Origin of the sequence: Nonomuraea sp. NPDC049419 (assembly GCF_040676995.1) — a bacterium.
Classification (GTDB): Bacteria; Actinomycetota; Actinomycetes; order Streptosporangiales; family Streptosporangiaceae; genus Nonomuraea; species Nonomuraea salmonea.
The window spans coordinates 167,864-224,109 of record NZ_JBFAQB010000016.1; the positions used below are offsets into that span (position 1 = coordinate 167,864).

A 56,246-nucleotide genomic window follows, 5' to 3' on the forward strand; every position below is an offset into this window, starting at 1 on the left:
TCATGGAGTCGTGGTTCATCCTGGCGCTGACCATGTTCGCGTCGGGGATGGTGTTCACCATGTTCAACACCCTCGTCGGGCGCTGGGCCATGCTGCCGACCTGGGGACTGATGGTGCTGCTCGGCAACCCGTCGTCGGGCGGCGCGGTGTCGTGGCCGCTGCTGCCCTCGCCGCTCGGCGCCATCGGCCGCTGGCTGCCGCCCGGCGCCTCGGTCAACGCCCAGCACACCGCCGTCTACTTCGGCGGCCACCAGCGGCTGATGCCGTTCCTCGTGCTCGCGGTGTGGGCGCTGGGCTCGATGGCGGTCTTCCTCATCCTGCGCGAGCGCCGTCCCGGCTCATGACCGCAGGGCCGCGGGCGCGGCCAGCCGCACGGCGAGCAGGGCGACGTCGTCGCAGAACCGCTCGCCCCGGTGCGCGAGCAGCCGGTCGCACATCTCCTCCAGCGGCAGATCGCGCAGCTCGGCGGCGGCGCGCGCGAGGTCGGCCATGCCCGCGTCGATCCCCTCAGGCGGCTCCTCCACCAGGCCGTCGGTGTAGAAGATCAGGTTCGAGCCGGCCGGGACCACCTGCTCGTGGTCGGGACGCGGCAGATCGAGGACGACGCCGAGCGGGTGGCCGGCCTCCGCCCGCAGGTAGAAGGCCGCGCCGTCGTCGGTGACCAGCAGCGGCGGCGGGTGGCCCGCGCTCGACCAGCACAGCAGCCACTCCGCGTCCCCGCGCTCCTCCAGGCGGGCCACCAGCACCGTCGCCATCGGCCCGCCGTGCAGGCCGTGCAGCACCTCGTCCAGGCGGGCGAGGATGCGGGACGGCGGCCGGCACAGCTCGTACGCGATCACCCGGAGCATGTTGCTGATCTGGCTCATGACGACCGCCGAGCGCACGTCGTGACCCATCACGTCGCCCACCACCAGGCAGGCCACGCCGTCGGGCAGCATGACGACGTCGTACCAGTCGCCGCCGATCGGCGGGATCGCGGTGGAGGGGCGGTAGCGGGCGCACGCCCGCAGGCCGTTCATGTCGGGCAGCTCGGGGAGCAGGCTGCGCTGGAAGGTCTCGGCGCTGCGGCGGATGCGCTCGTACAGGCGGGCGTTCTCGATGGCCACGCCGGCCGCGCTGGCCAGGGCCGCGATGAGCCGCTCGTCGTCGCCGGTGAACGGGCCGCCGCCGCGCTTGTCGGCGAAGTACATGTTGCCGTAGACGGTGCCGCGCACCAGGACGGGCACGCCCAGCAGGGACTTCATGATCGGGTGTGAGGCGGGGTAGCCGCGGAAGGAGGGGTGCGTGGTCACGTCGTCGATCCGCATCGGGCGGCGCCGCGAGACCAGCTCGGCCAGCAGGCCGTGGGCGGTGGGCATGCGGCCGATCGCGTCGGCCACCTCGTCGGGCACCCCGTAGGTGACCAGGTCGCTGAACTGTCCCCGCTCGTCCAGCACCCCGAGCGCGCCGTAGCGGGCGTCCACCAGGTCGGCCGAGACCTCCACGACGGTGCGCAGCGCCTGGTTCAGCTCCAGCTCGGAGCTGATCGCCAGGATGGCGTCGAGCAGCCGCTCCATCTGGCCGTGCAGCTCCTGGATCTGTCGCAGGCCCGCCCGCATGCGCTGGACGCTCTCGGCACCCAGCGGCCCCAGGTCCGCACCGTACGCGCCGTCATCGCGCTCCTGCTCGCTCACCTCCACCCCCCGAGATGCCCCCGCCCTCCCCTCATGCCCCTTGCCCCATGCCCCATGCCCCCGGCATGACACCTGGTCACGGGCCCGCCCCTGCCTGCTGCTGATCCGCTCCCATCCGAAGTCATCCGGATCTTTCCGGATTCATCCGGAAAGATCACTGCATTTATGCATGCATCACTGATGAGATCAATGGTCCGTGACGTGCCTAAAGTGACGATCGAAACCGGATGAGATGGAATCTCGGAAGTAGCGCTGTATACGAGACTCTTTCTGGAAACATGGCGTCACCGCACGACCTACGACCTCATCAAGGACGATGACTGACACTTCACGGGCAGGAGCCCAATCACCTTTCATAGCCGCGCTCATAGCGCTGCGGGAATCGGCCGGCCAGCCGAGCTATTCCCAGATGCACCGGCTGTCGCAAACGGAGGGCATGCCCAAGGAACTGCCCCCGAGCACGCTCAACGACATACTCAAGGGCAAGCGCGAGCGCCTCCCCGACTGGGGGCTGGTCGCCTCCTTCGTCATGGTGTGTCACCGTCACGCCGAGCTGACCGGCCTGCCGGCCGAGGCGCTCGGCACCGTACAGCAGTGGCAGGAGCGCTGGCTCGCCGCCCGATCGGAGCAGCCGCGGGTGCCCGCCATCGGCTCTTCCGACCTGTATCGGACGCCGGCCGACGAAGCCGAGCGGCGTACGACGAGGACTGTCGCCCGGCTGGTGCGGCTGGCCTCCGACGGTGACGTCGAGTCCACGTACCGGCTGGCGATCATCCACCTGCTGCTCGGCGAGCACGCGCAGGCCCGGTTCTGGCTCCATGACGCCCTCAGGAAGCGCCACCCCGACGCCGAAGCGTTCGACAAGGACCCGCATCCGGTGATGTACGCGGCCCACCAGTCCTACACCTACGGCCTGGCCTACGAGGGGGAGGGCCCGGCCAAGCGGGACATCGCCGGGTTCTACTACCGCCTCGCGGCCGACCGGGGTCATCCGCAGGCCAGGGAAAGGCTGCGCGTCCTGCGGAACGTGCCGTTCGGGAAGCTGCTGCCCGCCCCTGTCAGCACCGAACGACTTTCCACCTGATCTCACTGTCTCCGGCCCCGGATGGCGCGGATTATCCGGGCGACGCCGTTCAGGACCCGGGCGCGGTCCGACGACGCGGTTCCGTCGAGGGCGAATCGCACAATGATGATCGCGGTCACCGCAATAATCAGCACGATAACCGCAGCGACCATAGCGATCATGACCAATGGGTCATTCACCGATCTTCTCCTCCTTTGAGGTGGGACGGGCTCAAGGAAAGAGCAGTGGCACGAGCACTCGCCAGCCAGAGCGGACGGACCGGATCGGCAGCGGAGAAGGGCAGGTCACGTAGCCCTCATGCCGCGCCAGAACCGGACGCGCCGGACGGGCTCGCCTGAACAGGAGGAGGTGGCATGGCGTCTCGACCGGAGCCGGCACCGCTCCAGGCATACCTCCGCGGGCTGGAAGAGCGTGCCAAGCGGGCCGTGCCCGACTACAGCAGGGCCAAGGTCATCGAGGAGGCCAATAGCGGCGAGTCCGGGGTACGGCTGACGACCTCCCAGGTCGCGGACTGGTTCACGCGGGGCGCGGTGCCGTCCAACGTCGAGGTGCTGTGGAGCCTGGTCGCGCAGCTGCTGCGGTACACCGGTGACGACGCGGGCCGTGTGCCGCCGTCCGCCTCCCCGTGGTGGCGGGAGCGACGCAGGGACTGCGAGGCCCGTTGGAATCAGGCGAGGGAGGAACGCGCCTCCCGGCCGGTCCGCTCTCCCCAGGCTCCGGACCTGACGCTGCTGAACTCCTACCTCGCGGCGGCTCGCGACGCCGCCGCCGAGCACCCCTATCCGGGCGTGCTGCCAGGGGCCATGCTGCCGCCGCTGCCGGACGTCTACATCCGCCGGCAGGCCAGGCGACACCACCCGCTGCCCGACCCCGGCGCGTGCGAGCGCCCGATGGTCGAGAAGGCGGTGTACGACGAGCCGCAGTCCGCCGAGGAGCTCATCGGCCACGACGGAGGGACCAGGGTGTTTCTCGGCGGCCCAGGCTCGGGCAAGTCCAGCCTGCTCCGCATGGCGCTGATCACGCTGGCGGATCGCTGGCTCACCCGGTCACCCGGCGCTCATCGGCCGCCGTCCGCGGCCCCGCTGTACGTGCCCGCCTCCTACCTCACCCAGCCCGGCTCGTTCGCCGCCCAGCTCAAAGCGGCGACCGAGGCCCAGCTCAGGGGGCGGCACGTGCTGCCGCTCCCCGAGGACTTCTTCTGGCGCGAGCCCTACCCCGGCAAGCACTGGCTGGTGCTCATCGACGGCCTCGACGAGATCATCGACCTCCGCCGCCGCACGACGGTCATCCGGTTGCTGCGCTCCCACCGCGCCGGGCCTTACCGGTTCGTCCTGACCAGCCGCCACCTGTCGGACGAGGAACAGCAGGCCGTCGACAACGACCCCGACATGATCGGCTATGACCTGCTACCCCTCGACGACGGCCGGCTCGGCGACCTGGCTCGGAGCTGGATCAGCGCGTACGGGTCGGCTGAGGCGCACCACCCCCCGATCACGACGACGGGTGACCTGGCACGGATCCCCCTGGTGGCCGCCATCCTGTGCCAGATCCGCACGGCCCGCCCCGGCCGGCCACTCCCCCGCGACCGGTTCGGGATCTACGACACCTTCCTCGATCTGCTCGAACAGGACATGTACGAAGCCGCGCCGCTCAGCATCACCCAGCACCTGAGGAACCGCCTCGACCACCTGGGCGAGCAGGCCGCGCCCGCCGTCAACGGGCTGCCGCGACGCGTGCTCCTCGCGCTCGGCGCGGTCGCCGCCGAGCGGCAGGACGGCCGCACGACCGACCTCTTCACCGCCGTGACGTGCGCCGCCGCCGAACTGCGCCCCGACGGTCTGCCCGCCAGGGAGTGGGAGGCGCTGGTGGTCCAGACGACGCACAGGACGGGTCTGGTGGCAGGACGGGACGCCGCCATGACGTTCGTCCACCAGACCGTCGCCGACTTCCTGGCCGCCCGCCACGTCGTGGGGGACGCCGTGCTGAGCAAGCACGCGTTCGAGCAGCTCTTGGACGGACCCGCCTCGGCGGAGCCGACCTCGTATCACCGTTTCCTCATCCTCGCCTGGCAACGCACCGGCACCGACCTGGAGTTGCCGGCCGCGCTGCACCGGCTGGCGACGGATCGCCGTACTGTCGCCTGCGTCGCCGAGCTCGCGCGCGAGGGTGCCGAGCCGGCGGCGGAGACCGTCCGCGCGGCGAGCGCTCTGCTGATCACCATGGCGGCCGATCCGCGACTGGGACATCACGCCCGCCTCCAGGCGGCCCTGGCTGTCACGGCACTCGATCGGGCCGGCGCCGTCGGAGCCCTCCGTGACCTCGTCGCCGATCAGGAGCTGCGCCGGCCCATACGGCTGGACGCGGCCAGGGAACTCGCCCGGCACGACAGGACGGCGGCGGTGAAGGCTCTCGGTGACCTGGCGGCGGAGCGCGGCATGGCCGGGGCCTTCCGGGTGGCGGCGGCGAAGGAGCTCGGCGAGCTGGACCCGGCGGCGGCCACGTCCGCCCTGCGCGCGCTGGTCGCCGAGTCGCGCGTGCCGGGCAGCTCGCGTGTGGCGGCGGCGCAGGCTCTCCGGAAGCTGGACCAGGCGGCGGCCGTCGCCGCGCTGCACGCGCTGGTCGCCGACACCAGCGCCTGGACGGACACCCGGATCCAGGCCGTCCTGGCCTTACGGAACCTGGATCAGGCGGCGGCGGTCTCCGCCGTCCGCGCCCTGGCCGACGTGGAAAGGGGCGTCGACTACTACCGCCTGGCGACCTCCCCTTCGCTGCGCGACCTCGATGCGCAGGCGTCGGTCGCGGCCCTGTACGCCCTGGCCTGCGACGCCGAGCAGCGCGACCCCTACCGGCTGGACGCCGCCCTGAGGCTCCGCGAACTGGACCTGGCCACGGCCGCCGACGCACTCGGCACGCTGGCCGCCGACCCCCGTGTGAGCGCCACGCACCGCTGCACGGCTGCCGAGGCGCTGGAGCCGCTGGACGCCTCGGCGGCGTTCGCCGCCTTCTCGGCGTTGGCGCGGGGCACCGGCCGGGTCTCCGTCAAGGCGGCGACCAAGCTGGCGGCGCTGGACCGGGAGGCCGGCATCAGGCTGCTGCGGACCTTGGCCGCCGACCGGCGAGTGGACGATTCCGCACGCTATGAGGCGGCCCGGGCGCTGGGCCTGCTGGACCCGTCGATCTCCTTCGACGCGCTGCGCACGCTGGCGGCGGAGACGACACTCTCCGACGTGACCCGTCTGCGGGCGGCCGAGCGGCTGGCGGCGCAGGACCCCGGCGACGGTGCCGCCGCGCTGGCGACCATGGCGGAGGACGGCACCGCGCACGGGATCGTCCGGGTCAGGGCGGCCGAGACGCTCGCGGAGACGGACCGGCGGGCCGGTGTCGCCGCACTGGCCGCCATGGCGAGCGACGCCCGGCTCACCGGGATCCTGCGGTCCCGGGCAGCCGAGGCGCTCGTGGAGCTGCATCCGCAGACCGCCGCGCCGGTGCTGCACGCCCTCGCCACCGACCCCCATCTGGACGGCTCCTGCCGGCTCGCCGCCGCCGAAGCCCTGATGAAGCTGGACCGCGACGCCGCCGCCCGCGCGTTCCACAGCGTGGCCGCCGACGTGACGGTGCCGGGCCATCTCAGGCTCGACGCCGCCGCAGCCGTCCAGGACGCTGTTCCGCTGCTCACGGCTACAACCACCGGGAACGGCGCCGACGCCGCCTTGGCCGGCCAGGAGGCCGTCCCGCTGCTCACGGCCATGGCCGCCGAGACCGGCGCTGACGGCGTCATGCGCGTCCGGGCCGCCGGCATGCTCGCCCGCCTGGACCGGGACGCCGGCGTCCGTCTGCTCATCGCCCTGGGCGAGACCCTGGACGGGGAGGTGCGGTTCCGGGCGGCCGAAACACTCGCGGCATTCGATGCTGCGGCCGCCCTCACGATATTCCGCGCGCTCGCCTCGAACGCCGCCGTGCATCCCCAGGTCAGCCGGTGGGCGGCGGATGCGGTCGAGGACCTCGCGGGCGTGCCCGGCGGAGAGCTCCGGACTTGACTCTCAGCATTCACCCAGCTTGACCCTTTAGCGTTATGGGATGGTTACCAACGTGGCCGCCGGGAAGGGCAGCGGCCTGCAGGGGCACGAACGGCCGGCGGCCCGGCGGCAGACCTGGCTCGACGCGTTGCGCGGTGTGGCCGTGCTGGCCGTGCTCTTCGAGCACCTGCTGGACGCGCTCTTCCCCGAGGTCCGCGCCAACGTCAGCCCGTGGTTCGACTTCGGCCAGTACGGCGTGATGGTGTTCTTCCTCATCAGCGGCTACGTGGTGCCGGCCTCGCTGGAGCGGCGGGGCAGCGTCACCCGATTCTGGGCGGGCCGGTTGTTCAGGCTCTATCCGCTGTGGATCCTCGTGGCGCTGGCCGGGACGTTGTTCGGGCTGGTGCCGGTCTACTGGGAGCTGCCCGACCAGGTCGCCGACCATCCGCTCACGGGCGCCGTCGCCCACGTGACCATGATGCAGGACTTCCTCCAGGTGCCCAGCGTCGTCAACGTGTTCTGGACGCTGTCGTACGAGATGGTCTTCTACCTGCTGGTGACCGCGCTCTTCCTGCTCGGGCGGGGACGCCCCCGCACCGCCGGCGTGCTCGGCGTGGCGGTGGCGGGCGTGCTCGTGGGCGGGGTGCTGCCCGCGGGCGCGCTGTCGGGCGCGCTCGGCGTCGAGGTGACCGTCGTGGCCGCCACCGGCGTGGGGGTGCTGGGGCTGGCCGCCGTCCTCATGGGCGGCCACCGTCTCCGCCTGGCCGGCGGCGCCGCCGTGGGGGCGCTGGCCATCGTGCTGCTGTGCGTCAACAGCAGGATCGGCGCCTGGCAGAGCGTGGCGATCCTGGGCACGATGTTCGCCGGCACCGCGCTCTACCGGCTCGACCACGGGCAGCTCGGGCGCGGCGTGGGGCGCTGGATGATCGGGCTGGTGCCGGCCGCGTCCATCGCCGCCGCCTTGTGGTACGGCCCCGGCTGGGGCATGCCGGACGACGAGGCCATGGCGTTCCGGTGGAGCTGGTCGGCGGCGGTGGCGGCGGCCTGGCTGACGTTCCTGGCCTGCCGCCTGGTGCGCTCGTACGCGATGCCGCACCCCCTCGTCCGCCTCGGGCTGATCAGCTACTCCGTCTACCTGCTGCACCCCCTGTTCATCCAGGTGCTGCGGCGGCTGGTCCCCGACCCGGGCCCGGTGCCGCTGCCCACCCGCATCGGCTATTCGCTGGTGGTGTGCTGCACGGTGGTGGGATCGGCCGCCCTGTCCTACCGGTACGTCGAGCGGCCGGCCCACGCGTTCGGCCGCCGGTTGCCGGCCAGGCCGGCGGTCAGAGCGTCGAGCTGAGCCCCTGCGCGATCTTCCGCAGCTCGGCCTTGACCGCCGTGACGCTCTTGAGGTCCTTGGCGTAGGTGGGGCTGAAGGAGATCTCCGCCCACTGCCGCTCCTTCAACTGCACGAACATCGTCGGCGTGCCCTTCATGCCGTCCTCGCCGACGTTCTGGATCACCAGGTAGCCGGCCCGGCCGCCGACGGTGACGTCCTCGCCGTCCTCCTCGCTCCGGTACGTCTGGATCCGGTCGGTGACTTCCAAGGAGGCGTCGTTCTCGTACATGTAGATCTGGACGCAGTAGAAGCCGTTCTTGTCGCCCTTGTAGTCGTAGGTGACGCTGTAGCTGTCGCCGAAGTCGATCGACCAGTGCTTCCACCGCAGGCGCTTGGGCAGGTAGCCCACCTTGACGTGGCCGAACTCCCGGCCGTCGCCCAGGTCACCGAGGTCCGGCGGGTCCGACCGCATCGGCGGGGTGTCGTCGATGGCCGGCGGCTCCACCGTGGCCGTCACCTGGTCGGGGAAGGTCGCCAGCGAGCCGGCGGCGACGTACCCGACCGGCATGGCCGCGATCACCGCAACCGACAGGGCCGCCGCGGTCGCACTGAGCCTCCTGCGCCGGCTCCTGGTGCGGGCGACCACCCGTTCCAGCAGGTCGGGCGCCGCGTGCAGGTCCACGGTCTCCTCGGCCATGAGCCGGCGCAGCTCGTTCTCAAGCGTGGGCATTGCTGATCACTCCCTCCACGTCCGCACCGCCGAACGCCGCACGCAGCTTCGCCATCGCCTTCGACGCCTGGCTCTTCACCGTCCCCGCCGAGCAGCCCAGCACCTCGGCCGTCTGCTGCTCGCTGAGGTCCTCCCAGTAGCGCAGCACGACCACCGCGCGCTGCCGTGGCGGCAGCTTGCGCAGCGCCTCCATGAGGACGTGCCGCAGGTCGGCGTCCGTCGTGCGGGCCGCCCGCTCCGGCGGGGTGTGCACGGGGATGAAGCTGAGGATCGCGCGGCGGCGGGCGCGGCTGATGGAGAGGTTGATGATGGTACGGCGCACGTAGGGCTCGGGGGTGTCGTGGCGGACCCGGTCCCAGTTCCGATAGGTACGCTCCAGCGCGGTCTGCAGCACGTCCTCGGCCTCGCTCGCGTCACCGCAGGCGAGGTACGCCACGCGCAGCAGGCTCGTGCCGCGCGCGGCCACGAACGCGCCGAAGTCGTGTTCCGCGCCGTTCACGATCGTCTGTCCAATGTCACGCCCTCTGATACGCCCGGGCCGGGAGTCGCGTTGCCCGGCGGTCGGCGATTATTTCGCGGGCAACCTCCGGCCGGGCCGGGGCGTATAGGAGTGCGTGACGAGACGTACGAGATTCGCGGGCCTCCTGGCGACCGCCCTAGCCGCCGGACTGGCCCTGGGCGCCGGCATCATGACCGCCTCGACCGCCGCCGTGTCCCCCGAGGGCGCCTACTGGCACACCCGGGTCATCTACGCGTCGGAGCATCCGTGGCGGTTCGGCACCAAGGCGGACCCATACCGGCTGACCGAGCGGCAGATCATGGAGGGCTGGGCCACCCGCGACGGCCGGTTCTGGACCGGCAGCAGGGAACTGGGGGCACGGCCGAGCAGCGCCGCCGACGAGCAGGCGTGGCAGCGTGACGGCTCCCCCGGCAAGTGGAGCACGTCGATCGACGGCAAGACGGTGAAGATGTCCACCGAGCCCGCCAACGGGCACGTCCTGCCGAACCGGACCTCGACGCAGTTCTTCCTGGCGGGGCAGCGGCTGACGTACGAGGAGGTGCAGCGCCTGCCCGCCGACGCCGAGCGGCTGAAGGACTGGCTGCGCCAGGCCGGCCGGGTCAGCCGGGTCCCGCCCGCCGGCATGGACTCGTGGGTGACGTCGTCGCTGCCCGCGACGCTGTACGACCTGCCCGCGCCGAAGGAGGTCCGCGCCGCCGCGTACGAGGCGCTGCTCACGATGCCGGGCGTGCGCGCCGCCGGCCAGGCCACCGACGCGCTCGGCCGCACCGGCGCGTCCGTCGTGCTCACCCGGCCGGGGAAGGAGGGCGGGACCGGCCGGCGGCTGATCGTGGACACCGGGCGGATGATGCTGCTGTCGTCCGGCGACACGGTCAGGCCCGCTGCCGAGGAGCCGGCCAGCACGCACACGACCACGGTGGTCGAGGCCGGCTGGACCGACGCGCCACCGGCGGTCCCCGCCCTCCCCTGACCGGCCGGTGGGCATGGCGATCTTCCGGGTTCGACGCCCGCCGCAGCTGTTCAGTGCCGCTGAGCCGGTGACGGCTCGGCGGCCGGCCTCGACTCGTGCGCGCGGCCCAGCCTGCTGGGCCACCAGGCCCGTCCGCCCAGCTCGCGGACGAGCGCCGGCACCAGCAGCGACCGCACCACGAGCGTGTCGAGCAGCACGCCGAACGCGACGATGAACGCGGTCTGCACGAGGAACGTCAGCGGGATCACGACCAGCGCGGCGAACGTGGCCGCGAGCACCACGCCCGCCGAGGTGATCACCCCGCCGGTGCTGACCAGGCCGCGCAGCACGCCCTCGCGGGCCCCGTGCAGCTCCGTCTCCTCGCGGACCCTGGACATCAGGAAGATGTTGTAGTCGACGCCCAGGGCCACCAGGAAGACGAACCCGTACAGCGGCACCGACGCGTCGCTGCCGGTGAAGCCGAGCAGGTGCTCGAAGACGAGCGTCGAGACGCCGAGCGTGGCCAGGAAGTTCAGCGCCACGGTGGCGACCAGCAGCACGGGCATGGCCAGCGAGCGCAGCAGCACGATGAGGATGAGCAGGATGATGACCAGCACGACCGGGACGATGAGCAGCGTGTCCTTCTTCGCGGTGTCGGTGGTGTCGAGCTGCTGGGCGCTGTAGCCGCCGACCAGCACGCCGCTCTCGGAGTGCAGCGAGTCGCGCAGCCGCTTGACGGTGTCCTTGGCGGCGTCACCGTCGGGCTCGTCGCGCAGCGTCGCCTCGATCAGCACCTTGCCGTCGACCACCTTGGCCGCGCCGCCGGGACGGCCGCTCTCGCTGACCGGCGTGGCCTCGAAGACGCCGTCGACGGCCTTCGCCCTCTCCGTCACGGCGGCGGCGCGGTCCTGCGGCGCGACGATGACGGCGGGCTGGCCTGAGCCGCCGGGGAAGTGCTCGCTGAGCGCCGCCTGCGCGGCCACGGAGGGCGCGTCGTTGACGAACGTCTCCTCCAGCGGCACGCCGCGCGCGTTGAACTGGGGCGCGAAGAGGGCGAGCGCGGCGAGCGGCAGCACGGACGCGGCCCACACCAGGCGCGGCCGGCGGTCGATGAGCGTGGCCACGCGGCCCCAGATGCCGCTCGCGCCGGCGTCGGCCGGGCGCGGCTTGGCCGGCCACAGGGCGGCGCGGCCGAGCAGGACCAGGGTGGCGGGCAGGAAGGTGAGCGCGCTGAGCGCGGCGCAGGCGATGCCGATGGCGCCGACCGGGCCGAGCGCGCGGTTGTTGGTCAGGCTGCTGAGCAGGAGGGCGAGCAGGCCGAGCGCCACGGTGGCGGCGCTGGCCACGATGGGCTCGATCGAGCGGCGCAGCGCGATGCGCCCGGCCGCGAACCTGTCGCGCCCGGCGGCCAGCTCCTCGCGGAAGCGGGCGGTGAGCAGCAGTGCGTAGTCGGTGGCCGCGCCGATGACAAGGATGGACAGGATGCCCTGCACCTGGCCGTCCACGCGGACGATGTCGCGGTCGGCCAGGAAGTAGACCACGGCGCAGGCCAGGCCGAGCGCGAAGACGGCGCCGGAGATGATGACCAGCGGCAGCAGCAGGCTGCGGTAGACGGCCAGCAGGATGACCAGGACGGTGATGAGCGCGACGCCGAGCAGCAGGCCGTCGATGCCGGAGAAGGCGTCACCCAGGTCGGCCCTGGTGGCGGCGGGGCCGCCGAGCTGCGTGGTCAGACCCTCGACGGGAACGGCGCCGCGGATGCGGTCCAGCACGTCGCCGAGGCCGCCGCTGCTGATGTCGGGGCTGAGCTGCACGATGCCCTGCAGCGCCTTCTTGTCGTCGGAGGCGAAGGCGGGCGAAGGGGCGCCGACGACACCGGACGTGCCGCGCAGCGCGGCGAGCGCCTTGGTGGCCGCCGCGGTCTGCCCGGGGGTGACGGCGGCGGCGTCGGAGGTCCAGATGACGATGACGGGTTGCGTGTCTCCCTGCCGGAACCTCTCCTGCACCTCCAGAACTCGTGTGGACTCGGCGCTCTCGGGCAGGAAGGCGGCCTGGTCGTTCGTGGAGACCTCGGAGAGCTTGCCGGCGAACGGTCCGAGACCGCCGCCCACGGCCAGCCAGGCCAGCACCAGCAGCGCCGGGACGAGCCAGCGGATCGATCGCCGCGCCATGCGGTGTCACCTTTCGTCATGCCTACTAGCTCGACCAGTGAGATTCTCAATTATCAAGCTAATGTAGCATGGTCCGCATGAACGGCGGCGAGGGGGACGGCGAGCCTGAGATCGACCTGCGGTCCTTCGCGGCCCGGCTGCGCCGGATGACCGCCGAGTTCAACCGCATCGCCCACGAGTTCGCCCAGGCGCAGGGGCTGCACACCACCGACGTCCAGGCGCTCATCATGATCTTCGACGCGCCCGAGCCGATCACGCCGGGCAAGTTGCGCGAGGAGCTCAACCTCACCTCGGGCGCGGTCACCGCCTGCCTCGACCGGCTGGAGCGGGCGGGGCACATCCGCCGGGTCCGCGACGTGCACGACCGGCGGGTGGTCCACCTGCATTATCGCGAGGCCGCCCAAGAGCTGGCCGGCGCGTTCTTCCGGCCCCTGGGGCACGGCACCGAGCGGGTGCTGAGCCGGTTCAGCCCGGGCGAGCTGCGCACGGCCGCCGCCTTCCTCGACACGATGAACGAGGAGCTCGGCGTGCTCCGCTCCACCCCCCGCTGACCGCAGCCCCCCTGACCCTCACCGGCCCCACATGCCGACCCGCACCGGGACGCCCGGTGAGCCGTGCACCAGCGGCGGCCCCTCGGCAGCGGGCAGGCCGGCGGCGCCTACCAGGTCCTGGTCCAGGCCGTCGAGCCAGGCGTGGTGCAGGGGCCAGGGCGGGTGCTCCACCTCGGCGGTGACCAGGCGGCCCGCCACAAGGCTGAACAGCCGGAACCTGGCGGTCAGGAAGTGCGCCAGGTCGTCCCGCTCGCGTTCCTGCAAGGGCACGCCGAGCGTCACGTCCACGTCGCAGCGGGCGCCGTACGGGCCGGGCAGCCGCCGGCGGCACCGGTAGCGGGTGCGGCCGTCGCGGATCTCGACCGACATGTCCGACCAGGCGTAAGGCAACCCGTAGCCGCCACGCCCACCGAGCGCGGCGGCCAGGCGGCCGGCGTCCAGGGACAGGAACCAGATGCCGGTACGGCCGCGCTCGTCGCTTACGTACGTCCGCAGGTTCGTCTCGGGGAACGCGGACAGCCAGGGCAGCGCGGGCAGGCCGGGGAGCCGTACGTCGCGCATGAGGAACGGCGTGAGCCCCACCCACGCCGACCCGTCGAACGTCTCGGCCGTCAGCCCCGCGGGAAGCTGTGCCTGCACCTGGTCCGGGTGGTAGCGCCAGTGCAGGAACGTCATCCGCGTCCACCGGTGGTACATCACCGGACGGCGCACGCGGGGTGACGGCGGGGGTCGCATCCGGTTCCCCTGCCCCGGGCGTGGACGGGTAGTCCGTGAGCTTTGACCTCGGGGAATTAGGTGCATTTGCCCTTTCTGTGGGGAGTGGAGAGGTTCACCGGATTCCACTGAACAAGGGGTGATGGTCGTGGAGGGAGACGAGGAAGCGATTCGGGTGGGGGTGGAGGAGGAGTTCCACGTCGTCGACCTCTCCACCCGCCGCCTGGCCGCGCGAGCCGACCTCCTGCTGGAGTCGCTGCCTCCGGAGAGCTACGCGCGTGAGCTGCAACGTTCGACGGTGGAGTCCAACAGCGCGCCGTTCATGAAGCTGGATGACCTGGCGCGCGACCTCGGGGAGCTGCGCCGGCGGCTGGTCGAGCAGGCCGACGCGGTGGAGCTGGGCATCGTCGCGGCCGGCAGCGCGCCGCTGGTCGAAAGACGCGAGCAGAAGGTGTCGCAGGAGCCCCGCTACGAACAGATGCTGAGCGACTACCAGCAGCTCACCAGGGACCAGCTCATCTGCGGCACGCACGTGCACGCCCAGGTGCGCGACCCCGATCTGGCCGTCGCGGTGGCGCACCGGCTGACGCCGTGGGTGCCGCCGCTGCTGGCGCTGTCGGCCAGCTCGCCGTACTGGGACGGCGAGGACACCGGGTACGCCAGCTACCGCAGCCTGATCTGGCAGCGCTGGCCCACGGCGGGCCCGATCGACAAGTACGACTCCGCCGCCGAGTACGACGAGATGATCAAGGAACTGATCCGCACCGGCGTCATCACCGACCCCGGGATGATCTACTCCGACATCCGTCCCTCGCAGCACGTGCCCACGGTCGAGCTGCGCATCTGCGACTCCTGCCCGCGCGTCGAGGACATCGTCCTGGTCACCGGCCTGTTCCGCGCGATGGTGGCGAGGGAGCTGCAGGAGATCCGCCAGGGCGTGGAGCGCACCGTGCAGCTCGCCGCCGTACGCGCGGCCTCCTGGCAGGCCGCCCGCTCGGGGCTGGAGGGCGAGCTGATCGACCCGGTGAGCGGCGTGCCCCGCCCGGCGCCGGTCGTGATCAGGCGGCTGGTCGAGGGCCTGCGGCCGCAGCTGGAGGAGACGGGCGACGCGGAGCTCGTGTCCGTGCTGGTCAAGGAGGCGCTGGCCAGAGGGACGTCGGCGGAGCGGCAGCGGCGCGCGTTCGCCAGGCGGGGGCGGCTGACCGACGTGGTGGACCTGCTGCTGGCCGAGACCAGGGCATACGGGTGGGATCGTCCAGGCGATCCGCCCGCGTACCGGTCGGCGTCGTGAGCGTGCCATGTGCGGATTGAGCGGAGAGCTGCGCTTCGACGGTGAAGAGGCCGACATCGGGGCCGTCGGGCGGATGACGGAGACGATGGACGCGCGCGGCCCCGACGGCTCCGGCCTGTGGTCGCGCGGCCCCGTCGCGCTGGGCCACCGGCGGCTGAAGATCATCGACCTGTCGGACAAGGGCGCCCAGCCGATGGTGGACGTCGAGCTGGGGCTGGCCGTCGTGTTCAACGGCTGCCTGTACAACTACGCCGAGCTGCGGCACGAGCTGCGCGGTGCCGGGTACCGCTTCTCCTCCACCTCCGACACGGAGGTGCTGATGAAGGCGTTCCACCGGTGGGGGCCACGCTGCGTCGAACGGTTCAAGGGCATGTTCGCCTTCGCCGTGTACGAACGCGCCACCGGCCGGCTGATCCTGGGCCGCGACCGGCTCGGCATCAAGCCGATGTACGTCACCGAGGACGGCCGCCGGCTGCGCTTCGCCTCCTCGCTGCCCGCCCTGCTGGCGGCGGGCGGCGTGGACACCGGCATCGACCCTGTGGCGCTGCACCACTACATGACCTTCCACGCGCTGGTGCCCGGCGAGCGCACGATCCTCGCGGGGGTGCGCAAGCTGCCGGCGGCGACCGTACGGGTGATCGAGGCGGACGGCACCCGCACCGACCACCGCTACTGGGACCCGCCCCACACCCGCGGCGCACTCCCGGAGGCGGCCGGGCTGAACGGCCGCGAGTGGCAGGACGCCGTCATGGACGCGCTGCGCGCCGCCGTACGCAGGAGGACGGTCGCGGACGTGCCCGTCGGCGTGCTGCTCTCCGGCGGCCTGGACTCCAGCCTCATCGTGGCGCTGCTGGCCGAGGAGGGGCGCGAGCCGCCGGTCACGTTCAGCATCGGCTTCGAGGCGGCGGGCGGGGAGCGGGGCGACGAGTTCGCGTACTCCGACCTGGTCGCCCGCCGCTTCGGCACCGACCACCACCGCATCCGCATCCCGGACGGGCGGCTGCTCGACGGGCTGCACGGCGCGGTGCGGGCGATGAGCGAGCCGATGGTCAGCCACGACTGCGTCGCCTTCTACCTGCTGGCGCAGGAGGTCGCCGAGCACGTCAAAGTGGTGCAGTCGGGGCAGGGGGCCGACGAGGTGTTCGCCGGTTACCGCTGGTTCCCGCCGCTGGCCGGGGTGCCCCGCGAGCTGGCCGCGGACGTCTACGCGCGCGCGTTCTTCGACCGGCCGCACGACGGGCTGGCCGCGATCCTGCCCAAGGAACGCCTGCTCGACCACGACGCCAGCGGCGACTTCGTGCGCGAGCACCTGGCCCGGCCCGGGGCGGACACCGCGCTGGACGCCGTGCTGCGCCTGGAGACCACCGCCATGCTGGTGGACGACCCGGTCAAACGGGTGGACAACATGACGATGGCGCACGGATTGGAGGCGCGTACCCCGTTCCTCGACCACGAGCTGGTGGAGCTGGCCGCGGCCTGCCCCGCCGAGCTGAAGCTGGCCCACGGCGGCAAGGGCGTGCTCAAGGACGCCGCCCGGCGGCTGCTGCCCGCCGAGGTCATCGACCGGCCGAAGGGGTACTTTCCCGTACCGGCGATCCGGCACGTGGACGGGGCGCTGCTCGACCTCGTGCGTGACGTGCTGACCGGCCGGGCGGCGCGTGAGCGTGAGCTGTTCCGCCGCGACTACGTGGACCGGCTGCTCGCCGACCCGGAAAGGGACAGGACGCCGACGGGCGTGAACACGTTGTGGCAGCTCGGCCTGCTGGAACTGTGGCTGCAGACGCACGGGCTGTGATGACGCGCCAGGCCGGCGAACCCCGCTCGCCTCTACCCGTGGGCGGGGCCGGGCCGGTCTACCCGTTCGCGCTCCCCCGCCTGGAGCACCTGGCTTGGCAGGAGCATCCGCATCCGGACGGGTGCCTGCTGGGCGGGTTGTCGTACCTGCCAGGGGTGGCCGGGCTGACCGCGTGGAGCTGCCTGGCGCCCGCTCTGGCGCCCGACAACAGCGCGGTCGCCTTCGTCAGCGACCACGACGGGTCGCCGCGCGTGTGGATCAGACCGCTGCTCGGAACGGCCGAGGCGTGGGTCGTGGACACGGGGCCGCAGCCGGTGGTGGACGTGAGCTGGGCGCCGACAGGGACGCATCTCGCCGTGCTCGTCGCGCCGGGCGGCGGCGAGCACACGCAGGTGTGGACCGTTCAGCCGCACGGCGGCGACCTTCGGCTGCTCGCCGCACCCGACGGCGGGTCCGCCTCGCTGGTGCGCTGGACCGGGCGCGGGGAGACGGTCCTCGTCACCGAGACGTCGGCGGACGGCGTGTCGAGGGCCGTGCTCGTGGACGCCGTCACCGGCGGGCGGCAGGTCATCGCCGCCGGCCCGCTGCTGCGGCCGGTGGCGATCAGCCGCGACCACGCCAGGATGCTGTTGCGGCGCGGGCCGCGGGGCCGCCGCCGGATGTACGTGGTGGACCTGCGCTCCGAGGCGCTCGGCGGGCACGAACCGAGCGACGAACGGCTCCTGCTGCCCGGACTGCCCGGCTCCACCGGCGACGGGGCGCTCTCCCCCGACGGCAGGACCGCGTACCTGGTGTCGGACGCCGGCCGCGACCGGGCCGCGCTGCTCGCCGTGCACCAGGGGGCCGAGGCCGTGGTGCTGGCCGAGCGGCGGGACGCCGAGCTGGACCGGTTCGCGCTGAGCGCCGACGGGCGCCGCGCGCTGCTCGTGTGGAACGCGCACGGCCGTTCCGAGCTGGACGTCATGGACCTCGAACGCGGCCGGCTCCAGCACCTCCCGCCCCCGCCCGCCGACGTGGTCACCTCCGCCCGCATCGGCTGGGACGGCGCCCTGGCCGCGCTCGCCGCCGAGAGCCCGCAGGAGCCGTCGCACGTCGTGCTCTGCGACCTCGACCAGGGCCGTTACCGCTACGCCGCCGGTGCGGGGCGGCTGCCCACGGCGGCCGGCGCCGAGCTGGTGCGCTTCCCGGCGCGCGACGGGCTGGAGCTCGCCGCCTGGCTCTACCGGCCGCCGCACGCGCAGGGGCCCGCGCCGTACGTGCTGTTCCTGCACGGCGGGCCCGAGGACCAGGAGCGGCCCGCGTTCAACCCGCTCTACCAGAGCCTGCTGGCCGCCGGGATCGGGGTGTTCGCCCCGAACGTGCGCGGCTCCGGCGGGTACGGGCGGGCCTTCCGCCAGGCCGACGACCGCGAGCTGCGCTTCCGCGCCATCGACGACGTCGCCGACTGCGCGGCCGAGCTGGCCCGCATCGGCGCCGGTGACCCGTCGAGGCTGGCCTGCATGGGCTGGTCGTACGGCGGCTATCTGACGCTGGCCACACTCGTGACCCACCCTGGCCTGTTCCGGGCCGGCGTGACCGTGAGCGGCATCGCCGACTTCGAGACCTTCTACGCCCGTACCGAACCGTGGATCGCCGCGGCGGCCGTCGGCGAGTACGGCCACCCGGACACCGACCGCCACCTGCTGCGCGCCCTGTCACCCCTGCGCGCCCTCGACCGCCTCACCGCTCCCCTGCTGGTGGTGCACGGAGCCCAGGACACCAACGTCCCGCTGTACGAGGCCGAGCAGGTGATCGCCGCGGCCGCCGCACTCGGCCTGCCCTGCGAGTCGTTGGTCTTCGACGACGAGGGCCATGAGATCCGCCGCATCGCCAACCGCGTCAGCTACGTCACCAGGGTCACGGACTGGCTCGCCGCCCACCTGCACCCCCACCGCTGAACGCGCCCACCACCCGGCTCGGGGAGGCAGGCCGGCCGGGTGCGGCGGGGGAGGTAACCCGGGTGCGGCGGGGCAGGTCGCCGCGTCACGGCCCGCGCCGTCGCGGCGCGTCAGTAGGGGCGGCCGGTGCCTTCGCCGGGGAGGTAGCCGCCGTCGTCGGCGCCCGTGCGGCCGGAGCCGCCGTCCGGGTCGTCTTCCTCGTCCGAGGCCACCCAGTCCATGTCGGCGCTGATGTGTTCGCCGCCGCGCAGCGCGCCCTCCGGCTCTGACGGGGGTTCGCCCTCGTCGTCCACGATGAGGCCGTGTTCCGACTCGTCCACCGGGCCTCGCACGCGGAAACCCGGGTCGCCCGGTTCGCCGCGCTGCTCGCGCTGGTCCTCCGGCATCGGGTGCGGGCTCGGGCCGTAGGTGGCGACGTGGTCCTCTATCTCGTCCGTACGGGAGGCGACGGCCTTCTCGTCCGAGCCCGCCGTCACCGACCATTCGTCGTCGCGGCCCGTGACGTATCCCATGGGCTCGGCGTACCCGGAGTCGTCGGAGCCGGGGATGCCGGCGGGCCCCACGTCGCCGCCCATGTCGTGCAGGTCGGGGTCGAACGTCGTGCCTTTGTCCTGCTCCCGGCGCTTGTCGTCGTCGTCCTTGCTCGCCATGGTCCTCCCCTCACTCCGGCTCGACGTGCATGGCGGCCTCCTCGGCGGTGAAGCCGCCGCCGTCGGGGCCGACCTCGGTGGCGATCTCGTCGGGCTCGTCGTCCCCGTGCGCGCCCTCGTCGGAGGCGACGAGGCGACCGGCGGGCCGCGGCTCGTCCCACACCTGCCCGGACGGCTCCTCGGGTTGTGCGCCGGGCACGGGGTCGATGCCGCTGTCCCGCTCACGGCGGGTGTCGAGGTCGGAGCCGACGCCGAGGCCGCCCTCCTCGGTCACCCGGTCCACGGCGGGCGCGTCGGAGTCGTCACCGGCCAGACGCCCGGCGGTCGCGCCCTCCTCCACCCCGAACTGGGGCTTGTCCTCGGGCACCTCCCGATCCAGCCGCCCGGACAGTGACTCGCCCTGGATCTGCTCGTCGTCGGTGGTGCCGAACTCCTCCACGGCCACCGGCTCGTCGGCGGGCAGGGGCGCCTCCTGCGGATCGACCGCCCACTGCTGCTGCGGCGTGCCGTCCTGGAGATCCGGTATGCCTTCGTCCTCGAACCGCGAACGAGGATCGTGCTCTGGTACGTGATGACTCATCTCAACTCCCTCATCTCGCCCGCTGCCCCCAAGGTCTCCGCAGTAACGCGGCCCGCGCCCCGCCAGGCGAAGCGCGGGCCGCCAGGGAGCGCCGGACCACCAGGGAGTGCGCCGGTACGCTTGGGTCCGGCGTACGCGGCGGGCTGCGGTGGCCATGGGCCGGGCCCTGCTCAAGGAGCCCGGCCTCGTCGGCCGCATCAGGCAGGACCCGGCCGCCACCTCCACCTGCATCCACTGCAACCGCTGCATGCCCACGATCTACCGGGGCACCCACTGCCCGATCGCTCAGGCGGGCTCGTGACGCCAGCCCGAGGGGGCCGTGGAGGTGACCGTCACCTCGCCGCCCGACCGGATGACCGTGAAACGGGCCGGCGTGCCGGTCGCGGGGTCGGTGACGGTGAGCGTGGTCTCGCCGTCCGGCCCGGGGTAGACGCGCAGGGTGAGGCCGTCGAGGTAGGCGTAGTCGGGCCGGTCGTCCCTGGCGCCGACGGGCAGCACGGCGCCCTCGCGCACGTAGATCGGCATCGAGGTGAAGCCATGCCGCTCGGTACGCCAGCGCCCGCCCTCCACCCGCTCCCCCGTCAGGTAGTTCGTCCACGTGCCGTCGGGCAGGTAGAACTCCACCGTCCCGTCAGGGGTGAAGACGGGGGCGACGAGCAGGTCGGGGCCGAGCATGTACTGGGTGTCGAGGTGTGCGGCGGTGCGGTCGCCGGGGAACTCCATCGCCATCGGCCGCATCACCGGCGTGCCGCTCTCGTGCGCCTCGACGCCCGCCTGGTACAGGTACGGCATCAGCCGTAGCTTGAGCTTGGTGAACAGCCGGGTGACCTCGACCGCCTCCTCGTCGAACGCCCACGGCACCCGGTAGGACGACGAGCCGTGCAGCCGCGAGTGCGAGGACATCAGCCCGAAGGCCACCCACCGCTTGAACACGCCGGGGTCGGGCGTGCCCTCGAAGCCGCCGATGTCGTGGCTCCAGAAGGAGAAGCCGGAGAACGCCAGCGACAGGCCGCCGCGCAGGCTCTCGGCCATGGACTCGTACGAGGAGCCGGAGTCGCCGCCCCAGTGGACGGGCAGCCGCTGCCCGCCGGCCGTGGCCGAGCGGGCGAACAGCACCGCCTCGCCCCGCCCGCGCCGCTCCTCCAGCACCTCGAACACGGCCTCGTTGTAGAGCTGGGTGTAGAGGTTGTGCATGCGCTCGGGCGCGGAGCCGTCGTGGTAGACGACGTCGAGTGGGATGCGCTCGCCGAAGTCGGTCTTGAACGCGTCCACGCCCTGGTCGAGCAGGCCACGCAGCTTCGACTGGAACCACCGCGTGGCGTCGGGGTCGGTGAAGTCGACCAGCCCCATGCCGGCCTGCCACATGTCCCACTGCCAGACGCCGCCGTCCGGCCGCCGCAGCAGGTAGCCCCGCTCGGCGGCCTCGGCGAACAGCGGCGAGCGCTGCCCGATGTACGGGTTGATCCACACGCAGACCCGCAGGTCCTTGGCGTGCAGCCGGGCCAGCATGCCCTCGGGGTCGGGGAAGACGCGCGGGTCCCACGCGAAGTCGCACCAGTTGAACTCGCGCATCCAGAAGCAGTCGAAGTGGAAGACCGACAGCGGCAGGTCCCGCTCGGCCATGCCGTCGATGAAGGAGGTGACGGTCCGCTCGTCGTAGTCGGTGGTGAACGAGGTGGACAGCCACAGCCCGTACGACCAGGCGGGCAAGCGGGCGGGGCGGCCGGTGAGCGCGGTGTAGCGTTCGATGATCTGCTTGGGGGTGGGCCCGTAGATGACGAAGTACTCCAGGCTCTCGTCCTCGACGGAGAACTGCACCCGCTGCACCACCTCCGACCCCACCTCGTACGACACGTGCCCCGGGTGATTGACGAAGACGCCGTAGCCGCGGTTGGTGAGGTAGAACGGCACGTTCTTGTACGCCTGCTCGGAGGAGGTGCCCCCGTCGGCGTTCCAGATGTCGACCGTCTGCCCGTTCTTGACCAGCGGCCCGAAGCGCTCGCCGAGCCCGTAGACCACCTCGCCGACGCCGAGCGACAGCTGCTGGGCGAGGTGGGCGGACGGCCCCGTCCTGGGCTTGCCGACCGGCCCCGGGTCTGTCTGGGCGTCGGCGGCGAGCTGGAAGTAGCCGATCGACTTGTGCCCGCTCGTGGTGAGCGGCCGGTCGTCGGCGTGGAAGGTCAGGTTCCAGGGGGCGCCGGGCGTCACGGTGGCGCTGAGCGCGCCGCTGGTGAGCGTCGTGCCGTCGGTCTTGGCCGGGCCGTCGCCCGGCAGGTCGAAGCCGCGCTGCTCGCCGCCGCCCCTGTGGTGGTCGATGCGGACGCGGATCACGTTCTCCAGCGGTGACGACAGCCGCAGGGTCAGCACCGGGCGGTTGAGGGTGTCGCCGCGCCGGGTGATGACGGTGGTGGGCGCGGTCACGGTGATCGCGTCGGCGCCGGCGTCGATGTCGTAGGCCTCGGCCGCGTACAGCGCGGTGACGCCGGGACGCAGCTGCCAGAGCCCGTCGGTGAACTTCATGCCCATCAACCTTTCAGGCCGCCGGCGAGCAGGTCCGCGCGCCAGAAGCGCTGCAGGACCAGCAGGAGGATGATCAGTGGGATGACGGCGACGGCGGAGCCGGTGATGACCAGCGAGTAGAGGTCGCCGTCGCCCGCGCCCTTGCCGAGGAACGTGTAAAGACCCAGCGTGATCGGGTATTTGTCCTGGTCGGAGAGCATGATGAAGGGCAGCAGGAAGTTGTTCCAGATGCCGACGAACTGCAGCAGGAACACCGTCACCAGGCCCTGGATCATCATCGGCAGCACGATCGTGACGAAGATCCGCAGCTCGCCGGCGCCGTCCAGGCGGGCCGCCTCCAGCGTGCTCTCCGGCACCGACGCCACCGCGAACACCCGGCACAGGAAGATGCCGAACGGGTTGATGATCACCGGCAGCAGCACCGACCAGTGCGTCCCCGCCAGGCCCACGGCGGCCAGCAGCAGATACTGCGGCACCGCCAGCACCACGCCGGGCACCAGCACGCCGGCCAGGATCGCCGAGAACAGCACCTGCCGGCCGCGGAAGCGGAACTTCGCCAGGGCGTAACCGGCCATCGCCGCCACCAGGGTCGACAGCACCGCCCCGAGGCCCGCGTAGATGAGCGAGTTGAGGCCCCACTTCCAGAACTGGCCGCCCCCGTAGGTGCTGAGGTCGATCAGGTTGTCGATCAGCCCGCTGCCCGGCGCGAACGAGAACGTGGTGAACAGCTCACGCGAGGTCTTCGAGGCGGCCAGCACCACCCAGGCGACGGGGGTCAGGCAGTAGAGCGCGCCGAGCAGCAGCACGACCAGCGCCAGCCGCGGCCTGCGCCGCTTCACCCCGCGCCGCCGGCCGAACTGGCGGTCGCCGGTGCTCGTGACGGCGGTCATGCGTTGTCTCCGAAGGTCCGGCGCTGGAAGAAGCGCAGCAACAGCAGCGAGATGGCGAGGATCCCGATGGCCAGCACCACGGATGCGGCGGCGGCCCCGCCCAGGTTGTCGTTCGAGAACGCCTCTTGGTAGATCTTCATCAGCGGCACCCACGTCCAGCTGATCGTGGTCGTCATCGGCCGCAGCGTGGCCGGCTCGCTGTAGAGCTGGAGGGTGCCGATCACCGAGAACAGGCCGGTGAGCACGAGCGCGGGCGCCACCAGCGGGATCTTGATCCGCCAGGCGATCTGCAGCTCGCTGGCCCCGTCGATGCGGGCCGCCTCGTAGACCGAGGTGGGGATGGCGCGCAGCGACGTGAAGATGATGATCATGTTGAAGCCGACGCCCGACCAGAGCGCGATGTTGGCCAGCGAGAAGTAGAGGGCGGGGAAGCCGAAGAAGTCCAGCGGCCCCGCGTTCAGCTCGCGGGCGATGTAGGTGATCGGGCTCGTGCTGGGCAGGTAGAGGAAGCCCCACAGCAGGCTGGCGATGACGCCGGGCACCGCGTACGGCAGGAAGATCGCCGTACGAGCGAAGCCGCGCGCCCGCACCCTCGGGGTGTCGAGCAGCAGCGCGAACAGCAGGGCCAGGCCGAGCACGCTCGGGATGGAGATCACCCCGTACAGCAGCACGCGGCCGAGCCCGGCGGCGTACTCGGGGTCGCTGAGCGCGGCGGTGTAGTTGTCCAGCCCGACGAAGGTCTGCACGCGCCGCCCGAACGCCCCGCCGCCTTCGACGCGGAAGCCGCGGAAGCTCAGGTAGATCGCGTAACCGATCGGGATGACCATGAACAGCGTGAACAGCACGATCGCCGGCGAGGCGAACAGCCATGGGGTGGCGACGGCGCGCAGGCGGGTGCGGCGGCCGGCGGAGGAGGCGGGCATGAGACGTCCAGAGTGGGATCGAGCGGGGGCCCTGGGCGGGCCCCGCGCGTCTTACTGGGTGACGGTGTAACCGGACTTCTGCAGGTCGGCGACCACCGCCTGCTGCGTGGCCTGGTACACCTCCCGGAAGGAGGACTTGGCCAGCGCGGCCTTGTTGAGCGCGTCGCCGAAGGCGCTCTGAGCCACGTTGACGTTCGGCCCCCAGGTGACCGGGATCGTGGTGTTCTTGATCACCTGGTCGGTGACCTGGTAGAAGTCCTTCTGCTGCGGCATCAGCTTAGGCGGCTCGTGCGAGAGCGTGGCCTGCCGGCCGGCGTTGCCGCCGGGGAAGAGGTCGAGGCCGAGCAGCAGCTTCGAGCCCTCCTCCGAGGCGCCCAGCCAGGCCGCGAACTTCGCCGCCTCGGCGGCGTGCTTCGACTTCTCCGGCACCAGGAACGCCGATCCGCCGAGGAACGGCACGGCCGGGTCGCCCTTCGTCCACTGCGGCAGCGGCGCCGACTCCCACTTGCCCGCGGTGTCGGGCGCGACCGTGTAGAGCACGCTCGGCGCCCAGGCCGCGGCCGCCCAGCTGAGGATCTTGCCCTTGTTGACCTGGGCGTTCCACTCCGGCGTGAGCAGCGGCTCGACCTTGACCAGGTCGCGCTCGACGAGGTCCTGCCAGAAGTCGGCGGTCTTCAGCGACGGCTCGCTCGCGATGCCGACCTTCCAGCTGTTGCCGTCGGTGCTCCACCACTGCGCGCCGGCCTGGGCGGCCTGCGCGGCGAAGAACTCGAGCTGGCTGGCCGCGAAGCTGGCGATGTAGGCCTCGGGGTCCTTCTTGTGGATCTTCTCGGCGGCGTCGGCGTACTCGGCCCACGTGGTGGGGACCTTCACGCCGAACTTGTCGAACAGGTCCTTGCGGTAGGTGAGCACCATCGGGCCGATGTCCTGGGGGACGCCGTACACCTGGTTGTTGAAGGTGGTCTGGGCCCAGATGTTCGGGTCGACGTTCGCCTTGACGGACGCCACGTCGGCGGTGATGTCCTTGACGGCGCCCGCCACGACCAGCGCGGGCACCCCGCGGTACTCGATCTGCACCACGTCGGGGGTGTCGCCGGCCTGGTCGGCGGCCAGCAGCTTGGCGGCGGTGTCGGACGTGCCGCCCACCTCCGAGAGCTTGACCGTGACGTTGGGGTTCAGCTCGTGGTACTTGTCCACGATCGCCTGCGCGCCGGGGTCGCTGCCCTTGAGGCTCCAGGTCCAGAACTGCAGCGTGATCGGGCCGTCCGCGCTCGCCGTGCCCGAGGATTCCGGCTCGCTCGAACCGCATGCGGCCAGCGAAGCCGTCAGGGCCGCGACCAGTGCGGCGGCGCCCAGGAGCGTCCTGCGCCTGCGGCGCGGGGGCAGGGAGGGTGGGGTCATGGCGGTCTCCTCGGACAGGTGCTCTCCGGCGGGGGGCCGGGTCGTGCGTGGGGTTTCTAACCTGATGTTAACGTTGTCATTCTGTCAAGCCCCTTCTTGTAACGCGCCACCGGAGCCCGCCCCCGTGCCTGCCTTTCGCAACCCCGTCCTGCCCGGCTGCCATCCGGACCCGTCGATCTGCCGGGTCGGGGCCGACTTCTACCTGGTCACCTCGTCGTTCGCGTACTTCCCTGGGCTGCCCGTCTTCCACAGCCGTGACCTGGTGCGATGGCGGCAGCTCGGCCACGTGGTGGACCGGCCGGGCCTGCTGCCGCTGGAGGGGCTCGACGTCTCCGACGGGCTGTGGGCGCCCACGATCCGCCACCACGAGGGCCGCTTCTACGTCGTGTCCACGCTCGCCGTGGAGCGGCGCGGGCACCTCACCTTCGTCGCCACCGCCGACGACCCGGCCGGGCCGTGGTCGGACCCGGTGCCGCTGGAGGCCGAAGGCATCGACCCCTCGCTGTTCTTCGACGACGACGGCCGCTGCTGGTTCACCGCCTGCCGGGACGCCGCCGGCGACGTCGGGCCGGGCGAGTTGTGGATGCGGGAGCTGGATCTCCAGCGGCTGAAGCTCGTGGGGCCGACCCACGTGCTGTGGCACGGCGCCGTACGAGGGGCGTGGGTGGAGGCGCCGCACCTGTACAAGCGGGACGGGACGTACCACCTGATCGCGGCCGAGGGCGGCACCGAGCGCAACCACAGCGTCACCGCCGCCCGCTCGGAAACCGTCACCGGCCCGTACGTCACCGACCCGCGCAGCCCTCTGCTCACCCACCGGCACCGGGACCCCGGCGAGCCGGTGCACAACGTGGGACACGCCGACCTGGTGGACACCCCCGACGGCGAGACGTGGGCGGTGACGCTGGGCGTCCGCCCCATCGACGGCACCCACACGCTGGGCCGCGAGACCTTCCTGGTGCCCGTCACCTGGACGCCCGCCGGGCCGGTCTTCGCCCCTGAGTCAGGCGGGGTCCGCCTGGACGAACGCCTCCCCTCGATCGCCGCCGCCCTCCCCGAGGACGAGCCGCCGGCCGGGCGGGAGCACTTCGACGGACCGGTGCTCGGGCCGGAGTGGAACAGCCTGCGTGGCCCGGTGGATCACCTGACGGGCGGCGGGCTGGAGATCGAGGCCGGTCCTGAGCCGCTCTCGGCCCTGGGCGTGCCCGCGTTCGTCGGGCGGCGGCAGCAGCACGTCCGCTTCCGCGCCCGCACCAGCCTCACCTTCGCGGGCGCTCGACCGGGCGCCGAGGCGGGGCTGGCGGTCTTCCAGAACCAGGATCAGCACGCGACGCTCGCCCTCATCGACGGCGAGGCGGTGCTGACCGTACGGGAGTCGGGCGTCCCCACCCGCCTGGCCGCCGCGCCGGTGCACGGGGAGGAGGTCGTGCTGGAGGTGGAGGGCGACGAGACCGGCTACACGTTCCGCGCCGGCTCCGCCACCACCTGGGCCACGCTCGGCACGGTCGAGCGCGCCGTCCTCAGCACCGAGCGCGCCGGCGGGTTCGTCGGCGTCTACCTGGGCCTCTACGCCTCCGGCGGCGGGCGGGCCAGGTTCGGCTGGTTCGACTACGAGCCTGCCTGATCCCTGGGCGGGGCGGTGCTGCGGCGGACCACCAGCTCGGGCGGGATGCGCTCGGTCGCGGGCGCGTCGCCCTTGATCCGCCCCAGCAGCTGCTCGACGCAGCGCTCGCCGAGCCCGAGGAAGTCCTGACGGACGGTGGTCAGCGCGGGCACCAGGTACGCGGCTCCCGGTATGTCGTCGAACCCGACGAGCGAGACGTCCTGCGGCACCCGCACGCCCAGCTCGGCGAAGGCCGCCAGCACCCCCATGGCCATCTGGTCGTTGCCGGTGAAGATCGCGGTCGGCGGCTCGGCTTCGTGCCGGGTCACGAGGTAGGTGGCCAGCCGGTAGCCGCTGTTGCCGGTGAAGTCGCCCTCGAACAGCTCGCCCCGGGCCTCCGGCACCTCCGCCAGCGCGGCCCGCCAGCCGTCCACCCGGGCCCGCGCGTCGTAGGTGCGCAGCGCGCCCGTGAGGTAGGCGATGCGGCGATGTCCCAGCTCCAGCAGGTGGCGTACGGCCAGTCGCGCCCCCAGCTCCTGGTCCAGCTCGACGAAACCGAGGTCGGGGTTGGGCACCGTGCCGGACACGATGACCGTCACCGGCACGTCGGTGGCGATCTCGGCCAGCGCGTCCACCACCATCGGCCGGTCGCCGATCACCGCGACCGCCTCGACCGCCTGGTCGGTGAGCCGCCGCAGCGTCTCGGCGAAGTCGCGGGTGCTGCCGCCCTGCCAGCTCGCCAGGTTCACCCAGTAGCCGGCGCGCTGGGCCGCGCTCTGCACGCCGCGCAGCATCCTGGGCAGCTCGTACAGCTCGGCGCCGGCCAGCACCACGCCGATCGTGGAGGAGCGGCGGCTCTTGAGCGCGCGGGCGACGCTGTTGCGCCGGTAGCCGAGCTTCTCGATGGCGGCCTCGACCCTGGCCCGGGTCTCGGGGCGTACGGAGGGGTGGTCGTTGAGCACGCGGGAGACGGTGACGTGGGACACGCCTGCCTCGCGTGCCACGTCCACCATGCCCGGTGCCCGATTCATGTTCATGCTCCCGCCTCCGCAGAAGACGGATCATATAGGGCATGCCGTGGTCGCAGGGATGCGCCTTTGCGGCGTGCGCGATGCGCTGTCCGGCGAATGCCCGGTTTTCGCCCTGGTGGCCGGCCGCTTTCACCGGCGAAGATGAAGGGCCGGTGACGCCATTCTCGCCGACGCGGGGTCCGCCTGCCGCACGTGCGGCTCCGGGCGATGATCCACCGTGACAACATTCTCTGCTTTTCGCACGATCACACGATCAATGCCGAGCTCAGATCATTTATCCCGCCATTTCGGACACACCTCCGAAATAAACAGACATGACACCCCTAGGTGTTACGGATGGTCTCGTAGACTCCACCCCGGCGGGGGGCACGGGGATATGGGCAATGCGCATGGATCGAGGGGTCACCATGTCTGCTGGGATTGTTCAGGAGGGTCAGAGTCTGGGAGCGCTCGTCCGGGCGTGGCGCAACAGGGCGCTGCTGACCCAGGAGGAGCTGGCGAGCAAGACCGGGGTCAACGTACGGACGATCCGCCGGCTGGAGGGCGACGCGGTGGAGCGGCCCCGCAGCAGGTCGCTCCGGCTGCTGGCCGAGGCGCTCCAGCTCGACCCGCTCGAACAGGCCGCCTTCGCCGCCGCCGCCCAGGCGGGCCCTCCTCCCCCGCCCGCCGAAGAGGCTTCCAGCGCGGAGACCGAAGGCGGGCGGCGCGTGCCACGGCAGCTTCCTGTGGGGGTGTCCAGGTTCGCGGCCAGGACGGAGGAGCTCGCGGAGCTGGACCAGTTGCTGAGGCCGCAGGCGGGCGGCGCGGCCGCCCGGATCTGCGTCGTCTCCGGCATGGCCGGCGTCGGCAAGACGTGCCTGGCGCTGCACTGGGCGCACCGGGCCCGCGGCTGGTTCCCCGACGGCCAGCTCTACGTGAACCTCAAGGGCTTCTGCCCGTCGGGCGACGCCGTGGACCCGCGCGACGCCCTGGGCACGTTCCTTGAGGCGCTGGGCGTACCGCCGCGGCAGATCCCCGACGACCTCGCCGCACGGTCCGCCCTCTACCGCACGACGCTGTCGGACAGACGGGTCCTCATCGTGCTGGACAACGCCCTGGAGGCCGAGCAGGTCAAGCCGCTGCTGCCCGCGGCCCCGTCCTGCGCGGTGCTGGTGACCAGCCGCAACACGCTGACCGGCCTGGTCGCGACGGAGGCGGCCGCCGCGCTGACCCTCGACCTGCTGCGCGACGACGAGGCCAGGGAGCTGCTGGCCGGCCGTCTGGGCGCGGCCCGCGTCGCCGCCGAGCCCGAGGCGGCCGGGGCGATCATCGCCCGCTGCGCCGGGCTGCCGCTGGCGCTGGCGATCACGGCCGCGCACGCCGCCACCCACGCGCTCTCCCTGGCCTCGGTCGCCGCCCAGCTCGGCGACCGGCGCCGCCGCCTCGACACGCTCGACGCCGGTGATCCGGCGGCCGACGCCCGTGCCGTCTTCTCCTGGTCGTACCGGACGCTGAGCGCCGAGACGGCCCGCCTGTTCCGGCTGCTGGCGGTGCATCCAGGGCCCGACTTCACCCCGGCCGCGATGGCCAGCCTGGCGGGCGTCACCCCGGAACGGTTACGCGCATTGGTCGGCGAGCTGCGCAGCGCGCACCTGCTCATCGAGCACCTGCCCGGCCGCTACAGCCTGCACGACCTGCTGCGCAGCTACGCCGCCGAGCTCGTACGCCCGCATGCCGCCGAGCGGCGGGCCGCGCTGCACCGCCTGCTCGACCACCACCTGCACACCGGCCACGCCGCCGCCCGCCTGCTCAACCCGCACCGCGAGCCCATCACCCTCGCCCCCCGCCAGGCGGGCGTGACGGTCACCGCGTTCGACGGCTACGAGCAGGCGTTCGCCTGGTACGCGAGCGAGCACCGCGTGCTGCTCGGGCTGATCTCCCGGGCCGCCGCCGAGGCGTTCGACGTGCACGCCTGGCAGCTCGTCTGGGTCGTCACCGACTTCCTCTACCGGCAGGGCCACTGGGACGAGTGGCGCGCCACCCAGCGCACCGGGCTGGCCGCCGCCGAGCGGCTCGGCGACGTACGCGCGCAGGCCATCGCGCACCGCGGCATCGCCATGGCCTGCTCGAACCTGGGCCGGCACGTGGAGGCGCAGCCGCACATCAGGCTCGCGCTCGACCTGTACGACCGGCTCGGCGACCGCGTCGGCCAGGCCCACACCCACGTCAACCTGTGCGCGCTGCTCTACCGGCAGGGCCAGTACGCCGAGGCGCTGCGCCACGGCACGCGGGCGCTGCGCCTCTACGTGGCCGCCGACGACCTCATCGGGCAGGCGATGGCGCTCAACACGACGGGCAACGTGCTCGTGGAGACCGGCGAGTACGAGCAGGCGCTGCGTTACTGCCGCCGGGCCGCCGCCCTGTACGAGCAGCTCGACGACCCCAACAACCAGGCGCTGACCTGGGACACCATCGGCCACGCCTACCACCGGGCGGGCCGGCACTCCGACGCGGTGGCGTACTACCGGCGGGCGGCCACGGTGTTCGAGGAGCTGGACAGCCGCTCCTTCCTCGCCCAGACGCTCGTCAACCTGGGCGACGTCCACGCCACGGCCGGCGCGCGGGAACAGGCCCGCGCCGCATGGCGCCGGGCACTCGACCTGCTCGCCGAGTCGGGCCAGCCCCAGGCGGACGCCGTACGCGAGAAACTCGCCGCCCTCCCGTGACCGCCGGAGGGCGAGGTACAGGCATTCAGGCGGTACGGGCGCGCGAGACGGCTCGGCGTAGGGTGGAGCGATGGGATTCGAGGAGCTGCTCTCCCTGCTCGACCGGCATGTCCGCCCCGACGAGACCACCGCCATCGACGGCCTGCACATCGCCAGGATCGAGCAGCCCGGCCCGCCCTCGCCCTCCATGTCGGGCACGGTGCTCGCGGTGCTCGCCCAGGGGGCGAAGCGGCTCGTGGTGGGCGACCGGGTGCTCGAATACCGGCCGGGCAGCTATCTGGTGGCCTCCATCGACCTGCCGTGCACGGGCCACTTCGTGGACATCGGCCCCGATCATCCCGCCGTGGGGATGGCGCTCGTCCTCGACCCGTCCGCCATCGCCGACCTGCTGCTCCACGCCGACCCGCCGCAGGGGCGGGGGCCGGCGCTGCCCGGCATCGCCGTCGCGTCCATGACGGACGACCTCCTCGACGCCCTGATCCGCCTGGTCCGCCTGCTCGACCGGCCGGGCGACCAGGCCGTGCTGGCGCCGATGGTCAAGCGCGAGATCCTGTGGCGGGTGCTCACCGGCGACCAGGGCGGCACCGTACGCCAGCTCGGCATGGCCGGCAGCAGCCTCAGCCACGTCGCCAGGGCGGTGCGGTGGATCAAGGAGCACTACGCGGAGCCGTTCCGCGTCGAGGACCTGGCCCGTACGGCCGGCATGAGCCCATCGGCGTTCTACCGGCACTTCCAGACCGTGACCGCGCTCAGCCCCATCCAGTTCCAGAAGCAGCTCCGCCTCCAGCAGGCCCGCCTGCTGCTCGCCGCCCACCCCCGCGACGTCACCGCCGTCGCCCACCGCGTCGGCTACGACAGCGCCTCCCAGTTCAGCCGCGAATACCGCCGCCAGTACGGCCTGCCCCCCAGCCAGGACGCCACCCGCCTCACCGGCCAGCCGGTGTGAGCACGCCGCGCGTACGACGGCGGCGGTGCGGGCGCCGCTTTGACACCTCCCTTGGGTAACCGCTATCTATTAGCCAACCGTTAGGGGAGCGACCATGCAGGACGCGGTGCTCGCGATGCTCGCCAAGGAGCCGTCGCACGGCTACCAGTTGCACGCCCGGCTGCGCCGCAGCCTGGGCCCGCTCGGCGAGGCGATGAACCGGGGCCAGATCTACGTGACGCTGTCCCGCCTGGAGAAGGCGGGGCTCGTCGTCTGCGAGCGTGCCGACGGCCTGCCCGACCGGCCCGAGCGCAAGGTCTACGCGCTGACGCCGGCCGGGCAGCAGCGGGTGACCGCCTGGCTGAGCGAGGTGGGCTGGCCGAAGCCCGACCTCGCGGAGTTCCATCTCAAGCTGACCGCCGCCGCGGCGGCCCGGCTGGCCGACCCGGTGGAGCTGGTCGCCGCGCAGCGCCGCGAGCTGCTGCGCCGCCTGCGTGAGGCGCAGCAGGCGGCGCTCGCCGAGCCGCCCGAGTCGGGGGCCGCCCTGCTGCTCGAAGGGGTCGTGCTGCGGCTGCAGGCCGACCTGCGCTGGCTCGACGTCTGCGAACGCGCCTGGACGCCCGGCGCCGGGACGGAGGACGCATGATCGCGGTGCAGACCCGCGCTCTGGTGAAGACGCACGGTCAGGGGCAGAGCCGGGTCCGTGCGGTGGACGAGGTCGATCTGGAGGTGCCCGAGGGGCAGTCGCTGGCCGTGATGGGGCCGAGCGGCTGCGGGAAGTCCACACTCCTGCACCTGCTGGGCGGTCTCGAACGGCCGACCGAGGGCGAGGTGTGGGTGGACGGGCGGCGCATCGACACGCTGAGCGAGCGCGCTCTGGCCCGGCTGCGGCGGCGCTCCGTGGGCTTCGTGTTCCAGGCGTTCCACCTGGTGGAGGAGCTGTCGGCGGCCGAGAACGTCGAGCTGCCCGCGCTGCTCGCCGGCCGCTCGCCCCGGCAGGCCAGGCGCCGCGCGGCCGACCTCCTCGAACGGGTCGGCCTCGCGGAACGCGCCCGCCACCTGCCGTCGGAGCTGTCGGGCGGCCAGCGCCAGCGTGTCGCCGTCGCCCGCGCCCTGGTCAACGACCCGCGCGTCGTCCTCGCCGACGAGCCCACCGGCAACCTCGACAGCGCCGCCACCAACGACATCCTGCGCATCTTCGAGGACCTGCGCGGCTCGGGGCAGACGCTGGTGATCGTCACCCACGACGAGCGCGTGGCGGCCACGGCCGACCGGCTGATCACCATGCGCGACGGCATGTTCGTCGGCGACACCGTCATGACCGGCACCGGCGGCCAGTGGCTGGGCGGGCTGGGCGGGCTCATCGGGCTGGAGGGCTGACCGCCGTGAGCTCATTCGTGCTCGTCGCGCGGCTGGTGCGGGCCGATCTGCGGCGGCACCGCGTTCAGGGGGTGCTGCTCCTGCTCGCGGTGGCGGTGGCCACGGCGACGCTGGCCGTGGGGGTGTCTCTGCCCGGTGTCAGCGACTCCCTTTACGCGCAGACGCGCGCCGCCACCGCTGGGCCCGACGTGGTCGTGCTCTCCGGGGAGTCGGGGCCTGCCGTCGCGCCGGCGCTGGCCTCGCTGACGGAGGATCCGCGGGTCGTCGCGCATCGGGGCCCGTACCGGATCGTCTACGGCGAGCTCAGCGCGCGCGACGGGATCACGTCCCCCGTCGTGGTGCATGCCATCGACGAGCGGCCCGCCGCCGTCGAGCGGCCGGTGGTGACCTCAGGCGAGTGGGTGCGCCCTGGCGGCCTGGTTCTGGAACGGGGGTTCGCGACCGCGCTGGAAGTCGGGCCCGGTGATCGGGTGACGATCGCCGGGCGGACGTACCCCGTCGTCGGGGTCGCCGTCACGGCGGCCACCTCCATCTACCCGTGGGCGGCGCAGATCGGCCCCGGCGGCGGTCCCAGTGACTACAGCGGGCTGGCCTGGCTGACCACGTCCGACGCGCGGGCTCTGGCGGAGGCCCGCGACCTCCAGGTGACCACCGCCGTGGATCTCAAGCTGCGCGACCCCGCCACCGCCGGCACCTTCCGCGACGCCCACCACGAGCTCGACGCCATCAGGGTGAACTTCCACTCCTGGCAGTTCAAGGCGCAGCAGGACATGGTGATCCTCAGGAACAGCCAGCCGGTCCTGGTGCTCGGCGGGTGGCTGCTCGACCTGCTGGCCGTCACCGGCGTGGCCGCGCTGGCCGCCGGGCGGACCGCTGAGCAGACCCGCAGGGCCGGGCTGCTCAAGGCCGTCGGCGCCACGCCCGGCGTGATCGCCACCGTCCTGCTCACCGAGTACCTCGTGCTGGCGGTGGCGGGGAACGCACTCGGGCTGGTGGCCGCCCGGCTGGCCATGCCGGTCATCGCCACCCCCACCGCCAGCAGGATCGGCGACGTCACGCTGACCGGATCCGCCGTGGTCGCGACGGCGGTGCTGGCCGTCGTGGTGGCGGTGCTGTCGACGCTGCGTCCCACGCTGCACGCCCTGCGTACGGCCACCGTCACGGCACTGGGCGCCGGCGTGCGCCGCCCGCGGCACCGGCCCTGGCTGACCGCGCTGTCCGCGCTGCTGCCCACGCCGCTCCTGCTCGGGCTGCGGCTGACCGCCCGCAGGCCGGGCCGCGCCGTGCTGCAGGCGTGCGCCACCGCCGTGACCGTGATCACGCTGATCGCCCTGCTGGCCCTGCAGGCGCAGCACAACCGCGGCTACGGCCTGAACGGCTCCTCGGCCCTGCCGAACCTGCGCGGCGAGCACGACCGTCAGGTGCTGCTCGCCGTCACCGTGCTGATCGTCGTCCTGGCGGTGGTGAACACGCTGATCCTCACCTGGACCACCGCCATGGACGCCCGCCTGAACCTGGCCATCGCCCAAGCCGTCGGCGCCACCCCCGGGCAGGTGGCCGCCGGGCTGTCCGTCGCCCAGCTCCTGCCCGCGGTGTCGGGCGCGCTCGCCGGCGTGCCGCTGGGCACGTTCATGAACCTGCTGTTCAGCGCCAGGAACGCCGTGGCGCCGCCTGCGTGGGGGTTGTTCGCCGTGGCGGCGGCGGCCGTGGTGGTGACGGCGGCGCTGGTCGCCCTGCCCGCCCGGCTGGCGGCCCGGCGCCCGGTGGCCCCGACGCTCAGCGCCGAGGCGGCGTGATCGTAGCCGCCCCTTAGGCGACCCGAGTCACTTCAGGCCGGATCACCGCAGACGGCATGGATCACTTGCCGCAGTGGCCGAACTTCGAGGTCCACTGCTTCTTGCCGTAGTCGCCGCCCCACTGGACGCAGTAGCCCCTGGCGTCGATCTTGACGGGCCCGGCGTAGGTGGTGAATTTGCCGGCGTCCACCTTCCACGGCTGGCGCTCACGGTGGATCAGCGCCTTGAGGTAGACCCGCTTGCTGCTGGGCTTGTTGCGCCACGTGACGACGCAGTTGGTCTTGCCGTTGTAGAGCAGGTAGACGGTGGCGCCGCCCAGGCTGTGCTTGTCGATCACGTGGTAGCTGCCGCCGCACGCGGCGATGGGCGACGACGCCGCCTGCGCGGGGGCGCTCGTGAGGAGGGATCCGGCGAGGGCGGCCGCACTGGTGAGCGCGAGCACGCCGGCCCGGTTGAGTCTGCGCATAAGAGCCGTTCCTAACGTCGTCCAGCTGTCGCGCGGTGGCTGCTCGCCGCGCCGCACCGGGCACGAAGATCGCCACACACGTGGTGCGGTGCAACTTATGCACCTTTGCTACCAGTGTCAAACGTAGGTAAAGGACGGCCCCCTACGCCACAGGTCACCCTCGGCGGGCGCTGAAAACCAGCTCATCGGTGTACCGCCCGTCCCCCAGATAGAAGGAGCTCGACAGGGTCCGCTCGGTGGTGTCGAAGACCGTACGCCACAGCGTGCGGAACGGCCCGAACTCGGGCGCGCGCACCACCTCCAGGCCGTCGCACATGTCGCGCTCCGACATCGTGACGCCCTTGCTGTGCTCGTACAGCGCGCGCAGCCGCCCGTACGTGCCGAGCGTCTCCTCGGTGTCGGCGGGCAGCGCCATCGGGTCGGGGTGGCGGTGCAGCTGGTGGTTGGTGACGCACAGGGGCCCGTCGCCGACCTCCACGATGTGCTCGGTGCCGTTAGCGCCGCGCTCCCACACGAACGCGCCGCCGTGCGCGTCGGAGACCAGGTAGTGCAGCGGCGCGCCGTGGTCGTACTGCTTGGCGCAGAGCAGCGCCTGCTTGGCCTGCTCCACGGTCGCGCAGGTGTCGATCAGGAACCGGGGCAGCTGCAGGCTGCTCAGGCCGACCTGCGGGGTGGTGTCCTGGGGCGGCTCGGCGTTCTCGATGTCGGCGATCAGCAGCGTCACCGCCAGCCCCGCCTCGTTGATGCCGTCCATGCAGCCGTCGAGGTCCGACATGGTGATCACGGTGGAGGCGAGGCCGTCGTCCGGGATCGTGGTGATCACGTACGGGCGGGCGGCCATCGGCAGCTCGTCCGGCCCCGGTGCGCCGCCGTTGAACTCGCTCGCGGTCAGGGTGAAGAAGTCGTAGTTGCGGGCCATCCTGCCGTGACCGTCCGCCGACGCCGACGGCGGCACCCACAGGGCCGAGCAGGCGGAGCCGGTCGGGACGTAGCCGAGCCCGTCCAGGGCCAGCTCGTCCTGGTCGGGGTCCAGGCCGAGCGCCTCGGCCGCGCCGTCCATCCTGGCGTGGTGCTGCGGCCAGTGCCGCTCGAACCAGGTCCGCCTGGCCCGGTTCACCGTGGGGTCCACCGGACGGGGCCGCCAGCCGAGCCGCAACGCCTCATCGGTGAGCTGCCTGCCGATCCCGATCTGCCCGCCCCGTACGGTCATGTGACGCACGAGCTGGAAGTCCTGCTTGCCGCCCGCGACTTGAGTGATGTTCATGCCCCCGACCCTGCCGCCCTCCACTGACCGCCCCCTGACCCTCCACTGACCACCCGCTGATGAGCCGTAGGAGGTCCGCGCCCGCGACCGCGCCCCTTGAGCCCGGTCAGTCCGAGCCGACGCGGAGTGCGGCGTCGAGTTCGCGGCGGCGGGTCATGGCGGTGTGGGCGTACGCCCCCGCCACCGCGGACAGCGCCAGCCCCGCCGCCAGCGCCACGGGCGTGAGCAGGCCCGGCGTGTGGTCGGCGACGGGCAGGCCGCCGGCGAACACCGACACGTCCACACCGGGGCCGAGCGCGGCGGGCAGCCCCATGCCCAGGGCCACGCCCACGGGCGCGGTGATGACGACGACGGGCAGCAGCTCCAGCAGGGTCAGCCGCGTGGCCTGCCGGTCGGACAGCCCGAGCGTGCGCAGCAGCGACACCGTCCGCGCCCGCCCCTCGGCCCCGGCGACGAGCGACAGCACGATCGCGACCAGCGCGTACGCCCCCAGCGCCACCGTCACCACGACCATCGTCGTCCGGACGGTCCCGGTCAGCGGATCGGCCTGGACGGCCCGCAGCGCAGCCTCCTGCGTCTCGATGGTCGCCGACGGGACGAGCCTGGCCAGGTGGGCGGGGCTGATGTCGCCCTTGATGAGCAGGGTGTCGGCCGCGTGCCAGGGCAGCACCTCCCACGGCACGAGGAGGAACTGCCCGTTGGAGGAGAACCCGGGCACGGCGTCGATGACGCCCTGGGCGTTCAGGCGTACGGGTGACAGCCAGGTGAGGTCGAAGGTGCCGCGCGGGCCGAGCCCGGGCGAGACCAGCGCGGGCGAGACCAGCGCGGGCGAGACCTGCGCGGACGTGCCGCCGGACAGGGCGGGCAGGCTGATCGGGGCGCCCTCGTTCACCCGGCGCCACTGGGCGAGGTCCACGGCGACGACGTACGGCTGCTCGCCGGTGCCCGTGATCTGCGCGCGGCCGGTCATGGCGGGGGCCACCCGCTCGACGCCGGGCGCGGCGCGTACCCGCTCGATCGTCTCGGGCGTGAGGCCGGCCGCGGTGAGCTTCATGGGCGCGCCCACCTTCTGCCAGGACGCCACCTGCTGGGTGGTGGTGATCCCGTCGTGGATCACCGCGGCGAACACCGACAGGCTCAGCGCGGGCAGCAGGATCAGCACCGGCAGCGCCCCCGTGGCGCGCTGCCTGGCCGCCCTGGCCAGCCCCAGGAACGGCACGGCGGCCCGCCCGCGCGCGGCCAGCCGGACGAGCAGCCGCAGCGGGTAGGGGTGGCAGCGCAGGATGATCAGCGCGGCGGCGAGCGTCAGCGCGACGGGGATCACCAGCAGGTACGGATCCTGCTGCGCGCTCCCCGACACCCCTCTGGCCCGCAGCAGGTACGCCCCCGCCAGCGCGAGCACGACGACCAGCGACTCCACCGTGACGCGCCGCGCGGACGGCCGGACCGCGGCCAGGTCGCCGCGCCGCTCGCGCAGCGGGGTGCGGTGGGCGAGCGCCACGCGCGTCCCGGCGAAGGCCACGGTGACGACGACCACGGCCAAGGGCCCGATGTGCACGATCGGCAGCGCGGGCCCCGGCAGCAGGTACGCCAGTGCGTACCCGGCGAGCGCGGCGGGCCCCGTCGTGAGCGCGGTCAGCGCGGTCCCCGCGGCCACCACCTGCCCCAGCGCGGCGCCGCGCGCCCGCGCCAGGGCGAGCGTGCGTTCCATGCGGTCGGTCAGCAGCCGCGCGGCGAGCGCGATGACGCCGAGCGCGACCGCGAACAGCCCGCCGAGCACGAGGTACAGGACGGTCTGGGCGGCGGCGAGCGCGGTCAGGAAGGCGGTGATGAGCTGGGGCAGCCCGGTGGCCAGGCGGTAGCTGATGAGGCCGGTGCCCTGGACGTCCACCTGCCGGCGGAACTCGGCGACCGCGGCGGGGACGCCGGGCGCGGAGAGGGCGTTCGCGGCGCGCGGGTCGAGCGGGAACACCCAGCGGTAGGTGAGGTCGCGGGTGGGGTTGGCCAGCGCCGCCAGCCCGGCGTCCGCCATGAGCGTGGTGGTGTGCAGCTCCTCCGGCCCGTCGGCGGGCACGGCGTGGGTGACGTGCAGGACGTCGGCGTCGTGGCCCCAGGCGCGGTCGGCCGGGTCCTTGGCGCGGAAGACGCCGACGATGCGCACGGCCGTGTGCACGCTCTCCCCGAGCAGCCTGGTCTCGCCGACGCGCAGCCCCATCCGGGACTCGGCCTCCTCGACGACGCCCACCTCGATGACGGGGATCGTGCTTCCCGCGTACCGCATGGTGGTGGGCGCGCCCGGGGCACGGCCGCGCACCCAGTCCACGCGCCGGCCGGCGTCGGAGAGCCAGCCGAGGTTGACGAACTCGCGGATCGGGCCCCTCCCCTCGGCGGGCGTGCGGAAGGTCTTGGCGCTGATGTGACCGCCCGGCCCGGTCAGGGGGCGCAGCGCGGCCGGCACGAGTGCGCGCCAGCGCCGCGCCGCGTACTCGAACTCGGCGCGCGAGTGCAGCTCGCCGGCTTGCTGCGCCGGGGCGCCGGTGACGGTCAGGTCGGCGGCCGTCACGTCGGCCCCGGCCAGCGACCTGCGCAGCGCCTCGTCGTAGGACGCCTGCATGGTTCGCGGCAGCCCGGAGACCAGCAGGCAGGCGACCGCCGTCAGCACGGCGAGCAGCGCGTCGGTGCCCGCGTGCGTGCGGACGCCCAGGGGGATCCTCACCGTTCCTCCAAGCTCTGTCCCCGCCACATGCGCCTGGCCAGCCCCGCGACGATCACCGCGAGCACCGCCGTCACCACGGCCAGCAGCACCGCCACGGACGCCCACGGAAGCCGGAACAGCACGTCGGGCACCACCGCCGCCGCCTGCCCGCTCAGCACGATGCGCGGCACCACCAGGCCGCCGACGGCGACGGCGAGCGCGGTGCCGGACACGAGCGACAACCCGATGACGAACGCCTGCTCGGTGGCGAGCAGCCCGAACATCTGCCGGGGCCCGGTGCCGAGCGCCCGCAGCACGGCGAACTCGGCCCGCCGCTCCCGCGCCGCGGCCACCGCGTTCACCAGGAAGCCGAGCACCGCGAAGCCGAGCGCCGCCGCGAATCCCAGCGTCAGCCCGCCGCGCAGCGCGCCGGCCAGCGGGTCGTCGTGCAGCTTCGCCGCCAGCTCGTGCCGGTCCACGGCGGTGACGTCCCATTGCGGGTTGCGGCGCAGGACCTCTCTGGCGGGCGCCAAGCCGGGGGTGGCGAGCCACCATTCGGTGGCGGGCCTGGACGGCTGCGCGGCGGCCAGCTCGTAGGCGTGCAGCGACTCCCAGTCGGCCAGCACGGCCTCCTGCCCGGCGTCGCTGGTGGGCAGGCTCGTCACGAGGCCCACGACCTCGATCCGCGCGACCAGTCCGGAGAAGCGCACCTCCCCGGACTGGCCCGTGGTCAGCTTGAGCGCGGCGGCGAGGCCGGACGTGAGCACCACGGGCAGCGGCCTCCGCGCGGTGCCGAGCGCCCCGCTCACCGGGACGTCACTGCCGTCCGCGCGCAGCCCGGTCAGTTTCGCCCCCGCGAGGCCGCGTACGGACAGCGGATACGTGATCGTGCCCGACCGACCCGCGAGCGGTGTCAGGTCGAGCTCGACCGTGTTGGCGCCCTCCTGCAGCTCGCCGAGCGGCACGTCGTGCCAGACGCCGAGCGCGTCGGACAGCACCAGCCTGCCGGGCCCCGCGGCGCGCGCGTCGGCCCGCACGGTGAGGGCGCGCGGCTTGCCGGGCAGCTCCAGCCGGCCGCCCCGATCACCCGTGAGAGCGGCGGCGAGCTGCGGAACCGTCCGCGCCGACAGGTCGGGGCGCAGGTGGAGCAGCTCGGGCAGCCGGTCCGCGTCCAGGGCGAGGAGCAGCGCGCTCTCGCCGCCCACCTCGGTCTGTGCGCGGAAGGCGGGCGAGGCGGCGGTCACGCCGGGGAGCGCCGCGAACGCCGTCCCTCGCCCGAGCACCCCCAGCTCAGGACCCTCGGAAGGCCCGCGCAGCCGCAGGTCGGCGCCCGCCTGGTGGTCGGCCTGGTCGCGGTGGGAGGTCTGCCAGGTGGCGGTGGTGGCCAGGGAGATGACACCGATCGCGATGGCCAGGGTCAGCAGCAGCGCGGGGCCCGCGTACCTGAGCGGCCGCCTGCTCACCTGCCAGGCGCCCAGCGCGGGCGCGAGGGTGGGGCGGCGCGCGGTGACCCGCTCGGCCAGCCGCGACACGCGCGGCACGAGCCGCAGCCCCAGCAGGCCGCCTGCGAGCAGGGCCAGGGCGGGGCCCGTGATGATCAGCGGGTCGATGCCGAGCCCGCCCGCCGCCGTCGCGGTGACCGGGCCGCCGTAGCGCTGCAGCTGCCAGATCGCCAGGCCGGCCACCGCCAGCAGCGCCAGGTCGCCGCCCGCGCCGTGGATCAGCGCGCGCCGCAGGCCACGGCCGCGCGCCGACTGCTCCTGCACGTACGTGCGCCGCCCGCCCGCCACCGCCGGCAGCGCCAGCAGCACGGCCGCGGCCGAAGCCACCCCGAAGGAGACGAGGTACGCCCCCGCGTCCGGCTGAGGCCGCACCGAAGTACCGGACAGCAGGCCGATCAGCGCGATCAGCGGCGGCCCGAGCAGCGGCGCGACCACCGCGCACGGCAGCGCGATCAGCAGGGCCTCGCCGCCCGCCAGCGCCACCAGCCGGCCCGTGCCCGCGCCGCGCGAGCGCAGCAGCGCCGTCTCCATGCGGCGGTGGTCGGTCAGCAGCCGCGCGGTCAGCGCCAGCGCGTAGCCGGCCAGCAGCAGGAGCTGCAGCATCGAGATCAGCAGCACCGAGCGGGTCACCAGGGACGCGCTGTCGAGCTGGGTGAGCAGCGCGGGCAGTTCGGTGGCGGTCAGGCAGGTGACGCAGCCCGCCGCCGGCAGCCCGCGGCTCAGCCCGCCGACGGCCGCCGCCAGCGGGCGCAGCCGCTCGGCGGTCAGCGTGCCGAAGCCGGGCTCGGCCGCCCAGACGGCCCTGACGCGGGTGGCGAAGCCGGCGACGAAGGTCTCGGGGGTCACCATGAGGGGCCCGTACGTGGTGTACTCGCCGCGCTCCACGCCCCGGCTCAGCAGCTCCTCGCCGGCCCAGCGCTCGCCCAACGGGTCGTCGAGCCGGAAGACGCCGACGACGCGGACCTTGACCGGGTGGCCGTCGCCGCGCGCCCTGGTGACGAACTCCTCGCCGGCCTCGAACCCGGTGGCCGTGGCCGCCGGCTCCGAGATCGCCGCCTCCACCGTCTCTCCCCCGGTCCGGGGCCACCTGCCCGCGACCAGCCTGGCGTGCCGGTCGAGCCCGTCGTGGCTGCCGAAGCGCAGCAGGCCGGGCAGCTCCTCGTCGTCCTCGCCCGGCATGACGTACGAGTCGGAGCGCAGGCTGGTGGTGACGTCGGGCGGCGCTCGGAAGGTCTCGGTCAGCCGGTCGCGGACCAGGCGGTCGTACTGGGGGAAGGTCGTGGCGTCGACCTGGGCGGTGACGGTGACGCTCGTCTGGTGGTAGGGGGCGTCCCGCACCGCCTCGCGCACGCCCGCGCCGGAGACGGCGGCGGCGTACATGGTCATCGCCACCAGCGTGGTCGTCGCCAGGAGGATCGCCCCGAACGCGCCGAGCAGCAGCAACGGCTCGTCCAGTGCCCGCTTCACGACCAGCGGCGCCCGCATTCCCGCCTCTCCTTCCCCCGATCCTTCTAGACCTTCGGACGCGGGCGCGACCGGCGGCAAGAGCGATCAGCCAGCTGATACGGGAAGGTGACCAGGCGAAGTGCTGCGCGAAATCCAGCGTTGACAGATCTCTGTGAAGATCCGTAGCGTGTCCTGAAAGGCCGAATAATCGGTTTCCCGCGGAAAGGAAAAGCGTGCGACGTAGACTGGCGCGAGCAACCTCGACGCTTATGGCAGCGGCATTCCTGACAGCCGGAATAACCTCCCTCTCAGCCGCTCCAGCGGCGGCCGGAACGACGTGGCAGGCGCAGGCCGCGGCCGGCTGGTCACCGTACAAGAATTACGCGACCCACGCCGCGTGCGCCCGCGAGGGCGGCGAGCTGCTGAACGCCGGAATCATCAAGGACTGGGACTGCTCGTGGGACAGCCCTTATTGGCTGCTGAGCGTCTACCGCTGAGAGAAATGAAACCCGGCCGGGGCGACGGAGCACCTTTCGCCGCCCCGGCCGGGACCTTTTCCGCACCTATTCGATGCGTACGCGCAGAATCCAGTAAGGGCTGTCCCACTCGCACTTGTAGGCGATGACGACGCCGCCGCCGAGCATTTCCCGGCCCTGCTGCCGGCAGGCCTCATAGTCGAGGTAGTTCTTGTAGTCCACCCATACGGCCGGTGGGGCCGCGACATTCGACGTGCGGGTGGTTTCTGCTTGTGCGGAGGTGGTTGCGAAGAAGGTGCCTCCCGCCGTCAGGAATCCTGTCGCGAGGAGGATCGAAGCGACTTTCGCCAGTCTGCGTCGCACACTTTTCCTTTCCGCAAGACGCTCAAGAGCGCCCTAAATTTCGGCCTTTACCCGACACGCTACGGATCTTGCCCGAAGGGTGTCAATACCGAAATGTCGCCATAACGGGCGACCGCAAGTGACCCCTGACCACTCCCCGTCCGGGGCGCAGGTCAGCGGGGGCCGCGGCGTTCAGCGGGGGGCAGCGGCATCCGGCGAAGAAGTGGCGTCCGGCGAAGAGGTGGCGGCGCGTTCCGCCACGCCGCGCAGCAATTCGACGAGCAGCCCGCGCTCGGCCTCCGGCAGCGGCCCGAAGAGGTGGCCGCCGATCCGGTCGGTGGCCTGCCGCGCCGCCGCGAGCGTCTGCTCACCCTGGGGCGTCAGCACGATGCAGTAGGCCCGCCGGTCCTGCGGCGCCCGCTCGCGGGCGACCAGCCCGCGAGCCTCCAGCTCGTCAATGAGCCGGACCATCGCGGACTTGTCGATGCGCAGGCGGTCGATGAGATCACGCTGGCTGACCGGGCCGTACATCGGGAGCGCGAGCAGCACGGCGAACGTGCGGACATTGAGGCCCAGCGGGCGCAGCGCCTGGTTGAGCCGCTCCCGGCTCTGGTTGTGCACCTCGGCCAGCAGCATCCCGAGCCCCACGTGGTCGGCGGCGGGGCCGCCCTCTCCGGCCAGGAAGCGCTCGAGCAGATCTTGGAGCATGCGCCCACTGTAGTCCCATCCGATATAGTCTCACAGTGAGATTATCTCGCAGGGTTCAAATATTCGCCGACCAGGAGAGATCCTCATGCCCGAGCCGACCCGCAGCCGCACACGCCAGGCCACGGCCCGGCAGGACGCGCCGCGCCCGCTCCCCCGCCGCGCGGGAGGACCGCGATGACCGGGGCGGGCCAGGTGATGGTCGCCTCGCAGGTGGCCAAGACCTACGGATCAGGCGACGGCGCGGTCAACGCGCTGCGCGGGGTCTCGGCGGCGTTCGTCCGCGGCGAGTTCACCGCGATCATGGGCCCGTCGGGGTCGGGTAAGTCGACGTTCATGCACTGCCTGGCCGGTCTAGACGTGGTGACGTCCGGCACGATCCGGGTCGGCGAGACCGACATCACCCAGCTGTCCCGCACCCGGCTCACCGAGCTGCGCCGCGATCGCATGGGCTTCGTCTTCCAGTCGTTCAACCTGCTGCCGATGCTGACCGCCGAGGAGAACATCAGGCTCACCGGCCGGCTGGCGGGCCGTGACGTCGAGCCCGGCTGGTTCGACACGATCGTGGACGCGCTCGGCCTGCGCGGCCGGCTGAGCCACCGGCCCGCCGAGATGTCCGGCGGCCAGCAGCAGCGGGTCGCCGTCGCGCGGGCGCTGCTGACCAGGCCGGAAGTGCTGTTCGCGGACGAGCCGACCGGGAACCTGGACTCGAACTCCAGCGCCGAGGTGCTGGGCTTCCTGCGCGCCGCCGTGGACGACTACCAGCAGACGGTGGTCATGGTCACCCACGACCCGGCCGCCGCCGCGTACGCCGACCGGGTGCTGTTCCTGGCCGACGGGATGATCGTGGACGAGCTGGCCGGTCCCACCATCGACGCCGTGCACGCCCGCATGCGCAAGATCGAGGGCTGAGCGTCATGGGCAACCCGTTGTGGCTGATCGCGCGCCGCACGTTCGCCGAGGGCTGGGTGCGGCTCACCGCCACGCTGCTGGCGGCACTGGGCTCGATCGCGCTCATCGCGGGCTCGACGCAGTTCGCGCTGCGCGCGCAGGAGGCGGTGGCCGGCAGCGACGCCAGCGAGTACGCCAACGCCGACGTGCTCGTGCAGGGCGGCACGGTCGATCCCGCCGACCCGTTCGCGCCGCCGGACGGCCGGATCCAGCTCGACCGGCTCGCCTCCCGGCCCGGGGTGGCCGCGGCGGCCGGTGACGCCACGGTCGCGGTGACCGCCGCCCGCGCCGACGGGCAGGCGATCATGGCGGCGGCCGAGGGCCGTACGCTGCTGCGTCCCTGGGTGGCCGATGCGCGGCTGAGCCCGTACCGGCTGGAGGCGGGCCGCGCGCCGGCCGCCGACGGCGAGGTGGTGGTCATCCGGCACCTGGCGCGCGCCGGCGAGCTGGGCGTCGGCGACCCGCTGACGCTGACGCTGCCGCGCGAGACCCGCCAGGTGCGGATCTCCGGCATCGTCAGCGTCCAGGACCGCGGCGCGGTGGCGGCGGGCGACCTCGTGCTGGCGCCGCCCGAGACCGTGCGGCAGGCCGCGATGCTGCCGCCGGGCAGCTGGCAGGGCGTCTGGCTGAAGGCCGCTCCCGGCGTGTCCGCCGACCGGCTGCGCGACGAGGTGTCCCGCGAGCTGGGCGACACGGCCACCGTGCGCACCGCCGCGTCCGTACGGGCCGCGCAGACCGCGGCGGCGGCGGGCGAGGGCGCCTCGATCGCCGGCGTCGTCGGCATGCTCGCCTCCGTGGCGATCTTCGTCGGCCTGTTCGTGGTGGCCAACACCTTCGGCACCCTCGTCAGGCAGCGCACCAGGCGGCTCGCGCTGCTCGGCGCCATCGGCGCCACGCCCCGCCAGATCGGCCGGCTCATCCGGCTGGAGGCGCTGGTGCTGGGCACGGTCGCGGCGGTGGGCGGCGTGGCCGCCGGCTTCCCGCTGGCCGAGCTGATCATCTGGCTGTTCGCCCAGGACGGCTTCGACGTCTCCGCGTCCGACCCGCAGCTCGGCGTCGCCGCGCTGGTCGTGCCCGCCGCCGCCGGGATCCTCGTCACCCAGGCCGCCGCCTGGCGGGCGGCCCGCCGCGCCGGAGCGGTCTCGCCCGTCGAGGCGCTGCGCAGCACCGTCGCCGAGCCGGTCGAACGCCGCTGGCCCCGGCTGCTGCTCGCGGGCGGGCTCTTCGCCGGCGCACTCCTGTTCTGCGGGATCGCGGTGGCGGTCCGGATCAGCGACACGCCTGGCTCGGACCGCACGTTCGCGATCACGCTGATGGTGCTCTTCGCGTCGATGCTGGGCGTGACAGGGCTGGCCGTGCTCACCCCGTTCTTCGTCGGGCCGCTCGGGGGTCTGGTGGGGCGGGTCGGGACCATGGTCAGCGGGGAGACCGGGCGGCTCGCGCGGGCCACGATCACGCGCAGCCCGCGCCGGGTCTCCTCGGCGGCCTCGTCCCTGATGCTCGGCGTCGCGCTGGTCGCCTCGCTGGTGCTGGTGACGATGTCCGTGCACGACCGGTTCATCGAGGCGGGGCGGCAGGTGATGGTCGCCGAGCACGCGATCGCCTCGACCGCGCGGACCGCGGAGGGCGCGCCCGCGCCGCTGGCCCGCGACGTCGCGGCCAAGGTCGCCAACGCGCCCGGCGTGTCGGCGAGCGCGCTGCTGACCCGGAGCGAGGTCACGCTGGTGTCGCCCGGCGGCGCCGAGCCGTACCGCTTCCTGGTCAGCGGTGCCGAGCAGAGCGGCCTGCGCGAGGTCCTGCGGCTGGGCGGCAGGCCGCCCGTCCTGCGCGACGGGGAGATCGCGCTGGCCTCGACCGTGATGAAGGAGCGGGGGCTGCGGCGCGGCCAGGACATCGTGGTACGCGGCCTCCAGGGCCGGGTCACGCTCAAGATCGCCGGCTCCTACCACGACCCGTCCCACCTGTTCGCCGACCAGGCACTCGTGGCCCCGGCGACGATGGACCGGCTCGACACCAACGCGGCCACGCTGGCGGTGCTCGTCCGCGGCGGCTCCGCGCAGGCGCTGCAAAGCGCTCTGTCCGGGGTGCCGGGGGTGCGGGTGCTCGACAGGGACGCGTACGTGGACGCCGCATCGCAGTCGCAGACCAGGGCGCTGCGCTCGACGTACAGCTTCGTCGGCATGGCGCTGCTGCTGGCCCTGTTCGGCATGGCGACCACGGTCTCGATGAGCGTGGTCGAGCGCACCCGCGAGTTCGGGCTGCTGCGTGCCGTCGGCGCGACCGTGCGGCAGGTACGCGGGATCGTCCGCTGGGAGGCGGCCACCGTGGTCGTGCTGGGCACGCTGCTCGGCCTGGTGATCGGCATCGGGACCCTAGGGCTCCTGTACGTCACCAGCGGCAGCTCGTTCCTGCGCCCGGCGCCGCCGTGGTGGCTGTTCCTGGCGCTCGTGGCGGGCGCGGCGGTGGCGACGCTGCTCACCTCGGCGCTGCCCGCGCGCCGGGCGGCGAGCGTGCCGGTGCTGGAGGCCGCCAAAGCCGAGTGAACGGCGGGTGAGACGTTGACAGGACACGTCAAGGACCGGCTCCTCTCGCACGGGAGCCGGCCTTTGGCGTCGTGGGGGTGCCGTCGCGGAGGGCTACAGGGTCAGGCCGACGAGGGCGCAGTTGACGATCAGGGCGAGGGTGGACAGGGCGGTGCGCACCCGGTTCCACGAGCCCCACTGCCGCCGGGGGTCGCGCTGCGCGAAGTCGTCGGGCAGGTGGTCGGGGTCGAGGGTGCGTACCCACCGGTTCACCGGCACGTTCTTCGTCACCGAGATCGCGATCGTGCCGAGGCAGAGCGCGGCCGCCACCAGGTACAGCACCCGCGCCACCGTGCCCTCCGCCAGCAGGGCGAGCGTGAGGTCGCCGAGCGTGGTGAGCAGCAGGCAGGCGGGCATGAAGGGGTCGAACCTGGTCGAGAAGAACGCGTGCGCGTGCACGTAGCGGTCGGGTGGCAGGCTGTCCAGCAGCGGCCAGCCGCCCATCTGGGTGCCGAGCAGCACCCCGGCGGCCAGCCCGTTGGCCAGCAGGACGAGCGGGACAACGATCTCCAGCACGAGCTCCTCCAAACGGTCAGCCTGCCACCGGCCCTCGCGTCCGCACCGCTCAGCGGGCGGCCGCGGCGGCCTCCACCTTCTGCTTGATCAGTGCCATCTGCACGGGGGTGTTGCGGTTGAGCCGCGCCTGCATCGTCGCGTCGTCGACCGGTGCCTCCGCCTTCATCTCGAAGTCCTGCACCCAGCGCATGCGCACGCCGCCGTCCTCCTGCAGGTACTCCCAGTAGATCCACATGTACTTGAACGGCCCGGTCTCCACCCGCTGCGAGCGGACGGTCTTCGTGGCCTCGTCGGGGCGCCGGGCCGACACCCAGCTCCACACCTTGCCGTTCTCGTCGGGGTGCAGCGCGAGCCGGAACAGGATCGTGCCGTCACGGTCCGAGAGGATCTTGGCCTCTGAGTACTCGCTGAACAGCTCGGTCCAGGACTCGATGTCGTTGGTCATGTCCCAGACGAGCTGCATGGGAGCGTTGATGACGATCTCGTTGTCGGTGTGCCCGGCCATGTCACGCACCCGCCTTCGCCGTCAGCAGCGAGTTGACGTAGTCGATCGCCTTGGCCGGCGTCGGCATGTCCAGCACGGCCTCGTCGCTGATCTGGACGCCGTAGCGGCGCTCCACCTGGCTGCACAGCTCCAGCAGGGCCAGCGAGTCGTAGCCGAGGAAGGCGAACTCCGTGTCGGCGATGTCGCCGTCGAGGTCGGCTTCGTCGACGCCGCCCATCTTGCGCAGGATGTCCTTCAGTTCGTCCATGTCGAAGGCACTCATTGCAGTTTCTCCATTCGGTCGGCCGCGCCATGTTCCGGCGCTTTCTGACTTCTCATCCGGCTTTGCGCCGCGGTGCCCGGCGCGGTCAGGCGAGCACCACGGCGACGGCGTTCACCGTCACGCCCAGCAGGGCGAGCGCGGTGCGCAGCAGGTGCCAGCGCCGCCACAGCGGGCGGGGGTCGCGCCAGTCGGGCGGCACCTTGTCCGGGTCGAGGGCCTTGACCACCCGGTTGATCGGGACGTTGCAGAAGTGCGAGACCACCGACACCCCGAGCAGCAGGACGGCGGCCGTGGCGAACAGCGCGGCCGGCTCGGCCCTGGTCAGCACCGCGAGCACGATGTCGAGGGCCATCGACGTCAGCACGATGATCGGCATGGTCGGGTCCCACCGGCGGCCCACGAGCTGGTGGGTGTAGACGTAGCGGTCGGCCGGCATCGCGAAGAGCGCGGGCAGCACGCTCAGCGCGACCGCGAACAGCACCCCGGCCACGACCCCGCTGCCCACCAGCGCCGCCACGGCCAGCAGGTCGGTGATCATGTCGGTTCGGCGACCGTGGCGGCGTCGTCGTCGCCGCGGCCGGCCTCCAAAACGGCGGCGTAGCGGTCGAGGGCACTCCCCGTCACCGGCAGGTCGGCCCCGTGGGTCTGCGCCTCCTGGACGGCCAGGCGGAGGTCCTTGTGCATGAGCGTGGCGCGGAAGGCCGCCGGCCGGTACGTCCGCCCGCGCATGAACTGCGCGCGGAACGACAGCACCGGCGAGCGCCAGCCGCTGCGCTCGAAGACGTCCAGCAGCACGTTCCGATCGACGCCCATGGCCTCGACGAACGTCACCGCCTCCGCGAGGCCGATGATCTGCACGCCCAGCATCAGGTTGAACGCCAGCTTCAGCGCGCTCGCGTTCCCGGTCGGCCCGAGCACGCGGACGTCCTGCCCGATGGCCTCCAGCACGTCGCGCACCTCGGCCACCGCCGCGTCCGCACCGGCGGCGAAGACGCGCAGCTCGCCCTTGGCGGCCATCGCCGGGTTGCCGAGCACGCACGCCTCGACCCGCCGCACCCCCGCCTTGGCCAGCCGCGCTTCCGCGTCCACGGCGAACGCCGGGGTGACGGTCGAGGTGTCCACGACGACCGAGCCGGGCGGCAGCCGCCCGTCCAGCGCGCCGAACAGCACCTGCTCCACGGCCGCCTCGTCGGCGAGGCTGAGCAGCACGACCTCGGCGCCGGCCACCGCCTCGGCCGGGGTGGCCGCGACCGCGGCCCCCGCCTCTCGCAACGGCACGGCCTTCTCAGGGCTCCGGTTGTACGCGGTGACGCGCGCGCCCGCGGCGATGAGGGCCCGCGCCATGCCCGCGCCCATGCCGCCCAGCCCGAGCACCGCGATCGACGCCGGCCGCACGCTCATCGCTGCGCGGGGTGGGTCTCGACGGACAGCTGCGAGATGCAGCGCATGACGGCGTCGCGGAAGTACCGGCCGAACCCGGCCTCGTCGCCGGTGTCCCGCTGCTCCTGGAGGTAGGGGGCGAGTTGCTCCTCGATCAGGTGCACCCCGCGCTGCCCGCCCATGTGGCGGGCGATGGCGGCGAACTCGCCCTCGTAGTGGATGATCCGTACCATCACGTCGTCCTTGATGAAGACCGCGGTGCCGAGCAGCCGGCCCGCCGCGGCGCCGTCGTCGCCGGTGAACACGGGGGTGTCCACCCGCTGGAAGCCGGCGAAGATCTCGGCGATCTCGTCCTCGTAACCCGGTTTGACCCGGTAGGTGATGGCCGCGTACGGCATGGCGTCCTCCTTCTGGATCGTCGGCGCGGGCTCAGCCGAAGGCCACTTTGGCGATCAGGTCGAGCTGGCCGGCATCGGACGTACAGGGGATCAGCATGAGCTCGTCGCATCCGGCGGCGGCGTAGCCGTCGATCGTCTCGCGCAGCCGGGTGTCGTCGGTGATCACGTTCTCGGCCAGGAAGCGGGCCTTCTGGCCGGTGTAGGCGTAGTAGTCGAGCAGGTAGCGGGCGCCGGCCTGCCTGCGGTCCGCGCCGGGCGCGACGTAGGCGAGCGCGCCCAGCCGGGGCTGGTCGGTGCGGCCCGCGTCGGCCCAGCTCTTGCGTACGGCGGCGGCCACCTCGGCGTAGCGGTGCAGCGGGGTGCTGCCGGAGATCCAGCCGATGCCGTACCTCGCGGCGCGCGCCATCGACGCGGCCGAGTTGCCGCCGACCCAGAGCGGGATCCGCCCGCGCTGCGGGCGCGGGCCGACGCCGGGGACCTCCCCCGACCACACCCGCCCCATCTCCTCCAGCACCGCGTCGAGGCGGCGCCCGCGCCCGCCGTACGGCACGCCGGTCGCGGTGAAGTCGTCCTCCCTGCCGCCCGCGGCGACGCCGACGACCAGCCGGCCGCCGGACAGCCGGTCCACGCTGGCCAGTTGCTTGGCCAGCAGCGTCGCGCTCGGCCGGTAGGCGGCCAGCAGGATCGTGGGCGCCAGCGTGATGCGCTCGGTCACGGCCGCGGCGGCGGCCAGCGTCACCACGGTGTCGTAGCTGTCGTAGACCAGCCGGTCGAGCACCGCCAGCGTGCTGAAGCCGAGCCGGTCGGCCCGGCGGGCGAACTCGGCCAGCTCCCTGCCGTCCGCGCCGGGAACGGTGCTCGGCGCGCCGACTCCGATGTCCATGGGTCTCCCGCCCGCCGCTCAGATCCCGCCGTCCACGTTCAGGGTCACGCCGCTGATGTAGCGGGAGGTGTCACCCGCCAGGAACAGCACCGCGCCGGCCACGTCGTGCGGCCGGCAGAGCCGCCCGAGCGCCGTGATCGACACGATCCGCTCGACGACCTGCGGCGGCAGCCCCGCACCCGGCTCGGTCTCGGTGAGTCCAGGCGCGACCAGGTTGACCCTGATGCCGCGGGCGCCCAGCTCCTTGCACAGCCCCCGGGTGAACCCGATGAGCGCCGCCTTCGAGGCGGAGTAGTGCACGCCGTTCATCCGCCCGCGCAGCGCGGCCGACGCGCCGATGTTGATCACCGAGGCGCCGTCGGCCAGCAGGTGCAGCATCGACTGCGTGACGAGGTAGGCGGAGGTCACGTTGTGGTCGAGCAGCCGCTGCCACTCCTCGCCCGAGATCTTGGCGAACGGGGCCGCGCCGTCCACGCCGACGTTGTTGACCAGGACGTCGAGCCCGCCGAGCTCGGAGTCCACGGTGCCGGCCAGCCGGCGGGCGTCCGCGGAGTCGGTCACGTCGGCCCGCACCACCCGGCTGCGGTCGCCGAGCTCCTTCAGCTCCCTGGCGAGGGTGTCGGCGTCCTCGCCCTCGGTGTGATGACATGCCAGAACGTGTGCGCCGGCCTGCGCGAAGGCGAGGACCGTGGCACGACCGATGCCCCTGGTCCCACCGGTCACCAGCACGCGCTTGCCGCGTAGCCCTTGATCCACCAGACCATTCCTCTCGCTGCGACGTACGGCTCGGCCCATCGTGCAGGCACCGGCTGGTCCGCCCCTCGATTCCCGGTCGAGGCCGGGCGGCGCCGCCGTCGCGCTCCAACCGGCTTCGAGCCGGTCTCCACCTCGCGATGGAAGCGTCGCGAGCAACCCGGCACGACCGTCGGCCAGGGCTGCGAGAAAGGAAGTCACGTATGACGGGCATCGCTCCGGACGTCACCACCCCCACCGGGCTCATCCGGCTGTGCAACGCCTTCTGCGAGGCCAAGGCCCTGCTCACCGCGGTGGAGCTGGACCTCTTCACCGTCCTGCACGACAACCCGGCCACCGAGGAGGAGCTGCGTGAGCGGCTCGGGCTGCACGGCCGCGGCCTGCGCGACTTCCTGCACCTGCTGACCGCGCTCGGCCTGCTGGAACGCCAGGGCGACGGCTTCCGCAACGCCGCCGGCGCGGACCAGTATCTGGTGCGCGAGCAGCCGACGTACGTCGGCGGGTTCATGCGCAGGACCAACGACAACCTCTACCCGGCCTGGGGCAAGCTGTCCGAGGCGCTGCGCACCGGCGAGCCGCAGGCCAAGGGCGACTTCCAGGACGTCCTGCGCGACCCGAAGATTCTGGGCCGGTTCATCCACATGATGGACGCGCTGACCCAGGTGCTCGGGCCGCAGCTCATCGAGGCGTTCGACTTCTCGGGCCACGCGACGCTGCTCGACGTCGGCGGCTGCCGGGGCAACCTGGCCGGCCAGATCACCAAGGCGCACCCCGACCTGACCGGCACCGTGTTCGACCTGCCGCAGATGGAGCCGTTCTTCGACGAGCACATGGCAGGACTGGGCCTGACCGAGCGGATGAGCTTCCACGGCGGCGACTTCTTCAAGGACCCGCTGCCGCGCGCCGACATCGTGGTCCTGGGGCACGTGCTGCACGACTACGACGAGGAGAGCCGCCGCTTCCTGGTGGAGAAGGCGGGCGCGGCGGTCAAGCCGGGCGGCGCGCTGCTGATCTACGACCGCATGCTCGACGAGGGCCCCGCCCTGATCGAGAACCTGGTGATCAGCCTCGACATGATGCTGGTCACCGAGGGCGGCTCGGAGTATCCGGTCGAGGAGGTCAGGCAGCACGCCGCGGCGGCCGGTTTCACCGCGCTGGAGCACCGGCCGCTCGGCGACTTCGACACGCTACTGGTCTGCCGCAGAGGCTGAGGGCTCCGGGTTCCTGGGCACCGCGAACTGGGTGATGCAGCGCAGCCGGCTGGCGTTGAAGGTCTTCGTGAAGCCCTCGACGGTGCCGGTGTCGCGCGGCTTGTTCAGGTAGGGGGCGAGCTTGCGCTCGACCTCGGCCACGCCCGGCTGGGTGGCCATGAACGTGATCACCGCGTCGAGGTCGCCCTCGTACTCGATGAACCGCACCAGCATGCTGTCCCTGATGAACACCGCGGTGGCGAGGATGCGGCCGGCCTGGCCGCCGTCGGCCCCGGGGACGACGTTCCCCGACGGCCGCCGGAAGTTCGCGAACACCTCGGCGACCTCGTCCTCGTGTCCGCCCTTGATGTCATAAGTGATCGCCGTGTACGGCATGGCAACTCCTCGGGAGATCGCGAACGTGGGTCCCCAGGATGCGCGGCGAGGCTCGAAACGCCCTCGCGAACCGCTCGGCTGGAACGCCTGGCCCGCGCTCCATGCCGGTTTGATCCGCCCTTGAGCCGCCGGTGGCAGCCTGCCGGGCATGGCAGGCCCCTGACCGGCCCGAAGGCGGCGGAAACGACCTGTCACCCAGAAGGAGGAATGGGGATGACCACGACCCCGACCGACCGTGTCCAGGAGCAGGGTCCCGGCGAGGAGCAGCAGGAACTGCTCATGATGCTGGCCGGCAAATGGGTGGCGGGCACGTTGAACGTGCTCGCCCGCCTCGGCGTCGCCGACCTGCTCGCCGACGGCCCGTGCGGCGTCGAAGACCTGGCCGCGCGGACCGACAGCCACGCGCCCACGCTGCACCGGTTCCTGCGCGCCGCCGCGTCCGTCGGCGTGTTCGCCGAGCGCGGCGACGGGCGATTCGAGCTGACGCCGAAGGCGCAGTACCTGCGCAGCGACGTGCCAGGCTCGCTCAGGTACCTCGCCTACTTCTACGGCGAGACCACCGTGTGGAACTGCTGGGGCTACGCCTACGACACCGTGCGCACCGGCGAGCCCAACGGCCGCAAGCTGCGGGAGGGCAAGAACTTCTTCGAGTACCTGGAGCAGGAGGCTCCCGAGTTCGCCGCCGCGTTCCACAAGGCCATGTCGGAGCTGAACGAGAGCCGCGCGCCGAAGATCGCCGACTCCTTCGACTTCGGGCGCTTCGCCACGATCGCCGACATCGGCGGCGGCCAGGGCCGGTTCCTGTCGGCCATCCTGCGCCGCTACCCGGACTCGCGGGGCATCCTGTTCGACATCGAGACCGCCATCGCGACGGCGCCGCCGGTGCTCGCCGCGCAGGGCGTCGCCGACCGGGTCGAGCTGGTCAGCGGCAGCTTCTTCGACGAGGTGCCGTCGGGCGCGAACGCGTACACGCTGAAGGCCGTCATGCACGACTGGGCGGACGCCGAGTGCAGCAAGGTGCTGGGCAGGATCAGGCAGGCGATCGGCGACGACGCCGACGCCCGCGTGCTGATCGTGGACGGCGTCGTCCCGGAGGGCAACGACCCCCACTACATCAAGCTGATGGACATCTCGATGGCGGTCACCAACGGCGGCCGGGAGCGGACCGTCGCCGACTGGACGCGGCTCGTGGAGGAGTCGGGCTTCGAGGTCGTCGACATCCACCCCACGGAGCCGCCCCACAGCATCGTCGAGGCCCGGCCGGTGTGAGCCGCCTGATCAGAAAGGTGACCAGATGAGCAGCGAACAGCCGGTCCCGTACCCGTTCCCGCGCCCTTCCCCCCTCGACGTGCCCGCCGAGCTGACGGACCTGCGCGAGCGTCCCGTGCTCCCCGTGGTGCTGCCGAGCGGCGACCGGGCGGTGCTGGTCACGCGGTACGAGGACGTGCGGTCCGTGCTGACCGACCACCGGGTCAGCCGCAATCTCAACCGCCCCGACGCGGCCCGCATGACCTCGAACAACAAGATGTTCCAGGACGAGCGGATGGACCCCGACCCGCCTGAGCACACCAGGGTCAGGCGGCTGGTGATGAAGGCGTTCACCGCCACGATGGTGGAGAACCTGCGCCCCAAGGTGCAGGAGATCGTGGACGAGCTGGTGACCAAGATGGAGAACGGGCCGTGCCCGGCCGACGTGTCGGAGGCCGTCGCGTTCCCGCTGTCCATCCGGGTCATCTGCGACCTGCTGGGCGTGCCCGCCGAGGACCAGGACCGCTTCCGCGGCTGGACGGACCGGTTCCTGTCCACCGGCAAATACTCGGGGCCCGAGATCGGCGCGGCGATGCGCGAGATCAGCGCGTACATGGGGGCGCTGATCGAGAGGCGGCGGGCGAACCCCCGTGACGACCTGATCAGCGCGCTGACGCAGGTCCACGAGGACGACGACACCCGCCTGAGCGAGTACGAGCTGCACTGGTGGTGCCGGCTGCTCCTGCTGGTCGGCTACGAGACCACGGCCAGCCAGATCGGCTACATGGTGGCGAAGGTGCTGGCCCATCCCGACCAGCTCGCCAAGCTGCGCGCGGACCTGTCGCTGGTGCCCTCGGCGGTGGAGGAGGTGCTGCGCTTCAAGCTGCTCAACGGCTCGCTGTCGATGCTCCGCTATGTCACCGACGACATCGAGGTGGGCGGGGTGACGGTGCCGAAGGGCACGAGCATCATCCCGGCGGTCGAGTCGGCGAACTGGGACGAGAGCGTGTTCTGCTGCCCGCACGAGTTCGACGTGGCGCGGCCGTCCAACTACCACCTGACCTTCAGCGTGGGGCCGCACTTCTGCATCGGCGCCTCGCTGGCCCGGCTGGAGCTGCAGATCGTGCTGG

The 56,246-nt window shown here is 72.7% G+C and carries 50 protein-coding genes (2 of these 50 running past the window's edge); 22 read left to right on the forward strand and 28 right to left on the reverse strand.

What is annotated here, in order from left to right; all coding sequences use genetic code 11:
- Positions 1-344, forward strand: the 3' end of a protein-coding gene (locus AB0K12_RS35330) for an ABC transporter permease (RefSeq protein ID WP_364571177.1). The gene continues 655 nt to the left of window position 1, outside the view; the window shows 344 of its 999 coding nt (coding positions 656-999); its start codon lies beyond the left edge, outside the window; it ends in the stop codon at positions 342-344.
- Here the strand turns inward: AB0K12_RS35330 and AB0K12_RS35335 are convergent.
- Entirely contained in the window at positions 339-1,673 is a 1,335-nt protein-coding gene (locus AB0K12_RS35335) for a GAF domain-containing SpoIIE family protein phosphatase (protein ID WP_364571179.1), read from the reverse strand. The genes AB0K12_RS35330 and AB0K12_RS35335 overlap by 6 nt on opposite strands.
- A gap of 436 nt (positions 1,674-2,109) precedes the next feature.
- Between AB0K12_RS35335 and AB0K12_RS35340 the strand changes: the two genes are divergently transcribed.
- A complete protein-coding gene (locus tag AB0K12_RS35340) occupies positions 2,110-2,757 on the forward strand; it encodes a hypothetical protein (protein ID WP_364571181.1) in 648 nt (215 codons plus the stop codon).
- A gap of 2 nt (positions 2,758-2,759) precedes the next feature.
- On the opposite strand, the gene AB0K12_RS35345 is transcribed toward AB0K12_RS35340, so the two are convergent.
- The gene (locus tag AB0K12_RS35345) at positions 2,760-2,936 is read right to left on the reverse strand and encodes a hypothetical protein (protein WP_364571183.1); all 177 of its coding nucleotides are present in this window, start codon (positions 2,934-2,936) and stop codon (positions 2,760-2,762) included.
- Positions 2,937-3,110: 174 nt separating this feature from the next.
- On the opposite strand from AB0K12_RS35345, the gene AB0K12_RS35350 reads away from it, so the two are divergent.
- Positions 3,111-6,794 (forward strand): hypothetical protein, encoded by a 3,684-nt coding sequence (locus tag AB0K12_RS35350; RefSeq protein WP_364571185.1) that lies wholly within the window; start codon positions 3,111-3,113, stop codon positions 6,792-6,794.
- A 40-nt stretch (positions 6,795-6,834) separates the two neighbouring features.
- The gene (locus AB0K12_RS35355) at positions 6,835-8,115 is read left to right on the forward strand and encodes an acyltransferase (RefSeq protein WP_364571187.1); all 1,281 of its coding nucleotides are present in this window, start codon (positions 6,835-6,837) and stop codon (positions 8,113-8,115) included.
- Here the strand turns inward: AB0K12_RS35355 and AB0K12_RS35360 are convergent.
- On the reverse strand, positions 8,099-8,824 hold the full coding sequence (locus AB0K12_RS35360) for a hypothetical protein (RefSeq protein WP_364571189.1): 726 nt from the start codon (positions 8,822-8,824) through the stop codon (positions 8,099-8,101). The two genes, AB0K12_RS35355 and AB0K12_RS35360, sit on opposite strands and share 17 nt — an antisense overlap.
- Positions 8,811-9,323, reverse strand: a complete 513-nt coding sequence (locus tag AB0K12_RS35365) for a SigE family RNA polymerase sigma factor (protein ID WP_364571191.1) — start codon at positions 9,321-9,323, stop codon at positions 8,811-8,813. The genes AB0K12_RS35360 and AB0K12_RS35365 overlap by 14 nt, the downstream gene beginning before the upstream one ends.
- 115 nt (positions 9,324-9,438) lie before the next feature.
- Between AB0K12_RS35365 and AB0K12_RS35370 the strand changes: the two genes are divergently transcribed.
- Positions 9,439-10,314 carry a hypothetical protein gene (locus tag AB0K12_RS35370; protein ID WP_364571193.1) on the forward strand — a complete coding sequence of 292 codons (876 nt, stop codon included), beginning with the start codon at positions 9,439-9,441 and terminating at the stop codon, positions 10,312-10,314.
- A gap of 50 nt (positions 10,315-10,364) precedes the next feature.
- On the opposite strand, the gene AB0K12_RS35375 is transcribed toward AB0K12_RS35370, so the two are convergent.
- Positions 10,365-12,464 carry an MMPL family transporter gene (locus tag AB0K12_RS35375; protein ID WP_364571195.1) on the reverse strand — a complete coding sequence of 700 codons (2,100 nt, stop codon included), beginning with the start codon at positions 12,462-12,464 and terminating at the stop codon, positions 10,365-10,367.
- A 77-nt stretch (positions 12,465-12,541) separates the two neighbouring features.
- On the opposite strand from AB0K12_RS35375, the gene AB0K12_RS35380 reads away from it, so the two are divergent.
- On the forward strand, positions 12,542-13,015 hold the full coding sequence (locus tag AB0K12_RS35380) for a MarR family winged helix-turn-helix transcriptional regulator (protein ID WP_364571197.1): 474 nt from the start codon (positions 12,542-12,544) through the stop codon (positions 13,013-13,015).
- An 18-nt stretch (positions 13,016-13,033) separates the two neighbouring features.
- Here the strand turns inward: AB0K12_RS35380 and AB0K12_RS35385 are convergent, their stop codons facing one another.
- Complete coding sequence (locus AB0K12_RS35385) at positions 13,034-13,750, reverse strand: DUF2071 domain-containing protein (protein WP_364571199.1); 717 nt, start codon at positions 13,748-13,750, stop codon at positions 13,034-13,036.
- A gap of 127 nt (positions 13,751-13,877) precedes the next feature.
- On the opposite strand from AB0K12_RS35385, the gene AB0K12_RS35390 reads away from it, so the two are divergent.
- From AB0K12_RS35390 to AB0K12_RS35400, 3 genes are read left to right on the forward strand one after another with little or no spacing between them, the layout of a single operon-like run.
- Positions 13,878-15,020 carry a glutamate--cysteine ligase gene (locus AB0K12_RS35390; RefSeq protein ID WP_364571200.1) on the forward strand — a complete coding sequence of 381 codons (1,143 nt, stop codon included), beginning with the start codon at positions 13,878-13,880 and terminating at the stop codon, positions 15,018-15,020.
- A 7-nt stretch (positions 15,021-15,027) separates the two neighbouring features.
- On the forward strand, positions 15,028-16,815 hold the full coding sequence (locus AB0K12_RS35395) for an N-acetylglutaminylglutamine amidotransferase (protein ID WP_364571202.1): 1,788 nt from the start codon (positions 15,028-15,030) through the stop codon (positions 16,813-16,815).
- A 38-nt stretch (positions 16,816-16,853) separates the two neighbouring features.
- The gene (locus AB0K12_RS35400) at positions 16,854-18,752 is read left to right on the forward strand and encodes an alpha/beta fold hydrolase (protein ID WP_364571204.1); all 1,899 of its coding nucleotides are present in this window, start codon (positions 16,854-16,856) and stop codon (positions 18,750-18,752) included.
- 110 nt (positions 18,753-18,862) lie between these two features.
- On the opposite strand, the gene AB0K12_RS35405 is transcribed toward AB0K12_RS35400, so the two are convergent.
- Positions 18,863-19,402 (reverse strand): hypothetical protein, encoded by a 540-nt coding sequence (locus AB0K12_RS35405; protein ID WP_364571206.1) that lies wholly within the window; start codon positions 19,400-19,402, stop codon positions 18,863-18,865.
- 10 nt (positions 19,403-19,412) lie between these two features.
- Positions 19,413-19,982, reverse strand: coding sequence for a DUF5709 domain-containing protein (locus tag AB0K12_RS35410; RefSeq protein WP_364571208.1), 570 nt, complete (start codon positions 19,980-19,982; stop codon positions 19,413-19,415).
- Between the two features lie 106 nt (positions 19,983-20,088).
- Between AB0K12_RS35410 and AB0K12_RS35415 the strand changes: the two genes are divergently transcribed.
- Entirely contained in the window at positions 20,089-20,283 is a 195-nt protein-coding gene (locus AB0K12_RS35415) for a hypothetical protein (RefSeq protein WP_364571210.1), read from the forward strand.
- Here AB0K12_RS35415 and yicI read toward each other — a convergent pair.
- From yicI to AB0K12_RS35435, 4 genes are read right to left on the reverse strand one after another with little or no spacing between them, the layout of a single operon-like run.
- Positions 20,268-22,502 carry an alpha-xylosidase gene (gene yicI / locus AB0K12_RS35420; protein WP_364571212.1) on the reverse strand — a complete coding sequence of 745 codons (2,235 nt, stop codon included), beginning with the start codon at positions 22,500-22,502 and terminating at the stop codon, positions 20,268-20,270. The genes AB0K12_RS35415 and yicI overlap by 16 nt on opposite strands.
- 5 nt (positions 22,503-22,507) lie before the next feature.
- Complete coding sequence (locus AB0K12_RS35425; protein WP_364571214.1) at positions 22,508-23,392, reverse strand: carbohydrate ABC transporter permease; 885 nt, start codon at positions 23,390-23,392, stop codon at positions 22,508-22,510.
- Entirely contained in the window at positions 23,389-24,315 is a 927-nt protein-coding gene (locus tag AB0K12_RS35430; protein WP_364571216.1) for a sugar ABC transporter permease, read from the reverse strand. The genes AB0K12_RS35425 and AB0K12_RS35430 overlap by 4 nt, the downstream gene beginning before the upstream one ends.
- A 51-nt stretch (positions 24,316-24,366) precedes the next feature.
- A complete protein-coding gene (locus AB0K12_RS35435; protein WP_364571218.1) occupies positions 24,367-25,716 on the reverse strand; it encodes an extracellular solute-binding protein in 1,350 nt (449 codons plus the stop codon).
- A 124-nt stretch (positions 25,717-25,840) separates the two neighbouring features.
- Between AB0K12_RS35435 and AB0K12_RS35440 the strand changes: the two genes are divergently transcribed.
- A complete protein-coding gene (locus AB0K12_RS35440) occupies positions 25,841-27,340 on the forward strand; it encodes a glycoside hydrolase family 43 protein (RefSeq protein WP_364571220.1) in 1,500 nt (499 codons plus the stop codon).
- On the opposite strand, the gene AB0K12_RS35445 is transcribed toward AB0K12_RS35440, so the two are convergent.
- Positions 27,325-28,350: a LacI family DNA-binding transcriptional regulator gene (locus AB0K12_RS35445; RefSeq protein WP_364571222.1), complete on the reverse strand. Its 1,026-nt coding sequence runs from the start codon at positions 28,348-28,350 to the stop codon at positions 27,325-27,327. The two genes, AB0K12_RS35440 and AB0K12_RS35445, sit on opposite strands and share 16 nt — an antisense overlap.
- A gap of 407 nt (positions 28,351-28,757) precedes the next feature.
- Between AB0K12_RS35445 and AB0K12_RS35450 the strand changes: the two genes are divergently transcribed.
- From AB0K12_RS35450 to AB0K12_RS35470, 5 genes are all read left to right on the forward strand, one after another.
- Entirely contained in the window at positions 28,758-31,055 is a 2,298-nt protein-coding gene (locus tag AB0K12_RS35450; RefSeq protein ID WP_364571224.1) for a tetratricopeptide repeat protein, read from the forward strand.
- A 70-nt stretch (positions 31,056-31,125) separates the two neighbouring features.
- Complete coding sequence (locus AB0K12_RS35455) at positions 31,126-32,001, forward strand: AraC family transcriptional regulator (protein ID WP_364571226.1); 876 nt, start codon at positions 31,126-31,128, stop codon at positions 31,999-32,001.
- A 94-nt stretch (positions 32,002-32,095) separates the two neighbouring features.
- Entirely contained in the window at positions 32,096-32,626 is a 531-nt protein-coding gene (locus AB0K12_RS35460) for a PadR family transcriptional regulator (protein WP_364571228.1), read from the forward strand.
- Entirely contained in the window at positions 32,623-33,360 is a 738-nt protein-coding gene (locus AB0K12_RS35465) for an ABC transporter ATP-binding protein (protein WP_364571230.1), read from the forward strand. Before AB0K12_RS35460 ends, AB0K12_RS35465 begins: the two co-directional genes overlap by 4 nt.
- Positions 33,361-33,365: 5 nt before the next feature.
- Complete coding sequence (locus AB0K12_RS35470) at positions 33,366-35,156, forward strand: FtsX-like permease family protein (protein WP_364571232.1); 1,791 nt, start codon at positions 33,366-33,368, stop codon at positions 35,154-35,156.
- Positions 35,157-35,217: 61 nt separating this feature from the next.
- Here AB0K12_RS35470 and AB0K12_RS35475 read toward each other — a convergent pair whose 3' ends face one another.
- The 4 genes from AB0K12_RS35475 to AB0K12_RS35490 form a co-directional block, all read right to left on the reverse strand.
- A complete protein-coding gene (locus AB0K12_RS35475; protein WP_364571234.1) occupies positions 35,218-35,622 on the reverse strand; it encodes a spore-associated protein A in 405 nt (134 codons plus the stop codon).
- Between the two features lie 154 nt (positions 35,623-35,776).
- Entirely contained in the window at positions 35,777-36,886 is a 1,110-nt protein-coding gene (locus AB0K12_RS35480; protein ID WP_364571236.1) for a C45 family peptidase, read from the reverse strand.
- 106 nt (positions 36,887-36,992) lie between these two features.
- Positions 36,993-39,602 (reverse strand): FtsX-like permease family protein, encoded by a 2,610-nt coding sequence (locus AB0K12_RS35485; protein WP_364571238.1) that lies wholly within the window; start codon positions 39,600-39,602, stop codon positions 36,993-36,995.
- Positions 39,599-42,568, reverse strand: coding sequence for an ABC transporter permease (locus AB0K12_RS35490; protein ID WP_364571240.1), 2,970 nt, complete (start codon positions 42,566-42,568; stop codon positions 39,599-39,601). Before AB0K12_RS35490 ends, AB0K12_RS35485 begins: the two co-directional genes overlap by 4 nt.
- A 230-nt stretch (positions 42,569-42,798) precedes the next feature.
- On the opposite strand from AB0K12_RS35490, the gene AB0K12_RS35495 reads away from it, so the two are divergent.
- On the forward strand, positions 42,799-43,026 hold the full coding sequence (locus tag AB0K12_RS35495; protein ID WP_364571242.1) for a hypothetical protein: 228 nt from the start codon (positions 42,799-42,801) through the stop codon (positions 43,024-43,026).
- A 66-nt stretch (positions 43,027-43,092) separates the two neighbouring features.
- Here the strand turns inward: AB0K12_RS35495 and AB0K12_RS35500 are convergent, their stop codons facing one another.
- Both AB0K12_RS35500 and AB0K12_RS35505 read right to left on the reverse strand, forming a co-directional pair.
- Positions 43,093-43,368: a hypothetical protein gene (locus AB0K12_RS35500; RefSeq protein ID WP_364571244.1), complete on the reverse strand. Its 276-nt coding sequence runs from the start codon at positions 43,366-43,368 to the stop codon at positions 43,093-43,095.
- Between the two features lie 171 nt (positions 43,369-43,539).
- Positions 43,540-44,055, reverse strand: coding sequence for a MarR family transcriptional regulator (locus AB0K12_RS35505; protein ID WP_364571246.1), 516 nt, complete (start codon positions 44,053-44,055; stop codon positions 43,540-43,542).
- Positions 44,056-44,229: 174 nt separating this feature from the next.
- On the opposite strand from AB0K12_RS35505, the gene AB0K12_RS35510 reads away from it, so the two are divergent.
- Complete coding sequence (locus tag AB0K12_RS35510; RefSeq protein WP_364571248.1) at positions 44,230-44,964, forward strand: ABC transporter ATP-binding protein; 735 nt, start codon at positions 44,230-44,232, stop codon at positions 44,962-44,964.
- A 5-nt stretch (positions 44,965-44,969) separates the two neighbouring features.
- The gene (locus AB0K12_RS35515; RefSeq protein WP_364571250.1) at positions 44,970-47,546 is read left to right on the forward strand and encodes an FtsX-like permease family protein; all 2,577 of its coding nucleotides are present in this window, start codon (positions 44,970-44,972) and stop codon (positions 47,544-47,546) included.
- 93 nt (positions 47,547-47,639) lie between these two features.
- On the opposite strand, the gene AB0K12_RS35520 is transcribed toward AB0K12_RS35515, so the two are convergent.
- The 8 genes from AB0K12_RS35520 to AB0K12_RS35555 all read right to left on the reverse strand — a co-directional run bounded on the left by AB0K12_RS35520 (position 47,640) and on the right by AB0K12_RS35555 (position 52,285).
- Complete coding sequence (locus tag AB0K12_RS35520) at positions 47,640-48,101, reverse strand: DUF1772 domain-containing protein (protein WP_364571252.1); 462 nt, start codon at positions 48,099-48,101, stop codon at positions 47,640-47,642.
- A gap of 49 nt (positions 48,102-48,150) precedes the next feature.
- A complete protein-coding gene (locus tag AB0K12_RS35525) occupies positions 48,151-48,606 on the reverse strand; it encodes an SRPBCC family protein (protein WP_355430383.1) in 456 nt (151 codons plus the stop codon).
- 1 nt (position 48,607) lies between these two features.
- Positions 48,608-48,868, reverse strand: coding sequence for an acyl carrier protein (locus AB0K12_RS35530; protein WP_355430381.1), 261 nt, complete (start codon positions 48,866-48,868; stop codon positions 48,608-48,610).
- Between the two features lie 85 nt (positions 48,869-48,953).
- Complete coding sequence (locus tag AB0K12_RS35535; RefSeq protein WP_364571255.1) at positions 48,954-49,406, reverse strand: DUF1772 domain-containing protein; 453 nt, start codon at positions 49,404-49,406, stop codon at positions 48,954-48,956.
- A complete protein-coding gene (locus AB0K12_RS35540) occupies positions 49,403-50,269 on the reverse strand; it encodes an NAD(P)-dependent oxidoreductase (RefSeq protein WP_364571257.1) in 867 nt (288 codons plus the stop codon). The genes AB0K12_RS35535 and AB0K12_RS35540 overlap by 4 nt, the downstream gene beginning before the upstream one ends.
- A complete protein-coding gene (locus tag AB0K12_RS35545; protein WP_364571259.1) occupies positions 50,266-50,646 on the reverse strand; it encodes a SchA/CurD-like domain-containing protein in 381 nt (126 codons plus the stop codon). The genes AB0K12_RS35540 and AB0K12_RS35545 overlap by 4 nt, the downstream gene beginning before the upstream one ends.
- A gap of 31 nt (positions 50,647-50,677) precedes the next feature.
- On the reverse strand, positions 50,678-51,529 hold the full coding sequence (locus AB0K12_RS35550) for an LLM class flavin-dependent oxidoreductase (RefSeq protein ID WP_364571261.1): 852 nt from the start codon (positions 51,527-51,529) through the stop codon (positions 50,678-50,680).
- An 18-nt stretch (positions 51,530-51,547) separates the two neighbouring features.
- Positions 51,548-52,285, reverse strand: a complete 738-nt coding sequence (locus AB0K12_RS35555) for an SDR family oxidoreductase (RefSeq protein WP_364571263.1) — start codon at positions 52,283-52,285, stop codon at positions 51,548-51,550.
- Between the two features lie 200 nt (positions 52,286-52,485).
- On the opposite strand from AB0K12_RS35555, the gene AB0K12_RS35560 reads away from it, so the two are divergent.
- Complete coding sequence (locus AB0K12_RS35560) at positions 52,486-53,493, forward strand: methyltransferase (RefSeq protein ID WP_364571265.1); 1,008 nt, start codon at positions 52,486-52,488, stop codon at positions 53,491-53,493.
- Here the strand turns inward: AB0K12_RS35560 and AB0K12_RS35565 are convergent.
- Entirely contained in the window at positions 53,470-53,868 is a 399-nt protein-coding gene (locus AB0K12_RS35565) for a SchA/CurD-like domain-containing protein (RefSeq protein ID WP_364571267.1), read from the reverse strand. The two genes, AB0K12_RS35560 and AB0K12_RS35565, sit on opposite strands and share 24 nt — an antisense overlap.
- Positions 53,869-54,081: 213 nt before the next feature.
- Between AB0K12_RS35565 and AB0K12_RS35570 the strand changes: the two genes are divergently transcribed.
- Together AB0K12_RS35570 and AB0K12_RS35575 are read left to right on the forward strand one after the other, a co-directional pair.
- On the forward strand, positions 54,082-55,137 hold the full coding sequence (locus tag AB0K12_RS35570) for a methyltransferase (RefSeq protein WP_364571270.1): 1,056 nt from the start codon (positions 54,082-54,084) through the stop codon (positions 55,135-55,137).
- A gap of 25 nt (positions 55,138-55,162) precedes the next feature.
- Positions 55,163-56,246: the 5' portion of a cytochrome P450 gene (locus AB0K12_RS35575; protein WP_364571272.1), read on the forward strand. The gene runs 113 nt beyond the window's last position; only the first 1,084 of its 1,197 coding nucleotides appear in the window; it begins with the start codon at positions 55,163-55,165; the stop codon falls past the right edge of the window.

Excerpts from the sequence above, each read along its gene's own strand:
- AB0K12_RS35530 (WP_355430381.1), bottom strand. The coding sequence starts at position 48,868 with ATGAGTGCCTTCGACATGGACGAACTGAAGGACATCCTGCGCAAGATG.
- AB0K12_RS35425 (WP_364571214.1), bottom strand. The coding sequence starts at position 23,392 with ATGACCGCCGTCACGAGCACCGGCGACCGCCAGTTCGGCCGGCGGCGC.
- AB0K12_RS35460 (WP_364571228.1), top strand. The coding sequence starts at position 32,096 with ATGCAGGACGCGGTGCTCGCGATGCTCGCCAAGGAGCCGTCGCACGGC.
- yicI (WP_364571212.1), bottom strand. The coding sequence starts at position 22,502 with ATGAAGTTCACCGACGGGCTCTGGCAGCTGCGTCCCGGCGTCACCGCG.
- AB0K12_RS35540 (WP_364571257.1), bottom strand. The coding sequence starts at position 50,269 with ATGAGCGTGCGGCCGGCGTCGATCGCGGTGCTCGGGCTGGGCGGCATG.
- AB0K12_RS35455 (WP_364571226.1), top strand. The coding sequence starts at position 31,126 with ATGGGATTCGAGGAGCTGCTCTCCCTGCTCGACCGGCATGTCCGCCCC.
- AB0K12_RS35340 (WP_364571181.1), top strand. The coding sequence starts at position 2,110 with ATGCCCAAGGAACTGCCCCCGAGCACGCTCAACGACATACTCAAGGGC.
- AB0K12_RS35375 (WP_364571195.1), bottom strand. The coding sequence starts at position 12,464 with ATGGCGCGGCGATCGATCCGCTGGCTCGTCCCGGCGCTGCTGGTGCTG.
- AB0K12_RS35395 (WP_364571202.1), top strand. The coding sequence starts at position 15,028 with ATGTGCGGATTGAGCGGAGAGCTGCGCTTCGACGGTGAAGAGGCCGAC.
- AB0K12_RS35510 (WP_364571248.1), top strand. The coding sequence starts at position 44,230 with ATGACCGGGGCGGGCCAGGTGATGGTCGCCTCGCAGGTGGCCAAGACC.
- AB0K12_RS35430 (WP_364571216.1), bottom strand. The coding sequence starts at position 24,315 with ATGCCCGCCTCCTCCGCCGGCCGCCGCACCCGCCTGCGCGCCGTCGCC.
- AB0K12_RS35435 (WP_364571218.1), bottom strand. The coding sequence starts at position 25,716 with ATGACCCCACCCTCCCTGCCCCCGCGCCGCAGGCGCAGGACGCTCCTG.
- AB0K12_RS35570 (WP_364571270.1), top strand. The coding sequence starts at position 54,082 with ATGACCACGACCCCGACCGACCGTGTCCAGGAGCAGGGTCCCGGCGAG.
- AB0K12_RS35360 (WP_364571189.1), bottom strand. The coding sequence starts at position 8,824 with ATGCCCACGCTTGAGAACGAGCTGCGCCGGCTCATGGCCGAGGAGACC.
- AB0K12_RS35545 (WP_364571259.1), bottom strand. The coding sequence starts at position 50,646 with ATGCCGTACGCGGCCATCACCTACCGGGTCAAACCGGGTTACGAGGAC.
- AB0K12_RS35350 (WP_364571185.1), top strand. The coding sequence starts at position 3,111 with ATGGCGTCTCGACCGGAGCCGGCACCGCTCCAGGCATACCTCCGCGGG.
- AB0K12_RS35450 (WP_364571224.1), top strand. The coding sequence starts at position 28,758 with ATGTCTGCTGGGATTGTTCAGGAGGGTCAGAGTCTGGGAGCGCTCGTC.
- AB0K12_RS35480 (WP_364571236.1), bottom strand. The coding sequence starts at position 36,886 with ATGAACATCACTCAAGTCGCGGGCGGCAAGCAGGACTTCCAGCTCGTG.
- AB0K12_RS35475 (WP_364571234.1), bottom strand. The coding sequence starts at position 35,622 with ATGCGCAGACTCAACCGGGCCGGCGTGCTCGCGCTCACCAGTGCGGCC.
- AB0K12_RS35505 (WP_364571246.1), bottom strand. The coding sequence starts at position 44,055 with ATGCTCCAAGATCTGCTCGAGCGCTTCCTGGCCGGAGAGGGCGGCCCC.
- AB0K12_RS35550 (WP_364571261.1), bottom strand. The coding sequence starts at position 51,529 with ATGGACATCGGAGTCGGCGCGCCGAGCACCGTTCCCGGCGCGGACGGC.
- AB0K12_RS35515 (WP_364571250.1), top strand. The coding sequence starts at position 44,970 with ATGGGCAACCCGTTGTGGCTGATCGCGCGCCGCACGTTCGCCGAGGGC.
- AB0K12_RS35380 (WP_364571197.1), top strand. The coding sequence starts at position 12,542 with ATGAACGGCGGCGAGGGGGACGGCGAGCCTGAGATCGACCTGCGGTCC.
- AB0K12_RS35405 (WP_364571206.1), bottom strand. The coding sequence starts at position 19,402 with ATGGCGAGCAAGGACGACGACGACAAGCGCCGGGAGCAGGACAAAGGC.
- AB0K12_RS35565 (WP_364571267.1), bottom strand. The coding sequence starts at position 53,868 with ATGCCGTACACGGCGATCACTTATGACATCAAGGGCGGACACGAGGAC.
- AB0K12_RS35525 (WP_355430383.1), bottom strand. The coding sequence starts at position 48,606 with ATGGCCGGGCACACCGACAACGAGATCGTCATCAACGCTCCCATGCAG.
- AB0K12_RS35465 (WP_364571230.1), top strand. The coding sequence starts at position 32,623 with ATGATCGCGGTGCAGACCCGCGCTCTGGTGAAGACGCACGGTCAGGGG.
- AB0K12_RS35385 (WP_364571199.1), bottom strand. The coding sequence starts at position 13,750 with ATGCGACCCCCGCCGTCACCCCGCGTGCGCCGTCCGGTGATGTACCAC.
- AB0K12_RS35355 (WP_364571187.1), top strand. The coding sequence starts at position 6,835 with ATGGTTACCAACGTGGCCGCCGGGAAGGGCAGCGGCCTGCAGGGGCAC.
- AB0K12_RS35535 (WP_364571255.1), bottom strand. The coding sequence starts at position 49,406 with ATGATCACCGACCTGCTGGCCGTGGCGGCGCTGGTGGGCAGCGGGGTC.
- AB0K12_RS35495 (WP_364571242.1), top strand. The coding sequence starts at position 42,799 with ATGGCAGCGGCATTCCTGACAGCCGGAATAACCTCCCTCTCAGCCGCT.
- AB0K12_RS35560 (WP_364571265.1), top strand. The coding sequence starts at position 52,486 with ATGACGGGCATCGCTCCGGACGTCACCACCCCCACCGGGCTCATCCGG.
- AB0K12_RS35410 (WP_364571208.1), bottom strand. The coding sequence starts at position 19,982 with ATGAGTCATCACGTACCAGAGCACGATCCTCGTTCGCGGTTCGAGGAC.
- AB0K12_RS35490 (WP_364571240.1), bottom strand. The coding sequence starts at position 42,568 with ATGCGGGCGCCGCTGGTCGTGAAGCGGGCACTGGACGAGCCGTTGCTG.
- AB0K12_RS35445 (WP_364571222.1), bottom strand. The coding sequence starts at position 28,350 with ATGAATCGGGCACCGGGCATGGTGGACGTGGCACGCGAGGCAGGCGTG.